Source organism: Acidovorax sp. NO-1, from assembly GCF_000238595.1.
Lineage (GTDB): Bacteria > Pseudomonadota > Gammaproteobacteria > Burkholderiales > Burkholderiaceae_C > Acidovorax.
The window spans coordinates 1-57,239 of sequence record NZ_AGTS01000140.1; the positions used below are offsets into that span (position 1 = coordinate 1).

Genomic DNA, 57,239 nt, shown 5'->3' on the forward strand with positions numbered 1-57,239 from the left:
GCTTTTTATTTGGTGCCTACACCCGCAAAACATGGAATGAAGGACTGTTTTGCCAAAGGCTATTGGCGCCACCCCCTAAAATTGCCCGCGCATGTCCTTGATCTCCCTAATCCTTCTGCCCTTCGTCGGCAGCCTGTTGGCGGCGGTGTTGCCCGCCAATGCGCGCAATACCGAGTCCACGCTGGCGGGGCTGATTGCCTTGTTCTGCGCAGTGCAGACGGCGCTGTATTTCCCGGACATCGCCGATGGTGGCGTGCTGCGGCAGGACCTGGCGTGGCTGCCCGCACTGGGGCTGAACCTGGTCATCCGCATGGATGGCTTCGCATGGATGTTCTGCATGCTGGTGCTGGGTGTGGGCAGCCTGGTGGTGCTGTATGCGCGCTACTACATGTCGCCCGCAGACCCCGTGCCGCGCTTCTTTTCGTTCTTCCTGGCGTTCATGGGGGCCATGGTGGGCGTGGTGCTGTCAGGCAACATCATCCAGATCGCCTTTTTCTGGGAGCTGACCAGCCTGTTTTCTTTTCTGCTGATCGGCTACTGGCACCACCGCAAGGATGCGCGCCGCGGCGCACGCATGGCACTGACGGTGACGGGCACCGGGGGCCTGTGCATGTTTGCGGGCATGCTGGTGCTGGGCCACATTGTCGGAAGCTATGACCTGGACCACGTGCTCGTGGCCGGCCAGCTCATCAAGGACCATCCGCTGTACCTGACCGCGCTGGTGTTGATTCTTCTGGGCGCCCTCACCAAAAGCGCGCAGTTCCCGTTCCATTTCTGGCTGCCCCACGCCATGGCCGCGCCCACGCCGGTATCTGCATACCTGCACTCGGCCACCATGGTCAAGGCGGGTGTTTTTTGCTGGCGCGGCTGTGGCCCGCCCTTGCAGGCACAGAGGAATGGTTCTGGCTGGTAGGCGGCGCGGGTCTGGCCACGCTGCTGGTGGGCGGTTATGCGGCCATGTTCCAGAACGACCTCAAGGGGTTGCTCGCGTATTCCACCATCTCGCACCTGGGGCTCATCACGCTGCTGCTGGGTCTGAACAGCCCGCTGGCCGCCGTGGCGGCCGTGTTCCACATCATGAACCACGCGACCTTCAAGGCGTCGCTGTTCATGGCCGTAGGCATTGTGGACCACGAAAGTGGCACCCGCGACATCCGCCGCCTGTCGGGGCTGCGTAAGATGATGCCCATTACCGCCACGCTCTCCATCGTGGCTAGCGCGGCCATGGCGGGTGTGCCGCTGCTCAACGGTTTCCTGTCGAAGGAAATGTTCTTTGCCGAGACGGTGTATGTCAACACCACCCCCCTGCTCGAGTGGCTGCTGCCCGTGGCCGCCACGGTGGCCGGCATGTTCAGCGTGGCGTACTCGCTGCGCTTCACGGTAGATGTTTTCTGGGGCCCGCCTGCCACCGACCTGCCCCTGCAGCCCCACGAGCCCCCGCACTGGATGCGCGTGCCGGTCGAATTGCTGGTGCTGGCCTGTCTGGTGGTGGGTGTGCTGCCCGCCTGGTCTGTGGGCGCCTATCTCGCTGCTGCGGCGCAGCCTGTGGTGGGCGGCGAACTGCCCACCTACAGCCTGGCCGTGTGGCATGGCTTCAATACACCGTTCGTGATGAGCCTGGTGGCGCTGGGCGGGGGCATCGCGCTGTATTCGGTGTTGCGCTGGCAACGTGCGAAGGGGGCCCTGGACGCGCCACCCGTCATGCATCGCCTCAGCGGTCAGCGGCTGTTCGAGGGCCTGCTCACCATCGTCACCCAGGGCGGCCGGCACGGGCGCAGGCTGCTGGGCACAGGCCGCCTGCAGTGGCAGATGCTGTGGCTGGTCACCGCGGCGCTGGTGGCCGGTGTGCTGCCGCTGTGGGCGCGTGGCCTGCCCATCGGAGACCGCACGCCGCTGGCGCTGTCGCCCGCCTTTGCACTGATCTGGCTGCTGGGCGCGCTGTGCGCGATAGGCGCAGCCTGGCAAGCCAAATACCACCGCCTTGCGGCGCTCGCGCTGCTCGGAGGGGCGGGCCTGTGTGTGTGCCTGACCTTCCTGTGGTTTTCTGCACCCGACCTGGCACTCACGCAGATCGTGGTGGAGGTCGTCACCACCATCCTCATCCTGCTGGGCCTGCGCTGGCTGCCCCGCCGTGATGAGGCCCTGCGCAAGCCCACGCTGGCCGAGGAGCGCCGCACCCAGCTACGCCGCTACCGCGACATGGCACTGGCACTGACTACAGGTGCAGGCATGGCCTTGTTGTCATTTGCCATGATGAGCCGCCCTTTCCCGGACAGCACGTCCACCTTCTTCCTGGAGAACGCCCTCAGCGGCGGAGGCGGCACCAACGTGGTCAACGTGATGCTGGTGGACTTCCGCGGTTTCGACACCTTTGGCGAGATCGTGGTGCTGGGCATTGTGGCGCTGACGGTGTATGCGCTGCTGCGCCGCTTTCGCCCGGCGCGGGAGGTCATGGATCTGCCGCCCCAGCAGCGCGCACTGCCCGCCGACGTGGACACCGACCTGGCCAACCCGCGCCAGACGGCCGACACTGCCGTGGGCTACCTCATGGTACCGGCCGTGCTGGTGCGCCTGATGCTGCCCTTTGCAACCCTGGTGGCGGTGTACCTGTTTTTGCGCGGGCACAACGAGCCTGGCGGCGGCTTTGTGGCGGGGCTGGTGTTCTCTGTGGCTTTGCTGCTGCAGTACATCGTGTCGGGCACCTCATGGGTGGAGGCCCACCTTCCGCTCTACCCGCGCCGCTGGATCGGCATCGGGCTGCTGGCCGCCTTGTGCACTGGCTTGGGTGCAATCGCCTGGGGCTACCCGTTTTTGACCAGCCACACGGCGCACTTTGTCCTGCCGGTAGTGGGCGAGCTTCATATTGCCAGCGCCCTGTTCTTCGACATCGGCGTGTTCACGCTGGTCGTGGGCTCGACCATGCTGATCCTCACAGGCATTGCCCACCAGTCGGTGCGCAGCCACCGCTATAACAATGCGCGCGCGGCTGAAGAGGCGCAAGCCGCTGCCGCCACACAGGGAGAAGGCCCATGGAACTGATCCTGGCCCTGGCCATCGGCGTGCTCACCGGCTCAGGCGTATGGCTGCTCCTGCGCCCCCGTACCTACCAGATCATCATGGGGCTTTCGCTGCTGTCGTACGCCGTCAACCTCTTCATCTTCAGCATGGGCCGCCTGGGCCTGGCGATTGACAAGGAGCCGGTGCTTCGCGCTGGCGTTCCGCAGGACCTGACCCACTACGCCGACCCTATGCCCCAGGCACTCACGCTCACGGCCATCGTGATCGGCTTTGCGATGACCGCACTGTTTCTGGTGGTGCTGCTGGCATCCCGGGGCATGGCGGGGAATGACCACGTGGATGGAACCCGCGCCAAGGATGCGCAGGAGATGCCATGATGGAAGCAATCATCCCCCTGAGCGGCTTCGCCGCTCCCCCCTTCTCTCGCCCCGCTACGTGTTGCGGGAAGGGGGACACAGCCTTCGCTGCGGGGCGGCCCTTGCCCGGCTGCCCTCGCCCGGAGCGCGCCGGTTTTATGCGCAGCGTCCGGAACAAATGACATGACATCTACTGGATTTCTGCTGGAGCGGCTCATGCCGCACCTGATCCTTGCACCCATCGTGTTGCCCATGCTCACGGCGGGGCTCATGCTGCTGCTGCGCGAAGACCGCCAGCGCACCAAGGTGACGCTCAACATCGTCTCCACCTTCCTCGGCCTGGTGGTGGCCGTGCTGCTGCTGGTGCAGGCCAAGGACCCCGCCATGCCGGGCAGCCTTGGGGTGTACCTGTCGGGCAACTGGCCGGCTCCGTTCGGCATCGTGCTGGCGGTGGACCGGCTCTCGGCCATGATGCTCGTGCTGGCCAGCACCGTGGCTTTGGCCACCGTGCTGTACTCGGCGGCGCGCTGGCACCGGGCGGGGGTGCACTTTCATCCACTGTTCCAGTTCCAGCTCATGGGCCTGGCGGGGGCGTTCCTCACGGCCGACCTGTTCAACCTGTTCGTGTTCTTCGAGATCATGCTCGCTGCGTCCTATGGGTTGCTGCTGCACGGATCAGGCCGCCCGCGCGTGTCGGCGGGGCTGCACTACATCGCCATCAACCTGGCCGCGTCGTCGCTGTTCCTGATCGGCGTGTCCATGTTGTACGGCATCACGGGCACGCTGAACATGGCAGACCTGGCGCAGAACGTGGCGGCCATTGCGCCTGCAGACCGCGGTTTGCTGCACGCGGCCGCGGCCATTCTGGCGGTGGCGTTTCTCATCAAGGCGGCGGTGTGGCCACTGAACTTCTGGCTGGTTCCGGCCTACAGTGCCGCCACCGCGCCGGTGGGTGCGCTCTTTGCGCTGATGACCAAGGTGGGTGTGTACAGCGTGCTGCGGCTGTGGTCGCTGCTTTTCGGGCCCGAAGCCGGAGAGTCGGCCCAGTTCGGCAGCCAGTGGCTGATCGGTGGCGGCATGCTCACGATGGCGTTTGGCGCCATCGGCATGCTCGGCTCGCAGCGGCTGGGGCACCTGGCCGGCTTCAGCGCCATCCTTTCGTCGGGCACGCTGCTGGCAGCTGTGGGCTTCGGGCAAAACCTGCTGACTGCCGGGCTTCTTTATTACCTGCTCAGCTCCACGCTGGCCGTGAGCGCGCTGTTCCTGCTGGCCGACCTCATCGACCGCTGGCGCAACGACGGATCCAACCTCGCCCCCTACGAGCAGACCGACGACGCGCCCTTCCTGTCTGCCGACCTCGTGCCCACCGAAGGCATCAACCTGGACGACAAGGAAGAAGCCCTGATCGGCGAGGTGATCCCTGCAGCTGCCGCATTTCTGGGGCTGGCCTTCATTGCCTGCACGCTGATCATCGCGGGCCTGCCCCCCCTGCCCGGCTTTGTGGGCAAATTCGCCATGGTCCACGCGCTGCTCAACCCGCTGGGCCTGGGGTCCTCCTACGGCTTTGAGCTCGGGCCTGCGGGGTGGATGCTGGTGGCGCTGCTGGTGGGTTCCGGCCTGCTGGCGCTGCTGGCCCTGACCCGCGCCGGCATACGGCACTTCTGGGCCGCGCACGACCGGTCTGCGCCCCAGTTGCTCGTGCTCGAAGGCCTGCCGGTCGCGCTGCTGCTGGTGGCAAGCGCAGCCCTGGTGTGGCAGGCCGGCCCCGTGATGCGCTATACCCAAGCCACGGCCGATGCGCTGCACGCCCCTGCCACTTATGTGCGCGGTGTGATGACCGCGGCCCCCAAGCCCAGCGCCGTTCCTGTAGCTGTACCACCCCTTGAAGGAGCCACGCCCCGATGAAACCCCGCAACGACCCCCTGCAGCGGCCCCTCAAGCGCGTGATGCCCGCGCCCATGCTGTCGCTGGCACTGCTGGTGCTGTGGCTGTTGCTCAACCGCAGCCTGAGTGCCGGCCACATCGTGCTCGGCACGCTGCTGGGTCTGGCGATTCCACTGCTCACCGCCGGGCTGCGTCCGCTGCCGGTGCGCATCCGCAGGCCCGGCACGATACTGCGGCTGGCGCTGACGGTGGTGGCGGACACCACCCGTTCCAACATCGCCGTGGCACGGCTGCTGCTCGCGCCCGGGCGCAGGCGGCACCCCGCGGGTTTTGTGCACATCCCGCTGGACGTGCGCGACCCCAACGCCCTGGCCGTGCTGGCCATGATCGTCTGCATCACCCCGGGCACTGCCTGGGCCGAGTTGTCGCTCGATCGCAGCATGCTGCTGCTGCATGTGCTGGAGGTGAACGACCCCCAGGCCATCGCGGCCGACGTCAAGCAGCGCTACGAACGCCCCTTGATGGAGATTTTTGAATGACCCCTGTCCTTGACTGGGCCCTTCCGCTGGCCCTGTTCATGCTGGCCCTTGCGATGGGCTGCGCGCTGATCCGCCTGCTCAAAGGCCCTTCCGCACAAGACCGCGTGCTGGCGCTGGACTGCATGTACCTGAGCGGCATGCTCGTGATGCTGGTGCTGGGCCTGCTTTATGGCAGCAAGAACTACTTTGAAGCCGCGCTGCTGCTGGCGCTGTTCAGCTTTGTCGGCTCCATGGCCATGGCCAAATTTTTGCTGCGCGGCGAGGTGATCGAATGACCGAAACCGTCGCCGCGGCCGCACTGCCCCTGTGGCTGGAAATCATCGTGGCCACGCTGGTGCTGGCCGGCGCAGGCCTGGCGCTGCTGGGCTCCACCGGCCTGCTGCGCCTGCCCACGTATTTTGAGCGCGTGCACGCGCCCTCCATCATCGCCACGCTGGGCTGCTGGCTGATCATGCATGGCACCGTGCTGTACTTTTCGGTGGCCGACCACAGCCTGGCGCTGCATGCGCTGCTCATCGCCGTGTTCGTGGCGATCACGGTGCCCATCATGTCGATCTTCCTGATGCGCGCGGCGCTGTTCCGCGCCCGGCAGATGGGGCAGAACGTGCCCCCCAGCCTGAGCCAGCCCAAGGCAGCCCCCGAAACCAAAGACTCCTGATTTGATAGCTGCTTGCGCTTGATGGACGAGCGCAAGCAGCCATTTTGAGCACTACTCTTGACCTGAAGACCCGAATCCGCCGCCGCCCGGTGTGTGGATTTCAAACACATCGCCCGGCAGCATTTCGGCCTGGCCGATGTGGTCCAGCAGCTCCACCCGGCCATCGCTGCGCACCACCTTGTTGATGCCCACCGCACCCGGCTGGCCGCCTGCCATGCCAAACGCGCCATGGTGGCGGCCGTTCGACAGGATGCTGGCCGTCATCGGCTCCAGAAAGCGCACGCGGCGAATGCCGCCGTCGCCACCTTTCCACTGCCCGGCACCGCCCGATCCCTTGCGGATCTCGTAGCCCTCCAGCCGCACGGGGAAGCGGAACTCCAGCACCTCGGGGTCCGTCAGGCGCGAGTTGGTCATGTGGCACTGCACGACGCTGGTGCCGTCAAAACCGCCCGCAAGTTGACCGTTGGCATCCCACACACCACCCGCACCGCTGCCGCCCGAGATGGTCTCGTAGTACTGGTAGCGCGTGCTGCCAAAGGTGAAGTTGTTCATGGTGCACTGCCCCGCCGCCATCAGGCCCAGCGCGCCATACAGCGCATTGGTGATGCAGGTGGAGGTCTCCACGTTGCCCGCCACCACCGAGGCCGGTGGGTTGGGGTTGAGCATGCTGCCGGGCGGGATGATCACGTTGAGCGGCTTCAGGCACCCCGCGTTCAGCGGAATGTCGTCGTCCACCAGCGTGCGGAACACATACAGCACCGCCGCCATGCACACCGCCGTGGGCCCGTTGAAGTTGTTGGTCTGCTGCGGGCTGGTGCCTGTGAAGTCGATGGTGGCGCTGCGGTTAGTGGCATCCACCTTCACGGCCACGCTGATCTGCGCGCCGTTGTCCAGCGGCAGCGTGAACGCACCGTCCTTCAGGCGCGTGATGACACGGCGCACGGACTCTTCGGCGTTGTCCTGCACGTGGCGCATGTAGGCCAACACCACGTCCAGGCCAAACTCGCCCACCATGCGGCGCAGCTCCTGCTGGCCTTTTTCGTTGGCCGCGATCTGCGCGCGCAGGTCGGCCATGTTCTGCTGGGGGTTGCGGCTGGGGTATTCGCCGCTTTCCAGCAGCGCAATCATCTCCGCCTCGCGCAGCACGCCGCGCTCCACCAGCTTGATGTTGTTGATCTGCACGCCCTCTTCTTCGATGCGCGTGGAGAACGGTGGCATGGAGCCTGGCGTTGTGCCGCCCACATCAGCATGGTGGCCCCGGCTGCCCACGTAAAAAGTGGGCGTGGCCTCGTCGGCGATGTAGACCGGCGTGATGACGGTGATGTCTGGCAGGTGCGTGCCACCGTGGTACGGGTCGTTGAGCACAAACACGTCGCCCGGCTGCATGCGTCCGGCGTTGTCACGTATCACCGTCTTGATGCTCTCGCCCATCGAACCCAGGTGCACCGGCATGTGCGGTGCGTTGGCGATGAGGTTGCCCGCCGTGTCGAACAGCGCACAGCTGAAGTCCAGGCGCTCCTTGATGTTCACCGAGTACGCCGTGTTCTGCAGCTGCAGGCCCATCTGCTCGGCGATGTTCATGAACAGGTTGTTGAACACTTCGAGCAGCACCGGGTCCACCATGGTGCCCACGGCGTGTTGCACGGCACGGGCCACGCGGCGGTTGAGGAGCAGGTGGTCCAGCTCGGTCAGCGCGGCCTCCCAGCCGGGCTCGACGATGGTGGTGGCATTCTTCTCGGCAATGATGGCGGGGCCAGGGATCACGTCACCCGGGCGCAGGTCCTCGCGTACCACCAGTGCAGCGTCGTGCCAGGCGGCCACGCCATCCACGCCGCCGGTGTACATGCGCACGATGCTGCGGCGCGGCACCTCGCGCGCGGGCTGCAGCGCGTGGCGTGGCTCCACGGGCGCGTCGCCGGGCACCACCGCCTCGACGGACACGGCCTCCACAACTAGGCCCTTGCCCTGCATGAGGAAGGCAAAACGCTGGCGGTAGGCGTTCTCGAACGCAACGCTAATCTCGGCCATCGAACCAAACGGCACGATGAGCGCGGAGTCGCTGCCTTCGTAGCGCACGTGCACGCGGCGGTGCACCACCGCAGTGCCCGCGCCCGACTGCTGGCGCTCCAGCTCGGTGCGTGCGGTGGTGGCGAGTTGGTCCAGCGTGGCTTCGATGCCTGCCAGCGCTTCTGGCGCGAGCCTGGTTTCCACCGCCTGTTCGCGGATCACGTTCTGGTCGGCCAGACCCATGCCATACGCGCTGAGCACGCCTGCCAGCGGGTGCACAAACACGCGCGTCATGCCCAATGCATCGGCCACCAGACACGCATGCTGGCCGCCTGCGCCGCCAAAACACTGCAGCGTGTAGCGTGTCACGTCATAGCCGCGCGCCACGCTGATCTTCTTGATGGCGTTGGCCATCTGCTGCACGGCGATCTGAATGAAGCCGTGGGCCACGTCTTCGGCCTTGCGCCCGGTCTGCGTGGCAAGGCCGTCGAATTTTTGCGCTACCGCGTCGCCGTCCAGCGCCTCGTTGGCCCCATGGCCAAACACCTGGGGGAAATGCACGGGCTGGATCTTGCCCACCATCACGTTCGCATCGGTCACGGCCAGCGGGCCGCCCCTGCGGTAGCTGGCGGGGCCGGGGTTGGCACCCGCGCTTTCGGGTCCCACGCGGAAGCGCGCGCCGTCAAAACCGAGGATGGAGCCGCCCCCAGCCGCCACGGTGTGGATGCTCATCATCGGGGCGCGCATGCGCACGCCCGCCACCTGGGTTTCAAACTCGCGCTCAAACTCGCCCGCGTAGTGGCTCACGTCGGTGCTGGTGCCACCCATGTCAAAGCCGATGACCTTGTCGTGGCCCGCCAGGCCTGCGGTGCGCGCCATGCCGACGATGCCGCCAGCCGGGCCCGACAGGATCGCGTCCTTGCCCTGGAACACCTGCGCATCGGTGAGGCCGCCCGACGACTGCATGAAGAACAGCTGCACACCCGGCATCTCGCTGGCCACCTGGTCCACATAGCGGCGCAGAATGGGCGACAGGTACGCATCCACCACCGTGGTGTCGCCCCGGCTCACCAGCTTCATCATGGGGCTGGTGGCGTGCGATGCACTCACCTGCGTAAAGCCGATCTCGCGCGCAATGCGGGCGGCGGCTTCTTCGTGTGCGGTGTAGCGATAACCGTGCATGAACACGATGGCAGCGCTGCGCAGGCCTGCGTCGTAGGCGGCCCACAGGCGTTCTTTCAGGTGCGCTTCGTCCAGCGGCTCGATCACCTCGCCCCGCGCGCCCACACGCTCCTGCGCCTCGATCACGCGCTCGTACAGCAGCTCGGGCAGCACGATGCGCCGGTCAAACAGGCGGGGGCGGTTCTGGTAGGCGATGCGCAGCGCATCCTTGAAGCCCTTGGTGGTGATGAGCAGCGTGGGCTCGCCCTTGCGCTCCAGCAGCGCGTTGGTGGCCACCGTGGTGCCCATCTTCACGCACTCCACCACCTCGGGCGTCACCGCCTCGCCGGGCTTGAGCCCCAGCAGGTGGCGAATGCCGGCCACGGCCGCGTCCTTGTACTGCTCGGGGTTTTCGGACAGCAGCTTGTGCGTGACCAGGGTGCCGTCCGGGCGCTTGCCTACCACGTCGGTAAAGGTGCCTCCACGGTCGATCCAGAACTGCCAGCGGGACAAGGAAGAAGGGTGGTTGGACATATCAATGCTATCTTAGTTATAGCTATTAGCGCTTGACGGATAAGCGCTAGCGCCACTTTTGATTCGTTTTTTCAGGAAACCGGTTCGGTCACAGGGATGCGGCCGAGCGCGCCGCCTGGTCGTACATGCCCGAGAGCACACGCAGCAAACGGGCCAGCTCGCCAATATCGCGGTTCAGTGCATCGTCGGCTTTCAGGGCGTCGATCAGGCAGCTCTCGCGGATCTCGCGGTAGCGCTGCACATAGGCGCGGCCTGTGTCGGTGGCGGCGTAGGTCACTTCCTTGCCGTTTTTCTGCGAGGCCACCACGCCCAGGGTCTGCAGCTTTTTCAGCGAGTAGTTCACCAGGTGCGTGTCTTCCACGTTCATGATGAAACAGATGTCGGCCAGACGCTTGTCGCGCGCGCGGTGTGTGACGTGGTGCAGCACCACCACATCGAGCGGCGTCAGGTCCTTGAGGCCCGCCGCCGCCATGCAATGCACCACCCAGCGGTGGAATGCATTGCCCGCCACGATGAGGCCGAACTCGAATTCGCTCATCTCCGCGCTCTGCGCCGACACCAGGTGCGCAGACGACACGATGGGCCCGGATTCGCCGGGGGGCCTGGCGGGCGTCTTGGCTGCAGATTTCATGGGCAGAGCCTTTGTGGATGACAAGGTGCAATCAGCGTTGGCACGGGTTGTGCGTGTGACGATTGTAGGCAAGTCGATGGTAATTTGTTGGCAATTTGTCAGCGTTTAGGCAAAACACCTATGCCAATTCGGCCGGCTTCCGATACAGTGATTTTTCATATCCAACCTTGCGGAGTTCACCCATGAAGCGTCGAATCTTCCCCGTCACCGCACTCAGCCTGGCCCTGGCTGCGGGCCTGTCCGTCACCTCGGCATTCGCCCAGACCAAGTGGGACCTGGCCGCCGCCTACCCCGCCACCAACTTCCACACCGAAAACATGGCGCAGCTGGCCAGTGATGTGGACAAGGCCACCGGCGGCAAGCTCAAGATCACGGTGCACGCCAACGCGGCGCTGTTCAAGGCCCCCGAGATCAAGCGCGCCGTGCAGGGCGGGCAGGCGCAGATGGGCGAGATCCTGCTGGCCAACTTCCAGAACGAATGGCAACTCTTCGGCGTGGATGGCCTGCCCTTCCTGGCCGACAGCTACGACGCCTCCAGGAAGCTCTACGCCGCGCAAAAGCCTTTCCTTGAAAAGAAGCTGGCTGAGCAAGGCATGGTGTTGCTGTATGCCGTGGCGTGGCCTCCACAAGGCATCTACACCAAGAAGCCGCTGGCCTCTGCCGCCGACCTCAAGGGGATCAAGTGGCGCGCCTACAGCCCTGCCACCGCCCGCATTGCCGAGCTGGTGGGCGCGCAGCCCGTCACGGTGCAGGCCGCAGAGTTCTCGCAGGCCCTGGCCACGGGCGTGGTCGAATCGACCATGACCTCGGGCGCCACCGGTGTGGACAGCAAGCTGTACGAGCACCTCAAGTTCTACTACGACACCCAGGCCTGGCTGCCCAAGAACGCCGTGCTGGTGAACAAGAAGGCGTTTGACGCGCTCGACAAGGCGAGCCAGGACGCGCTGCTGAAGGCCGGAGCCGACGCCGAAGCACGCGGCTGGGCCAACAGTGCCAAGGTCAACACCGACACCGTCGCCAAGCTCAAGGCCAATGGCATGGCGGTCGAGGCGCCGCCTGCGCAGCTGAAGGCCGACATGGCCAAGGTAGGCGACACCATGCTCAAGGAATGGCTGGACAAGGCCGGCCCCGAAGGCAAGGCACTGATCGACGCGTACCGCAAGTAAGAAGCCCGCCTGCCCTATGCGTCGATTGCTCGATTTTGTGTATGACGGTGCGGCTGCGGTGGCAGCGCTCTTCATGGTGTGCCTCCTGGGCATGGTGCTGCTGTCCATCATCAGCCGCCAGCTGCACTTTCATGTGCCGGGTACCGACGCGTATGCAGGCTACCTGATGGCCGCCGCCGGGTTTCTGGCGCTGGCCCATACCCTGAAGCGCGGCGAGCACATCCGCGTGACGCTGCTGCTCAACTTCCTCAAAGGTGGCGCCCGCAAAGGGTTTGAGCTCTGGGCGTTGGCCATCGCCACCCTGCTGGCCGTGCTGTTTGCGGCGTACAGCTGCAAGCTGGCCTGGCAGTCGCACGCGTTCCACGACATCTCCACCGGCAGCGATGCCACGCCACTGTGGATTCCCCAGATCGCCATGGCGGCAGGCACAGTGATTCTGGCCATTGCCTTCATCGACGAGCTGGTGCTGGAGCTGATGGGCAAACGCGCTGACGCCCACGCGGGCGACGCACTGCGCAACGAATAGACCCGGACATCCCCCCACCATGAGCGATCTCGCCATCACCGGCCTGCTGATCCTGTCCCTGTTCCTCATCCTGGGCAGCGGGGTCTGGATCGGACTCACCCTTTCCGGCGTTGCCTGGATCGGCATGCAACTGTTCTCGTCGCGCCCGGCAGGCGATGCGATGGCCGTGACCATCTGGGGGTCGGCCTCCAGCTGGACGCTCACGGCCCTGCCCCTTTTCATCTGGATGGGTGAAATCCTGTTTCGCACCCGCCTGTCGCAAGACATGTTCAAGGGGCTTGCGCCCTGGGTGCAGGCCCTGCCCGGCCGCCTGCTGCACACCAACGTGGTGGGCTGCACGATTTTTGCCGCGGTTTCGGGCTCCAGCGCGGCCACCTGCGCCACCATCGGCAAGATGACGCTGCCCGAACTCCGGCGGCGCGGCTATCCCGACAACATGATCGTGGGCACGCTCGGCGGCGCCAGCACGCTGGGGCTGCTGATACCGCCGTCCATCATCATGATCGTGTACGGCGTATCGGCCGAAGTCTCGATCTCCCAGCTTTTCATTGCCGGGGTTCTGCCCGGCCTGCTGCTGGGTTGCCTGTTCTCGGGTTACATCATGCTGTGGGCGCTGCGCAACCCCGACCAGGTGCCCGCCGCCGATGTGCGCATGACCTTCATGCAGAAGCTGTCGGAGTCGCGCAGCCTGATCCCGGTGGTCCTGCTGATTGCGGCAGTGCTGGGCTCCATCTACTCCGGCTTCGCCACGGCCACCGAGGCCGCCGCCGTGGGCGTGGTGGGCTCGCTGGTGCTGTCTGCGGTGCAGGGCTCGATGAACTGGGCAACATTCAAGGCCTCGCTGATGGGGGCCACGCGGCTGTACTGCATGATCGCGCTGATCCTGGCGGGCGCCGCCTTCCTCACGCTCTCGATGGGTTACATCGGCCTGCCGCGGCACCTGGCCGAATGGATTGCCTCGCTGGGCCTCAACCAGGCGCAGCTGATTGCGGCGCTGGCTGTGTTCTTCATCATCCTCGGTTGTTTCCTCGACGGCATCTCGATGGTGGTGCTGACCATGGGCGTGCTCATGCCCACGGTGCAGGCTGCGGGTATTGACCCGATCTGGTTCGGCATCTTCATCGTGCTGGTGGTCGAGATGGCGCAGATCACGCCGCCCGTGGGTTTCAACCTCTTCGTGCTGCAGGGCATGACGGGGCGCCAGTTGCCCTGGATCGCCAAGGTCACGATGCCCATGTTCTTTCTGATGTGCGCGGCCGTGGCACTGATCTATTTGTTCCCGGGCATCGTCACCTGGCTGCCCACGCAGATGGCCGCCCGCTGAGCCGCATCTGCCATCGCCCGGCCCGGCAGGCCCGGGGCCTGAGAGACAATGCCGCCATGTTGCATGTACTTGCCATTTGCCTTGGAGCCAGTGCCGGCGCCCTGTTGCGCTGGCGCCTGGGCCTGTGGCTGAGCCCCGGGGGGCTGCTGCCCTGGGGCACGCTGGCCGCCAACCTGATGGGCGGCTATCTGGTGGGGCTGTGCGTGGCGTTCTTTCATACCATGCCGCAACTCGATCCGGTCTGGCGCCTGGCCCTGATCACCGGGTTTCTGGGCGCGCTCACCACGTTCTCCAGCTTCTCCGCCGAAGTGGTCGACATGCTGATGGCGCAGCGCTATGCCCTGGCGCTGGGCACTGTGGGCCTGCACCTGGCGGGCTCGCTCTCGCTCACCATGCTGGGCATTGCAACCACTTCATTTTTCATAGCATCTCGCGCAAGCTAGATAAGCGCCAGAGGCAATTTTTACCTATATTTTCGCCCATGGATGCCAACACCCAACTGAACGAACGCCGTCTGGCCGATGCCTGGGCCGAGCTGCAAAACCATTCGGCCAGCGGCAACCCGCTGCATGCCGACGCCTACCGCCTGGCGTTCGCCGACCCCGAATTTCTCTTCCGCCGCGAGACGCGGGGCATCCGCTTCCAGCTGGAAATGCTCAAACCCGACCTGGGCCAGGCAGAGCAAGGCATCGAGAACACCGTGGTGGTTTATGGCAGCGCCCGCTTTGTCGCGCCCGATGAGGCCGCCGCCCAGCTGGCAGACGCCGAAGCCAGTGGCGACGAGGTGCGCCTGCAGCGCGCCCGCCAGGCGGTACGCAACGCCCGCTATTACGACCAGGCCCGCCAGTTCGCGCGCCTGGTGGCCGAGCACAGCGAACGCCAGCAGCCCGCAGACCGCATCTACATCTGCACGGGCGGCGGCCCCGGCATCATGGAAGCCGCCAACCGCGGCGCGCACGATGTGGGCGCGCTCAACGTGGGCCTGAACATCGCCCTGCCCCACGAGCAAAGCGGCAACCGCTTCATATCGCCCACGCTGAGCTACAAGTTCCACTACTTCGCGCTGCGCAAGATGCATTTCATGATGCGCGCCAAGGCGCTGGTGGCCTTCCCCGGAGGCTTTGGCACGCTGGACGAACTGTTCGAGGTGCTGACCCTGGTGCAGACCAAAAAGGCCAAGCCCGTGCCCATCGTGCTGTTTGGCACCGACTACTGGAAGCGCCTCATCAACTTTGAGGTGCTGGTGGAAGAAGGCACCATCTCAGCGCAGGACCTCAAGCTCTTTCACTACACCGATGACCCCAAAGAAGCCTGGGGGCTGATCAAGTCGTTCTACCAGCTCTGAGTGCGCGCGCTCCGCAGCACGGGCCCGGTCAGCGGATGACCGGCGGTGGTGGCGGCGGAATGGCAATGGGCGGCAACACGATCACGGGCCGCACGATGGGCGGCAGCACAAAGATGGGTGGCCGGGTGACCGGCGGCGTGGTCGGAGCCGGTGGAGCGGTAGTGGTAGGTGGGGGTGTGGGCGACGGCGGTGTGGTGGGCCGACCGCCCGGAGGCTGTGTGGGTGTTCCCGTAGCAGGTGGTGGCGGCAAGCCCGGGTCGATGGGCGCCGGCGGCACGCCAGGCACCGGGGCCTGTGGCGTGGGCGCAGGGCCCGCCGGGGGCGGCCCCCCCGGCACTGGTGCGGGCGCCGGCCCCGGCAATGTCGGCCCCGGCGTCACCCGCTGCCCGCCGCCCAGTTGCTCGCCCACGGCATACGGGATGGGCGCAGGCGGCAGCGGCAGCACGGCGCGGGTGTGGGTGTACAGCGGCAACTGGTGGCTGGCCACCACCCGCACGGATTCGCCGGCTTTCACCCCCACGCAACCGGCCTCGGTGCACACCTCGATCTCGTCCTGCTCTCCCGACACCAGCAGGTCGCCCTGCACATCGAACGTCACCAGAAAAGCGGACCCCCGGATGCCCACCACCGCCGTGGGGGTGGTCACCTTGTAGTTTTGCGCGTTGCGCTTGCCGATCAGGCCGGTCACCGCGCGCAGCCCGCCTTGCAGCAGGCTCACGGCAAAGCTCTCTTGCGCAGGGTTGCCCGTGTCTGCATACCGCGTGATGGTGAACTGGGAGTTCGGGTACAGCGCCACCAGCCCGCCGTCTGAAAACCTTATCTGCGCCCGCCCTGCGGCGCCGGTGACGATCACGTCGCCGCTCTCCACCACGGCGCCCTGGGTGGCGGCCGACACGTCAGCGCCCCTGCGCAATTGCACATCGCCCGCTGCAAACTGCAAAAGGCCCGCACCAGCGATGCCCTGCACGGGCCACGCGGCGACCATGGCCATCCAGACGGCGAGCCGGGAAGAAGGAAAACCGGACTGCTGCATTGCCAACTCCTTCAGAACTCACGCCGCACGGTGACGGAAACGATCCGCCGGTCGTAGTCGGTGATGGGCAAGGTGGAGTCATTGCGCGTCCACGCCCACTGGGGGGTGATCCGCCACCCCGGCGCAGGCACCCACGACAAGCCGACTGCCCAGTGCACCTGCCGGTCTCGCCGGGTGACGCCAAAAAACGGGTCTGCCGCGCCGTATCGGCGCCGCTCATAGTTCAGGTGGGTGAACGCCGCCCACTCGGCAGAGATGGCCCACTGCACACCGCCGCGCACACCCACCAGCTCGTGCCCCAGGCTCTCAACACCGCTCGCCCGGGGCGCCTCCCGCCCGGCATAGACCCCGGCGTAGGTGAGACTGCCGTTGCGCAGCACATGGACGTAAGAGGTACCCGCCACGGTGCGCAGCACATCGCGTACCGACTGGTTCGGATACCGCAACCCCTGCACCTGCAGGAAAGTGCCCCATTGGCGAAAGCCGTCGATCCGGTAAATCCAATCCCCCAGAAGCCCGCCGCCATTGCGCAGCGTGTCACCATCGAGCCGATAGGTGGCGCCCTGTGCGCTCAGCATCCACTCATGGCGTTCCACACGATAGGAAAGGCCTGCGCCCATCTCCAGCTGGTCACTGTCATAAGGCCGGCCAGCGGCTGAATGCCCGCGCACCTCGGCCGTGGCCGCACCGATGAGCGACCAGCGCGCATCCAGCACATGCCGGCCCCGCACGTTGCCCAGCAGGGCGGCGTAAGACGCACGCTGGCTTTGCGCACCGGGCTGCAGGGTCCAGGGCGGGGTGCCGGGGGGCGAGAGCGCGGGCGCGTTCACATCGGGCCCCGCGTTGACGTTGCTGTCGCGCGCCAGCGTCACATCGACATGACCCTTCCACGTGGAGCGCCCTTCGTGGCCCGCCCGGTCATAAGACACCAGAAACTGGTCAATGCTGAGTGCGGAATCCACAGGAATGGCGCGGGCGCGTGCCTGTTCCGACAAGGCCAGAACGCCCTTGCGATCACCCACAGCGTGCAGCGCCCGCGCCAGCTCCAGCTGCGCGGCGGCGTTGTCCGGCTGGGTGGCCACCAGCCGCTCCCAGGCCATCACCGCCCGCGTGTACTGCCCGGCTGCAAAGGCTGCGCGGCCCATCGCCTCGTCAAATGCAGGATCGCCCGCGCGCGATGCTTCGGCGGCGTCCAGCATTTCAAAGGCCCTGAGCGGGTGACCGCCTTCCACCCAAGTCTGCGCCTGGCCCAGCAACGCATCTGCATGGGCCGCAACCCAGGGAGACACGGCCAGCAGCGGCACCAGCACCCAGTGGCGGGTTCGACGAAACCACAAATGAACGCGCATGGCAGCCCCCTGTGTCGATCAGGCGGAATCTACTCCTTTTCGACCCGTTTGCTCACCCCCCTCCCCGCCCCGCCACGCGCATGCAGGCAGCCCGGTGCATCACGGGTGCGCATGCCCCTTGCCAGTCGGCCCCATGCGCCACGCCATGCGCGCGCCAGCGCCCACGGCCGCACCCACCACCCAGAACAGGCCACCCACCCCGACAACGGCCCCGGCCGTTCCGAACAGCATGGGCATGAGCACGCTGGACGCGTTGATGGCCATCAGGCGCAGGCCCAGGGCCTCGCCATGGCGGTGGGAGGGCGTGATCTGGTGCAGCAGGCTCATCACCATGGGCTGTACGGAGCCCAGTGCAAAACCCAGCAGCACCGAGCACAGCCCCATGGCCAGTGCGCTGCCAAGCAGGGGGTACACGCCAAACAGCACGGCCGTCATCACCATGGCGCCTGCCACCACCACCCGCTCGCGCAGGCGTTCGGCCACCAGGGGCATCAACACCCGGATCACGGCGGCGGCAATGGCAAAAGCACCCAGGATCGAGCCGATGGCCGAGGCCGACAAACCCCGCTCATGCCCCAGCAGCGGCACCACGAAGGTGTGCACATCCCAGCAGGATGACAGCAGCCAGTTCACGATCAGCAGGCGCCGAAACGGCGGCTCGTTCATCAGATCCCAGGCGCGCTGGGGCGGGCCACCGGCGGCGGCAATCACGGGGGGCAGCTCCACCGTGCTGCGCACCCAGAACCAGGTGAGCAGCGGCAGCACCGCCATCAGGGCAAACGCCGCACGGTAGCCCTCGGTGCTGCCCGCTGCGCTGCCGGCATGGTCAATGAGCAGGCCCGCGCAGAACGGCCCGATGAAGTTGGACACCGCAGGCCCGATGGCCAGCCAGCTGAACACCTGCTTGAGCTGCGTCGAATCGTGCGCTGCACGCCCCACATGCCGCTGCAGCGCGATGGTGGCGGCGCCCGTGGCGCCACCGGTCATGAGTGCGGCCAGGCACAGCACGGGAAACACCGGCATGGCCAGCGCCAGCGCAGCCCCTGCCGCCGCCACGGCCACCGAAAGCCCCACCGGCCGCTTCAGGCCGTGGCGGTCGGCATAGCGGCCTGCGGGCAGGGCGAGGAACACCTGGGTCAGGGCAAACAGTGCCAGCAGCACGCCCACGGCGGCCGCGCTGTAGCCCTCGCGCAGCGCCAGCAGGGGCGCCGCCATGCGCATCCCGGCCATGCAGGCGTGGATACAAACCTGACCGGCGATCAACCGGACCAAGGCCCAGTTCACGGCAGGTCGTCCTCGGTATCGAGCCCCGGCAGCACGTCGGTGCGCCTGCCCGCCACGGGCATGGCGGTGTCGGGCGCGGGCAGGTCCTGCACATCGCGCAGCCTGCGCTGGATGGCGCGGGTGCGCACGCCCACCTCGTCAAACTTCTTGGCAGCGGCGTCTATGGATTTTTTGGTGGCCTCCACCACGTCGCCAAACTTGGCGAACTCGGTTTTCACACTGCCCAGCAGGCTCCACACCTCGGACGAGCGCTTTTCGATCGCCAGCGTCTTGAAACCCATCTGCAGGCTGTTGAGCATGGCCGCCAGGTTGGCCGGGCCGGTGATCATCACGCGGCAATCGTTCTGCACGGCTTCGACCAGCCCTGGGCGGCGCATCACCTCGGCAAACAGGCCTTCGGTGGGCAGGTAGAGCACGGCAAAGTCGGTGGTGTGCGGGGGCGAGACGTATTTGGCAAAAATCTTCTTCGCTTCGAGCTTGATGGACGTCTCGAACGCGTTGCCTGCAGAGGCCACAAGCAGCTTGTCCGCCGCGTCCTGCGCGTCCATGAGGCGCTGGTACTGCTCCACCGGGTATTTGGAGTCGATGGGCAACCACACCGGGTGCTCCTCGCTCTTGCCCGGAAGGCGGATCGCAAATTCCACCAGCTCGTCGCTGCCCGGCACGGTCTTGACGTTGCGCGCGAACTGGTCGGGCGTGAGCACGTTGTCGATGATGGCACCGAGCTGCATCTCGCCCCAGGTGCCGCGCGACTTCACGTTGGTCATCACGCGTTTCAAGTCGCCCACGCTGCCGGCCAGGGTCTGCATCTCGCCCAGGCCCTTGTGCACTTGTTCGAGCCGGTCGCTCACCAGCTTGAAGGATTCGCCCAGGCGCTGCTCCAGCGTGGCGTGGAGCTTTTCGTCCACCGTGCGGCGCATTTCCTCGAGCTTGGTGGCGTTGTCGGCCTGGATGGCGGCCAGGCGCTCGTTGAGCGCGGTGCGCAGCTGCTCGGCATTGTGCTGGCTGCCCTGCACCAGCCCGGTGAGCTGCTGCGACACCGCGTCTTGCAGCACCGCAAACTGGTTCCTGATCTGAAAGCTGTTGGCCTCGAGCTGATCTTTGAGCGCTTGCGACATCACCCCCAGCTGCGACTGGGTGTCGCTCTTGAGCGAATCGAGCGTAAGGCGCGTGGCTGCGTCCAGGGCCGTGAGGCGCTGCTCCAGCCGCGCCTCGAACACGCCAAAGGCGGCCAACAGCTCGGCACGGCCGTTGCGCGATTCGGCCACCGCTTGCGTCAAACGCTCATCGACGGCGTGGCGCAGCCCCTCCAGCGTGGTCTGCGTGGTTTGGGTGAAGCCGCGCAGCTGCTGGCCCATGCCATCCAGTGCGCCATCGTTCTTGGCCACGGCCAGCTGGGTGGCCTGCGTGGTGTGCTCCAGCGCCTGCAGGCGCGCCAGCCATTCGGGCGGCAAGTCCACCCGGGGGCGGCGTACCAGCATCAGCACCAGCAAAACCACCACCAGGGCCAGCAGCGCCAGGGCCGCCAGCAGTGCAAGGGTCTCAGTCGTCAAGGTTGTTTACTATTATTTTTATAGCTGCTTGCGCTTGATGGAAAAGCGCCAGAGGCCAATTTGATTCAAACTTTGCCGTCAACCCGCCCGCGCTGCTCCGGCCACCGGCGTGTTCACGGGCGTGAGTGCTCCGCGCCCCTCGAAGTAGGCAATCAGGTTATCGGCGGCCAGGTCGGCCATGGCGCGCCGCGTGGGCACGGTGGCACTGGCGATGTGGGGCGTGAGCACCACATTGGGCACGTTGAGCAGGCCGGGGTGCACCTGCGGCTCGCCTTCAAACACGTCCAGGCCCGCTGCGGCAATGCGCCGCTCGCGCAGCGCCACGGCCAGTGCCTCATCATGAACAATGCCGCCGCGCGCGATGTTGACGAGCGTGGCCGTGGGCTTCATCAGCGCCAGCTCTGCCGCGCCGATGGTGTGGTGCGAGGCGGGTGTGTACGGCACCACCAGCACTACATGGTCTGCGGTGCGCAGCAGCGCCTCCTTGCCGACGTAGGTGGCCTTGCATTCGGCCTCCAGCGCGGCCGACAGGCGCGAGCGGTTGTGATAGATGACCTTCATGCCAAACCCGTGCGCGCCGCGCCGGGCAATGCCCTGGCCGATGCGGCCCATGCCGATGATGCCGAGCGTGCTGCCGTGGATGTCACTGCCCGCGAACATGTCGTAGCTCCACTTCGTCCATTTTCCGGCGCGCAGGAAATGCTCGCTCTCGGCCATGCGGCGGGCCGTGGCCATGAGCAGCGCAAAGCCGAAGTCGGCCGTGGTTTCGGTGAGCACATCGGGCGTGTTGGTGCCCTGCACGCCTGCGGCGGTCATGGCGTCCACGTCGAAGTTGTTGTAGCCCACCGCCATGTTGGCCACAATTTTCAGGCGCGGGGCGGCCGCCAGCAGGTTGGCGTCAATGCGCTCGCTGCCGGTGGTGAAGGCGCCGTCCTTGTCGGCCATCCGGGCTGCCAGCTGTGCGGGGGTCAGGATGGTGTCCTCGGGGTTGTCATCCACCTCGAAGTGCGCGCGCAGGCGCTCGACGATGTCGGGAAAGATGGCGCGGGCTATCAGAATGCGGGGCTTGGTCATGGCCGTCAAAACTCCATTCAGCGGAACCAGATCAACGTCATCAGAATGAAAAGCGGCACCAGGATGCCCCCCGACCACAGCATGTAGCCGAAGAAACTGGGCATCTTCACGCCGCGGTCCTCGGCAATGGCCTTGACCATGAGGTTGGGTGCATTACCGATGTAGGTGTTGGCGCCCATGAACACTGCCCCTGCCGAAATGGCAGCCAGCGTGGGTGCTAGCGTGGTCATGAGGGTGGCCGGATCCCCCCCGCGGTATTGAAGAACACGAGGTAGGTGGGCGCGTTGTCCAAAAAGGAACTCAGGGCGCCCGTGGCCCAGAAATACATGGCGGGGTCGGGCGATCCATCGGCGCGGGTGACGGCCGACACGATGGCACCAAACGGACCATTGACCCCGGCCTTGAGCATGGCAATGACCGGGATGATGGTGAGGAAGATGCCCGCAAAAAGCTTGGCCACCTCCTGCATCGGCCCCCAGCCGAACTGGTTGTCTTCATGCACCGTGCGGGGTGTCAGCCACAGGGACACGAAGGTCACGATGACGAGACCCACATCGCGCACGATGCCCGGCAGACCGACTTCGGTGCCCGCGATGTTGAACGCCACCGGCGACTTCCAGAAGCCGCTGACCAGCACCAGGGCCACCACCACACCCAGCAGGGCGAAGTTGACCTTGCCATCAAAGCCGATGGCGCGGCTGTCGGGGGTCGGGTCGGCCGCAAGCACCTCGTGGTGGCGGCGGTAGTACCAGCTGTCCAGCACGAAGAAGATGGCCAGCAGCGAGCCCACCATGAACAGCGTCTCCGGGAAGATGTGGCGCACCGTCCAAAAGAAATCCACGCCCTTGAGGAAACCCAGAAAGAGGGGTGGATCGCCCAGCGGCGTGAGCGAGCCCCCCGCGTTGGAGACGATGAAGATGAAAAACACCACCACATGCGCCACGTGCTTGCGGTTGTCGTTGGCGCGGATCAGCGGACGGATCAGCAGCATGGACGCCCCCGTGGTGCCCATGAAGCTGGCGAGCACCGAACCGATGGCAAGAATGGCCGTGTTGAGCCCCGGACTGCCATGCAGGTTGCCCCGGATGAAGATCCCGCCCGCCACCGTGAACAGCGCCGTGAGCAGGATCACGAACGGGATGTACTCGGCCACCAGCGCGTGCACCAGGCTCACCCCTGCCACGCCCGGCCCGAAGGTGATGGCAAACGGCACCAGAAACGCCAGCCCCCAGGCCGCAGCGACCTTGCCGAAGTGGTGGTGCCAGAAGATGGGCGCCAGGAGCGGCATGATCGCAATCGACAGCAGAATGCCCGCGAACGGCACACCCCACAGCACCGACAGCTGGCTGCCATCCAGGTCTGCCGCTGCAGCCAAACCCGGCAGTGCGCCGAGCAGGGTGGCACAAGCCAGCCCGCGCGAAAACTTCGTCATTTTTGTCTCCTCCGTTCAATTCTTGTCTGGCGCTGCACCCCACCCCAGGGCGCCCCCTCCCTCGATCACGCCGATGCAGGGACGTCGAACACCTGGCGCAGATAGGCCAGATACTTTTCGTCGTCGCACATGCCCTTGCCCGGCGTGTCCGACAGCTTGGCCACGGGCTGGTCGTTGCAGCGCGTCATCTTGATCACCACCTGCAGCGGCTCGTGCACGGGCGGGCTGCCCAGGTCATTGGTCAGGTTGGTGCCGATGCCGAACGCCAGCTGGCAGCGGCCGCGGAACTGCTGGTAAAGCTCGATGGTGCGCGGGATGGTCAGCGCGTCGCTGAAGATCAGGGTCTTGGTCAGCGGGTCCACGCGGTTCTTGCGGTAGTGCTCCAGCAGGCGCTCGCCCCAGGCAAACGGGTCGCCGCTGTCATGCCGTGCGCCGTCGAACAGCTTGCAGAAGTACAGGTCGAAGTCGCGCAAGAAGGCGCTCATGCCGTACACGTCCGACAGTGCAATGCCCAGGTCGCCCCGGTATTCCTTGGCCCACATCTCAAAGCCGAACACCTGGCTGTCGCGCAGGCGCGGGCCCAGCGCCTGGCAGGCCTGCAGGTATTCGTGCGCCATGGTGCCCAGGGGCGTCACGCCCAGCTTCATCGCATACAGCACGTTGCTGGTGCCGGCAAACTGGCCCGGGCCTGCGGGGGCACCGGGGCGGCGGTCGCCGGTGCCCAGGCGCGCCACCAGCACGCGCAGCACCTCTTCGTGCCAGGCGCGGGAAAAGCGGCGGCGCGTGCCGTAGTCGGCGATCTTGAGGTCGGACAGACCCTCGCCCTGCAGCAGTGCAATCTTGGCGTCGAGCCGGCGGCGGCCTTCGAGGAAGTCGGGCACCTTCTGGGTGTTGCGGAAGTACACCTCGTTGATGATGGCCAGCACCGGAATCTCGAACAGGATGGTGTGCAGCCAGGGCCCGCGGATGGTGATGTCGATCTCGCCGTTGTGCTGGGGCGTGACGGTGATGTATTTCTCGTTGAGCCGGAACAGCCCGAGAAAATCCACGAAGTCGCTCTTGATGAAGCGCAGCGACCGCAGGTAGGCCAGCTCGGCATCCTGAAAATGCAGGCTGCACAGTGAGCGGATCTCGTCGCGGATCTCACCCACAAACGGTGCCAGCTGCACGCCGGGGTTGCGGCACTTGAACTTGTACTCCACCTGCGCCCCCGGAAACTGGTGCAGCACCACCTGCATCATGGTGAACTTGTACAGGTCGGTGTCGAGCAGGCTGGTGATGATCATGGGCGGGGCAGGCAGCAAGACTTCAGAGTGTAGGCCATCGCTCCACCCCGTGCCGGGCAGCCACTATTGAAGCAAAACTGGCCGCCAAGGCATACCCATCAAGCGCAAGCAGCTATCAATTTGATTGCACCACCAGCGCCTGCAGCACAGCGCGCAGGGGCTCGGGCACCGGCACGGGTCGGCGCGTCTCGCGATCGACATACACATGGATGAAATGCCCCGCGGCAGCCGACAGCGGCTCGCCCTGCGCGAACAGGCCCACTTCGTAACGCACGCTGGAGCCACCCAGCCGCGCCACGCGAATGCCCGCTTCCACCGTTTGCGGAAAAGCCAGCGGCGCAAAGTAGTTGCACTGGGTTTCAATGACGAGGCCAATGGTCTCGCCCGCGTGGATGTCGAGCACGCCCTGGTCGATGAGGTGCGCGTTCACGGCCGTGTCAAACCAGCTGTAGTACACAACGTTGTTCACGTGCCCGTAAACATCGTTGTCGGCCCAGCGCGTGGTGATGGGGCGGAATACGCGGTAGGCGCTGCGGGGCTGCGGGGCCGGGCGGGCAGGCGTGGATTGGGTGGAAGGCCCGGTGGACGGGGTGCTGGCGGCAGAGTTCATGGCCGCACATTCTGCCAGCGCTGGTGGTATTGCCACGCCACACGCCAGGTAGTGAGCTGGGCCTTCACGGTGTCCTCCAGATTGCGCCCATAGCCCCCGGCCATCGCAAAGGCAACCGGAATGCGCCGCTGCCACGCCCAGTCAAACACCCGCCGGTCGCGCGCCTCCAGCCCGTCGTGTGTCACTGCAAGGCGCCCCAGGCGGTCGCCTTCGTGCGGATCAGCCCCGGCCAGATAAAAGACAAACCGGGGCGCAAACCGCTGCTCCAGCGTTTGCAGCGCGAGCTCCAGGGCCTGCAGGTAGTCATCGTCGGTGCAGCCGTCGGGCAGCTCCACATCCAGGTCGCTGGGCTCCTTGCGAAACGGAAAATTGCGGGCCCCGTGCAACGACACCGTGAACACGCTGTGGTCGCCCTGAAAGATGTGCGCCGTGCCGTTGCCCTGGTGCACGTCCAGGTCAATCACGGCCACCTGCAGCGGCCGGCTGCCGCGCCCTCCCGCAGCGCCCTGTGCCCATTGCGCCTGCAACAGCCGCGTGGCCACCGCCACATCGTTGAAAACGCAAAAGCCACTGCCCTTGTGGGCGTAGGCATGGTGGGTGCCGCCCGCCAGGTTGCCGGCAACCCCTTCGAGCAACGCCACCTTGCTGGCGGCCACGGTAGCGCCCACCGAGTGCCGCGCGCGTTCGACCATGGCCTCACTCCAGGGGAAGCCGATTTCGCGCTGCGCGGGCGCGGCCAGGGTGCCATCGGCAATGGCGTCGATGTAGTGCGATGTATGGACCAGCGCGAGCTCACGGTCCGTTGCCGGGGTGGCCACCTGGAGTGACACCCCCGGCAGGTGCTGCGCAATACGGTCGCGTAACAGGCGGTACTTGGCCATCGGGAAACGATGGGCTTCCGGCAAGGGCAGCACAAAATGGTCTGCGTAGTAAGCATGCATGACACGATTGTGGCAAGCGTCGCAATTCTTGGTGTTCGCCCCTAATATGTTGCACTGCAACAAAAAGCGCTTGCAATCCTTTTTCAAGTGTCTAGAATTCGCTCCATGCTGCACTGCAACATGACTTACCGAGTCAGGGCCAGCGCAGATGTCTTGTGAACCACCCTGGCCTTCAAGGCCCCCATTCTTAGGAGATATGACATGACGCTGACCGCTGAACAAATCCTGGCCTCGCACAAAGCCAACATCGAAACCCTGTTTGGTCTGACTACCAAGGCCTTTGAAGGCGTGGAAAAGCTGGTCGAACTGAACGTGACCGCTTCGCGCGCTGCCCTGTCGGAAGCCGCCAACCACACGCAAGCCGTGCTGGGCGTGAAGGACGCACAAGAACTGCTGGCACTGCAAGCCGGCCTGTTCCAGCCCCTGGCTGAAAAGACTGCTGCCTACAGCCGCCACCTGTACGACATCGCTTCGGGTACCGGCGCCGAATTCGGCAAGGCTTTCGAATCGCAGGCCACCGACGCGCAGAAGGCTTTCACCAACCTGGTGGACAGCGCCGCCAAGAACGCCCCCGCCGGCTCCGAAACCGCCGTGGCCGTGATGAAGAGCGCCGTTTCTGCCGCCAACAACGCGTTTGAATCGGTGCAAAAGGCTGTAAAGCAGGCGTCTGACGTGGCCGAAGCCAACTTCAACGCTGTGGCCAATACCGCCGCCAACGCTGCCAAGACCGCGGCTCCCCGCAAGCGTTAAGCAAACGCCCTGCGGTCTGGAGTACAAACTCTAGGTCGCCCTCAGGGATTACCCTGATAATTCAACCCATGCGCTGCTGACCCTGTCGACAGCGCCTCAGTTGTCTCCTTGGATCCTCTCGAAACCCCCGTTTCAGGGATCCTTTTAAAGCCCGGTCCACGACCGGGCTTTTTTTTGCCTGCTGGGTCCCAGCGACACCGACCAGGCACCACGGGCGAGGTGCGTTCTCAGGCGCGTAGTGGTTCCCTGTTGCGCTGCATCAATCACAAGGCCCTCATCCCCATTTCCATCGAGGAAATTAGTAAGAATAATTCGCGTTTGCTTTATCATTGATGCAACCCAAAACCCTGAAAGATGCATCCATGTCAAAGACAGTGAAAGCCGTGCTGAGCGTTTGTGCCCTGGTCGCCGCCGCAGGCGCCGCCCATGCCCAGGAACAGGTGGTGAACCTCTACTCGGCCCGCCACTACTCGACCGACGAAGCCCTGTACACCGGCTTCACCAAGGCCACGGGCATCAAGATCAACCGCGTGGATGCCGACGACGCCGGCATCCTGGCGCGCCTGAAGGCCGAAGGCTCAGCCTCGCCCGCTGACGTGATCCTGCTGGTGGACGCAGCCCGCCTGTACAAGGGTGAGGTCGATGGCCTGTTCCAGCCCATCCAGTCCAAGGTGCTGAACGACGCCATCCCCGCCAACCTGCGCAGCAAACCCGCTGCGGACGGCGGGATCGCCTGGTACGGGCTGTCCACCCGCGCGCGCGTGATCGTTTACAACAAGGTCCGCATGCAGAAAGCGGATGTGGACACCTATGAAGAGCTCGCCGATCCCAAGAACAAAGGCAAGCTGTGCATCCGTTCTGGCTCGCACCCTTACAACCTGAGCCTGTTTGGCGCCGTGACCGAGCACCTGGGCGAACAAAAGGCCGAGGCCTGGCTCAAGGGCATGGTGGCCAACCTGGCGCGTCCTCCCAAGGGCGGCGATACAGACCAGATCAAGGCGGTAGCTGCCGGTGAGTGCGATATCGCCGTTACCAACAGCTATTACCTGGCCCGCCTGATGCGTTCCACCAAGCCCGAAGACGTGGCGGTGGTGAACAAGGTGGGCGTCGTCTTCCCCAACCAGGAATCCTGGGGCACCCACCTGAACATCGCTGGCGGCGCAGTGGCCAGGCACGCCAAGAACCAGGCCAATGCGGTCAAATTTCTTGAGTATCTGGCCAGCCCAGAGGCGCAGAACTACTTTGCCAATGGCAACAACGAATGGCCTGCCGCCAAAGGCGTAGCGCTGGACAACCCCGCGCTCAAGGCCATGACGGGTGGACAGCCTTTCAAGAGCGAGACCATTCCCATCAGCGCCGTGGGCGCCAACACCACCAAGGTGCAGCAGATGCTGGACCGCGTGGGCTTCCAATAAGCCCACTCTGCACCACACGCCCGGCCTGGCCGGGCTTTTTTTCGCGCGCAGAAAGCCCGCCCCGATGCGCCATAATTGACATTTACGTTTACGTTAACGTCACACACAGGAGACAGCACATGGAAATCAAAGGCAAGGTATTCATCGTCACCGGCGGTGCATCGGGTCTGGGCGAAGGCACGGCGCGCGCGCTGGCCGCGCTTGGCGGCAAGGTGGTCATCGCGGACATGCAGGCCGAAAAAGGTGAAGCCGTGGCCCAGGAAATTGGCGGCGCCTTTGTGAAGTGTGATGTGAGCAACGAGGCCGATGGCCAGGCCGTGGTGGCCAAGGCGGTGTCGTTGGGCAAGCTCATGGGCCTGGTCAACTGCGCCGGTATTGCGCCCGCCGAGAAGACGGTGGGCAAGAACGGCGCCCATGCCCTCGCGGTGTTCAGCAAAACCATCACGGTGAACCTGGTCGGCAGCTTCAACATGATCCGCCTGGCTGCGGAAGCCATGAGCAAGAATGAACCCGAGTCCACAGGGGAACGCGGTGTCCTGATTTCCACCGCCAGCGTGGCCGCCTACGACGGCCAGATCGGCCAGGCCGCCTATGCCGCCTCCAAGGGCGGTGTGGTCGGCATGACCCTGCCCATTGCTCGCGACCTGGCGCGCAACGGCATCCGCAACATGACGATCGCTCCGGGCATTTTCGGCACCCCCATGCTGTTTGGCATGCCGCAGGAAGTGCAGGACGCGCTGGCCGCTGGCGTGCCTTTCCCCAGCCGCCTGGGCACGCCGCAGGACTACGCCAAGCTGGTGCAGCACATCTTCGAGAACGACATGCTCAATGGCGAAGTGATCCGCCTGGACGGCGCCATCCGCCTCGCCCCACGGTAAAAAGTCAGCGCCAGTGCCCCGGTCAAACCGTTGACCGAACCGCTACATATTTAATAGCTGTTCGCGCAATCTGGTCAAGCGCTGAAGCACGAAATGATCCAAAATTTCGTGCCCCGGGGCAATGGTGGCAGTGCAAGCATTAGGTTGTGCCCTGATGCTGCCCGCGCAGGAAGCTTTCCAGCTGCGCGGGAGGCACCGGCCGGCTGAAGTGATAGCCCTGTCCGGTATCGCAACCCAGCGTTTGCAGCACCTTCTGCTGTTCGGCCGTCTCCACCCCTTCGGCAATGGTCTCCAGGGCCAGGCTCTGCGCCAGGCCGATGATGGCCCGCACAATATGTTGCGCGCTCCCGTCTTCCGCCAGATCGCGGACAAACGACTGGTCGATCTTGAGCGTGTGCACGCGCAGGCGCTGGATGTAGCTGAACGACGAGTAACCCGTGCCGAAGTCGTCGATGGACAGACGCACCCCCAGATCGCACAGCCGCCCGACGATGGCAATGACCTTCTCCGGGTCGTCCATCGCGATGCTTTCCGTCAACTCCAGCTCCAGCATGCGGGGCGGCACGCCACTCTCGGCCAATGCCTGCTCAACCATTTCCACCAGCCCGGCATGCCGGAACTGGACCATGGACAGGTTCACCGCAACGGTGATGTCGCGGTGGCCTGCCGCAGCCCAGTCACGTGCCTGCGTCAGTGCGGTGCGCAGCACCCACTCCCCGATACCCAGTATTTGCCCACTGCTCTCCGCAACCGGGATGAACTCTGCCGGGTTAATCGTGCCCAGCTCGGGGTGCTGCCAGCGCAGCAAAGCCTCAACACCCACCAGTTTGCCATCGCGCAGACTGATCTGCGGCTGGTAGTGCAATGCCAGCTGGTTCAGCACCACCGCGCTGCGCAGGGCGTTTTCGATGTGCAGCATGCGCAGAGAACGATCCTGCATATCGCTGGAGAAAAACTGGTAACAGTCGCGCCCGGTTTCTTTGGCGCGAAACATGGCAGCGTCGGCACGCTGCGCCAGGATTTCAAACTCATGGCCATCCTCGGGATATACAGCGATACCAATCGAGGACGTCACCACCAGCTCCTGCCCACCCAGGTTGCAGGCGCGACGCACTTCAAGCTGGAGCTTCTCGGCCACATGGGCCGCCTGCTGCGCATCGGTCAGCGGCAGCACGATGATGAATTCATCGCCCCCCTGGCGCGATACCGTGTCTTCTTCTCGCAGCATTGCCTGCAGTCGGCGCGCAATCTCCACCAGCAACTCATCCCCCACCTGATGGCCGAGCGAGTCGTTGACGTTCTTGAAGTGGTCCAGATCAAGATACAGCAGCGCCAGGTGCTGGCCACTGCGCTGGGTCAACCCCAGGGCCTGGCTGAACCGCGATGCGAACATCGTGCGATTGGGCAAGCCCGTCAACGCGTCGAAATTCACCAGCCTGCGAATGCGCTCCTCGTCGCGCTTGCGCTCGGTGACATCCTCCTGCACGGCCAGATAGTGGGTAATGTCCCCCTGCTCATCGAGCAAGGGGGAAATGATGGCCGACTCATGGTATTCGCTGCCATCCTTGCGGCGGTTGAGGAATTCCCCCCGCCATGGGCGTCCACAAGCCAGGTGCGCCCAGAGCTCCTGATACACCGATGGCGGCGTGGAGCCGGCACTAAGCAAGCGCGGGTTGCGCCCCAGTACCTCCTCGGGTGCATACCCGGTTGTCGCCGAAAACGCCGGGTTCACATATTCGATGTTGCCGGCCGCATTGGCAATGAAGATGGAATTGGGCGCTTGCTCCACCGCATGGCGGAGTTTGCGCAGGGTATCGAGCGTCTCGACCCGCTGGGTGATATCGCGCGACAACACTACGAAATGGGCCTCGGCGTCTTCATCGAGAACCTTGCGTGCCACGGAAAATTCGAACCAGCGCTTGCCACCGGGCAGATCCAGCGAATACTGAAAATCGCGGGCCACGCCCTGCGCTGATGCCGCATTGATCGCCGCTTGGGCGACCGCTGCCGCCTCGTGTGGCAGCACATCGTGAATGGAGCGTCCCAGGACCTGGTCCGCAGGCATCAGCAACAACTCCGGCTGGCGGGTGTGGAGCTGCACATACCGGCCGTCCTGGGTCACTTCGAACATCAGATCCGGTACCGCATCCAGCACGGCCCTCAATGATCTGTCCGACTTTTCCAGGGCACGGTAGGGAGCCTCGACGGTGCCTACAAAAATGGCGCGGTACAGGTAGTAATAGCCCACGACCTTGTACACATGGCCCAGCAGATTGAAAACATCGGTGGCTGTCACATACAGCGTGAAGAAAAATTCACTCAGCGCCATCACCCATACGGCGGCGAACAACTGCGGCACATCAAAGGACGAACGCTCTCCAGCGCGACGCAGCAGCAAAGCCATGGCCACCACACACAGGCCCACCACGCCGTATTCGGCCGCGATCTTGAAGGTTGTGAGGCCCTGCGGACCGTAAGTTTGCGGGTACAGATCCGGGTACCAGAACACCAATACGTGCACCGCCGCGACCACCGCCATCACAAGCAACAGAGCCGCAACCGGCGCAAAGCCTATGGGCGCCGCGTCCCCATCCCCCCGCCGTTTCAGGGTCAAAGCCCACAGCAGACTCAGCACCGCCAGATAGCGCGCAGGCAACCAGAAGTTGATGCCCTTGTCGACAGAGTTGGCGGTGATGTAATCCGGCATGCCGACATAGGACAGCATGTGCGAGAAGTCCAACATCGCCACGCCCAGGAACCCGCAGGCGAGGATGAACACACTTCGCTGCGGGTTGATGCCGTGCGTCCTCCATCCCATGGCAAAAATGAGCGCTGAGACAACAATCGAGAGTGTTTCCAGGCCTTGGTGAAGTGCCAGAAAGTGGCGGACAGGGGGATAACTCGCCACAGAAAAATATCCCAAGGCCAGCACCATACACACCGTCAATGCCAGTAGCACCGGCAGCACTTCGCGAAATCCTGCGCGGTGCTGGGGGTGGATCTCCCATCGGGATAAATTCATGCGCACTGTGCCTTCGAAGTGGTGACCCGTTTCGCAGTCGGTCAAGCTGCAGGATTCTTGCACACCTTCATTTTTTGTAACGTATTGCTGCAGCGCCAGCGCGGCAAAAAAAAAACCGCCACAGCCTTGCGACTGCAGCGGTTTGTGACTGGCGGAGTGGACGGGACTCGAACCCGCGACCCCCGGCGTGACAGGCCGGTATTCTAACCAACTGAACTACCACTCCTGGCAGGCAGCTTTCGCTTGCATCTTTTCAACACAAGCCAAGCGCTACAACTTGGCGACCCTACGGGGATTCGAACCCCGGTACTCACCGTGAAAGGGTGATGTCCTAGGCCTCTAGACGATAGGGTCAAAACCTTGGAACTAACCATCAACAAACTTTGGTGGAGGTAAACGGGATCGAACCGATGACCTCTTGCATGCCATGCAAGCGCTCTCCCAGCTGAGCTATACCCCCACTGAGTGACTCCAAACACACCGTGCTTGTCATCAACATCTGAGCCTTGAATTATAGACAGATTTTCAACGGTTTCGCAAACGCGCTACAACTTTTTCACGGCCGACCAATTCCAGCACGGCATCCACCGATGGCGTGTGGGCCGTACCCACCGTCAACACCCGCGTCGGCATTGCCAGTTGGGGCATCTTCTGGCCGTGCGCCGTCAGCACCTGTTTGAAGGCGGCGCTGATGGAGGCCTTGTCCCACTCGCACGTTGACAGCGCATCGGCCAGTGCATCCAGCGCGGGAGCAATGGCCTCGGTGACATGCTGTGCACGCTCGGCGTCCACCGGTGTGACGTCCCCGTAGAAGACCTGGGCCCAGTTGGCGAGGGCCACTGTGGTGTCGCAGCGGTCCTTGAACAAAGCGCAAATTCGCACAAGCCGACCATCTGCCAGCGCTTCGGCAGATACACCCCGCTTGTGCAACTGAGGCGCCACGAGCGCGGCCAGTGCATCGTCGGCCATGGCCTTCAAGTGCTGGGCATTGACCCAACGCAGCTTCGCTTCGTCGAACTGCGCCGCACTGCGCCCCAGGTGGTCGAGGTTGAACCACTGCAGGAACTGCTCGCGGCTGAAGATCTCGTCGTCGCCGTGGCTCCAGCCCAGGCGCGCCAGGTAGTTCACCATGGCGTCGGGCAGGTAGCCTTCATCACGGTATTGCGTGACAGGCTTGGCGCCGTTGCGTTTGCTCATCTTCTCGCCCTGCTCGTTGAGCACGGTGGGCAGGTGGGCATACACCGGCGGCTCCTTGCCCAGAGCGCGGAAGATGTTGATCTGGCGCGGCGTGTTGTTCACATGGTCATCGCCCCGGATCACATGGGTGATGGCCATGTCGATATCGTCCACCACCACGCAGAAGTTGTAGGTGGGAGTGCCGTCCGGCCGCGCAATCACCAGGTCGTCGAGTTCGTCGTTGCTGATCTCGATGCGGCCCTTGACCTTGTCATCCCAGGCCACCACGCCACCTTGCGGGTTCTTGAAACGCAGCACGGGCTGCACTCCGGCAGGAACGGGCGGCAGGGTTTTGCCGGGCTCGGGGCGCCAGGTGCCGTCATACCGGGGCTTTTCCTTGGCGGCCATCTGCTTGTCGCGCAGCGCGTCGAGCTCGGCCACGCTCATGTAGCAGGGGTACACGTGGCCCGCGGCCTGCAGCTCGGCCAGCACGGCCTTGTAGCGGTCCATGCGCTGCATCTGGTAGTAAGGGCCTTCATCGTGGTCCAGGCCCAGCCAGGCCATGCCTTCGATGATCACGTCCACGGCGGCCTGGGTGGAGCGCTCGAGATCGGTGTCTTCGATCCGCAGGATGAAGTCGCCGCCCGTGGCGCGTGCGAAGGCCCACGGATACAACGCCGAGCGGATGTTGCCCAGGTGAATGAAGCCCGTGGGCGAAGGGGCAAAGCGGGTGCGTGTTTTCTGCGTCGTCATGTAGTCTGCTTCAAAATCAGGAGCTGCCAGCGCTTGCCAGTTATCGGTTTCAAAACGATTGGATATCGAAACCTTTGACCAGCAAGCGCCAGGCGCTCACTTTTTAGTTTTCCTGGGCGTTGGGCAGCGCCAGGCGCGAGGTGTCTTCCTCGCCCTCTTCCACGCCCACGCGACCTTCGTTAAGGCTGGCGATGCCTTCTGCGGTGATGTCGCCCGTCACGTAGACGCCGTCAAAACACGACGCATCAAAGCCCGCGATGGCGCCGTTGAGCGAGCCCACCGCCTTCTTCATGCCGTCCACGTCCTGGTAGATCAGCGCATCGCAGCCTATCGCCTGGCGGATTTCATCGACCGTGCGGCCATGCGCCACCAGCTCGCTGCTGGTGGGCATGTCGATGCCGTACACGTTGGGATAGCGCACCGGCGGCGCTGCGCTGGCCAGGTATACCTTGCGGGCACCGGCGTCGCGCGCCATCTGCACGATCTCGCGGCTGGTGGTACCGCGCACGATGGAGTCGTCCACCAGCAGCACGTTGCGGCCCTTGAACTCGCTGCCGATCACATTGAGCTTCTGGCGCACCGACTTCTTGCGCACACCCTGGCCCGGCATGATGAAGGTGCGGCCCACATAGCGGTTCTTCACGAACCCCTCGCGGTACGGGATACCCAGCAGGTGCGCAAGCTGTGTGGCGCTGGGGCGGCTGGATTCAGGGATGGGAATGATCACGTCGATTTCGTTGGGCGGCACCGTGGAGATAACCCGTTTTGCCAGGGCCTCCCCCAGATTCAGGCGCGCCTGGTAGACGGAAATACCATCCAGCACCGAGTCAGGGCGAGCGAGATAAACGAACTCGAAAATGCAGGGGTTCAGCTGAGGCTTTTCGGCGCACTGCTGTGCATGGAGCTTGCCGTCGAGCGTGACGAAAATCGCTTCGCCAGGGTCGATGTTGCGCTCGAACACGTGCGAGGTGCCCTCCAGCGCCACCGATTCGCTGCCCACCATGACGGTTCCGTCCTGGCTGCGCCCCATGGCCAGCGGGCGAATGCCATGCGGATCACGGAAAGCCAGCAGGCCGTGTCCCGCAATCAGCGCGATCACTGCATAAGAGCCTTTGATGCGCTTGTGCACAGCGCGTACGGCAGTAAAGACATCCTCGGGCTGCAGCGGCACGCCACGCGTGGAGCGCTCCAGTTCGTGCGCAAAAACATTGAGCAGCACTTCCGAGTCGCTGTCGGTGTTCGTGTGGCGGTGATCCGTCTGGAACAGCTCGGTGCGCAGCTCACGCGCATTGGTCAGGTTCCCGTTGTGCACCAGAACAATGCCGAAAGGGGCATTGACGTAAAACGGCTGCGCTTCTTCTTCGCTGTAGGCATTGCCCGCTGTGGGATACCGCACCTGGCCCAGGCCCACGTTACCCGGCAATGCGCGCATGTTGCGGGTGCGGAACACGTCGCGCACCATGCCCTTGGCCTTGTGCATGAAGAACTTGCGGCCCTGCTGGGTCACGATGCCCGCGGCATCCTGACCACGGTGCTGCAACAGCAGCAAGGCGTCATAGATCAGCTGATTGACGGGCGCTGGACTGACGACGCCGACGATTCCACACATAGTTGTATTCCATCCGTTTGCGGGAACAGCCCCGCGGCAACCCAGCGACAGCAGCTTCTGACCGCCGTCGCATCGTTATCAGGAAGGCAGATGCCTTCCAAATTCTTCCGGCAATGCCGGCTTCAGCCCCCGCAGCATATCGACCAACAGCGGCGCCCCCCGGGATTCCTGCCACCACAGGGCTTCGTGCATGGGCGTGAGGCCTGCCACCACCGCCACGGCAAGCAGCAACACCAGCCCGCGCAGAACACCGAACGCAGCGCCCAGTGTGCGATCAGCCGGCCGCAATCCAATGGACTCGACCAGCTTTTTGGCCAGCCAGGTGATAAACCCGCACGCAAACACCGACGCCACGAACACTGCCAGGAATCCAGCGGCGTACCGCAAAGAATCCGAGGCATCACCCATGGGCAGCATTGCGGCCACGTCGTGCGCGAACCACTGCGCCACAAAAAAAGACACCACCCAACCCAGCAGTGACAACACCTCAAACACCAACCCGCGCCATGCGCCCATCAGCATGGAGGCGAGGAGCACCACCACAAAAATCCAGTCCAGCGCAGCCATGGACACGGGCAGCTCTTGCACCTGGCTAGAGCGTCAGCACCGAAGCCGACAGATCCAGCGCCTTGATGCGGGCAGCAGCCTTGTCGGCGTCTGCGCGGTTGGCAAAGGGCCCCACACGGACCCGCGTGCGCTTTCCGTCCTTGGTATCAACCACCTGCGTATACGTCTTCAGGCCCGCGCGTTCCACCTTGGTACGCGCCTCCCGGGCTTTCTCGGCGTCGGCAAACGCCCCCACCTGAACAATGAACCGGCCCTCTTCCGCTGCCGCCGCTGCGGCAGGCTCTGCCGACCGGCCTTCCAGCAGTGCGCGGGCCCTGGCGGCTTCGTCAGGGCGCTGCACAGGCGGTTTGGGAGGCTCTGGTTTCGGCTCCGGTTTCGGCTCTGGTTTGGCAGGGACTGCGGGAGCGGGTCTTGCGGGTGCTGGGCGCGCCCCTTGCACCAGCTCTTCGCCATCGGCAAGCCCGTTGCCGGACGCACTGCCACCGCCCTGCGCGGCAGGCCGCGGCGCAGAGGCCGCCGCGGGTGGAGCCGAAGGACTGGCCGCAGCGGGGGCCTGGGCAACCGGTGCGGGCACCACCAGGGGGGCCACCTTGTTGCGGTCGGGGATCTCGATCGGGATGTCCACGGGAATCGGCCGGGGCTGGGTGTCAAACAGCATGGGAAACCCGACCACCCCGATGAGCACCAGCACGGCCGCGCCGATCAGCCGGTGGCGCGCACGTCGCCGCATCACTTCAATGCTCTCGGCCTGCGGTGCGCGCGGGCGTTTGGACGGCTTTTCGGCCTGAGCTTGTTCACCCTGACCGGGCCACCGAAACTTGAAAAATGCCATGGAGTAACGACTCGTTCGGACCGCAGAACCGGCCTACTGGCCCAGATGTTTGGCGTGCAGGCGCGGTGTTCCGTTGATCAGCACACCACCCACCGTGTAAAACGAGCCAAAGACCACGATTCTATCAGCGGGGTCTGCCGCAGCCACCGCCGCCTGCAGCGCCTGCATGGGGTCCGCGTGCAGGCTGGAGGTCACATCGCGGCGCCCGCCCGCCACCATCTGCAGGGCATTCCATTTCTGCTGCAGGACAGCAGCTGTCTCGGCGCGTGGGGTTGGCAGATCAGTGAAGTACCAGCGGTCCACCAGCGGGCCCACCTTGGCCAGCATGGGGGCCAGGTCCTTGTCGGCCATGGCGCCAAACACCGCATGCGTCGTTGGAAAGAACCCCATCGCATCCAGATTGGCCGTGAGCGCGGCCACCGAATGCGGGTTGTGCGCCACGTCCAGCACCAGCGTGGGCTGCCCGGGCACGATCTGGAAGCGCCCCGGCAGCTCCACCATGGCCAGGCCGTTGCGCACCGCCTGGGCTGTGACCGGAATGCGCTCGCGCAGGGCCTCCAGGGCCGCCAGTGCCCCCGATGCGTTGATCAGCTGGTTGGCGCCACGCAGCGACGGGTACGCCAGCCCCGCATAGCGACGGCCCCGGCCGGCCCAGCTCCACTGCTGTTTGTCGCCCGAGAAGTTGAAATCCTTGCCGAAGCGCCACAGGTCGGCACCGATCTCCAGCGCATGGTCAATGACGCTCTGCGGCGCCATCGGGTCGCCCACGATCACCGGGCGGCCGGTGCGCATGATGCCGGCCTTTTCCCGGCCGATGCTTTCGCGGTCAGGCCCCAGGAACTCGGTGTGGTCAATGTCGATGCTGGTGATGATGGCGCAGTCGGCATCGATGACGTTGGTGGCATCCAGGCGCCCGCCAAGGCCCACTTCGAGAATGGCCACGTCCAGCCGTGCATGGCTCATGAGCCGCAGGATGGCCAGTGTGGTGAATTCGAAGTAGGTCAGCGATATTTCATTGCCGTTTTGGGTTCTGGCGCTTTCCACTGCTTCAAAGTGCGCTATCAGATCCGAAGCATGCACTATATCGCCGTGAACGCGGCACCGCTCCTCGAAGTGCACCAGGTGGGGCGAGGTATAGACACCCGTGCGGTAACCCGCCTGCAGCGCCACGGCCTCCAGCATGGCGCAGGTGGAGCCCTTCCCGTTGGTGCCCGCCACCGTGATCACGGGGCAGTCAAACCGCAGCACCATGCGGCGGGCCACTTCGCGGACACGGTCCAGGCCCATGTCGATATTGCGGGGATGAAGCTGCTCGCAATGGCGGAGCCAGCCTTCCAGTGTGTGGATTTTGGTTTGCATACAGGGCGGGATTGTCGCCCAGCCGCAAGTTCGGGGATGATGCGCGGCATGACAACCTCACGCATCACCGTCTACGGCATTCCGAACTGCGACACCGTCAAGAAATCCCGCGCGTGGTGGTCCGAACGTGGCGTGGACTTTCAGTTTCACGGCTTCAAGAAACAAGGGGTGCCCGCCCACCGCCTGCCTGACTGGATGGCAGCAGCAGGTTGGCAAAAGCTGGTCAACCGGCAGGGAACCACCTGGCGCAAACTGGATGCATCCACCCAGGCATCGGTCACCGACGAGCACAGCGCCAGCGTGCTGTTGCAAGCCCAGCCCAGCGTGATCAAACGGCCGGTGGTGGAATGGCAGCAGGGTGACCAGCTGCACATCTCCGTGGGCTTTGTGCCCGACCAGTGGCAACAATGGCTGGACGAAGCTGCAGCCAAGTGATCGCATCGGCCGCTGACCGGAAAAATTGCACAAATCTTTACGCAGATTTACGGCTGGCAAGCGCCGAATTGACCCTGGGGGCCTAAACTTTTCTCCAGTCTGGTGCGTTATGTACCGACCCGAAAGGAGTTTCTCCATGAAAAAGATCGTCGTTTTTTCTGCCATGGCGGCCATTGCCACCGTGGCCAGCGCCCAGGAACAAGGCCGCGTGCTCTCGGCAACCCCCATCGTGCAGCAGGTTGCCACACCGCAGCAGGTGTGCGGCAACGAAACCGTCTACAACGGCAACCGCACGACCGGTGCGGGCGCGGTGATCGGTGCCATTGCGGGCGGTGCTGCCGGCAACGCCATCGGCAAGGGCAGCGGGCGCACAGCCGCCACCGCCATTGGTTTGATCGGGGGTGCGGTTCTGGGCAACCAGATCGAAGGCGGGCAGCCCCAATACCAGAACGTGCAGCGCTGCACCACCGAAACCTATTATGAAAATCGCACCGTCGGCTACGACGTGGTGTATGAATACGCAGGGCGCCAGTACACCACCCGCACGCAGAGCGACCCGGGCCGCTGGATCCCTGTGACGGTGCAACCCGCAGGGCAGACCTATTCCACGCAGCCCGATCCCTATGCATCGCAAGGCGTGTACAGCCAGCCTGGCGTGGTCACCTCCACCTACCCTGCGCCACCGGTGTACCAGCAGCCCACCTATGTGACGCCGCCCGTGACGGTGATCGAGTACGGCTACGACAGCCGTCCTTATTACCCCCACCACCGCAACCCTTACTGGCGCTGAGCCCTTGCCGGCCCCGCCAGGCAGCATCACCAGGAGCCCTTCGGGGCTCTTTTTTTTGGCTCCAGATGACAGATGGGGATTGTTCAGACGCCCGGTGCGGCAAGGCTGCCCGCCCCCTGCCCTAAAATCGCGGGTTTCCTCCAACCCCTGCAGCGCATTCCATGACCACCGAAAAAATCGACGGCGTGTCCGTCACCACCCAGGCCAATGTGTACTTTGACGGCAAGTGCGTGAGCCACGGCATCACCTTCCCGGACGGCACGAAGAAGTCTGTGGGCGTGGTGCTGCCTGCAACACTGACCTTCAACACCGGCGCGCCCGAGATCATGGAATGCGTGGCGGGCTCGTGCGAGTACAAGCTGGACGGCACCGACGCCTGGGTCAAGTCGTCGGCGGGCGACAAGTTCAACGTGCCCGGCAATTCCAGGTTCGACATCCGGGTGACCGAGGCCTACCACTACATTTGCCATTTCGGTTGATCGTTCTGGCTGAAATTTGACTGTTTTTGGCCTCTGGCGCTTATCCATCAAGCGCTATCAGCTATCATTTTTGAAAAGCATTCCATGGCAACCATCCTCCAGAACCTCCCCCTCGGCCAGAAGGTCGGCATCGCATTCTCCGGCGGCCTGGACACCAGCGCAGCACTGCACTGGATGAAGCTCAAGGGCGCCATGCCCTACGCCTACACCGCCAACCTGGGCCAGCCTGACGAGCCCGACTACGACGAGATCCCGCGCAAGGCCATGGAATACGGCGCCGAGAAGGCCCGCCTGGTGGACTGCCGCACCCAGCTGGCCCACGAAGGCATCGCCGCCCTGCAGGCGGGCGCCTTCCACATTTCTACCGGCGGCCTCACCTACTTCAACACCACCCCCCTGGGCCGCGCCGTGACCGGCACCATGCTGGTGGCCGCGATGAAGGAAGACGACGTCAACATCTGGGGCGACGGCTCGACCTTCAAGGGCAACGACATCGAGCGCTTTTACCGCTACGGCCTGCTGACCAACCCCTCGCTCAAGATCTACAAGCCCTGGCTGGACCAGCTGTTCATCGACGAGCTGGGCGGCCGGGCCGAGATGTCGGCCTTCATGACCAAGGCCGGCTTTGGCTACAAGATGAGCGCCGAGAAGGCTTACAGCACCGACAGCAACATGCTGGGGGCCACGCACGAGGCAAAAGACCTGGAGTTCCTGTCCAGCGGCATCCGCATCGTCAACCCCATCATGGGCGTGGCGTTCTGGAAGCCCGAGGTCGAAGTGAAGGCCGAGGAAGTCTCGGTGCGCTTCGAAGAAGGCCAGCCCGTTGCCCTGAACGGGGTGGAGTTCAACGACCCGGTCGAGCTGATCCTGGAAGCCAACCGCATCGGCGGCCGCCATGGCCTGGGCATGAGCGACCAGATCGAGAACCGCATCATCGAAGCCAAGAGCCGCGGCATCTACGAAGCCCCGGGCCTGGCGCTGCTGCACATCGCCTACGAGCGCCTGGTGACGGGCATCCACAACGAAGACACCATCGAGCAGTACCGCATGAATGGCCTGAAGCTCGGCCGCCTGCTGTACCAGGGCCGCTGGTTTGACCCGCAGGCCATCATGCTGCGCGAAACCGCCCAGCGCTGGGTGGCCCGCGCCGTGACCGGCACCGTGACGCTGGAACTGCGCCGTGGCAACGACTATTCGCTGCTGAACACCGAGTCGCCCAACCTGACCTACGCGCCCGAGCGCCTGTCGATGGAGAAGGTGGAAGACGCACCTTTCAGCCCGCTGGACCGCATTGGCCAGCTGACCATGCGCAACCTGGACATCTCGGACACGCGCGACAAGCTGGGCGTGTATTCGCGCGCTGGCCTGCTGTCGCTGGGGGGCAATGCCGCCCTGGCGCAGCTGGAAAACGACCGCAAATAAACCTTGGGCCCAGAATATGGGTCAAAAATGGCTCTAGCGCTTACCCATCAAGCGCTAGCAGCTACATATATATGAGCAAAGCCACCGGAAACGGTGGCTTTTTTCTTTGCGGGGAAGGTTGGCTGCTGGTCTAAACCACCACCGGCTCGGGCTCCAGCCGGATGCCAAAGCGCTCGTACACGCTGGTCTGGATGGCCTTGGCCAGGGTCATCACCTCGCCGCCCGTCACGCTGTCGGCGCCCTGCCCCCGGTTGACCAGCACCAGGGCCTGCTTTTCGTACACCCCGGCCTTGCCGATGGATTTTCCCTTCCAGCCGCAGGCATCAATCAGCCAGCCCGCCGCCAGCTTGATGCTGCCGTCGGGCATGGGGTAATGCACGATCCTGGGCTCGCGCGCGATGATGTCGGCGCACTGGTCGGGCGACACCGTGGGGTTCTTGAAGAAGCTGCCCGCATTGCCCACCACCGCCGGGTCGGGCAGCTTGGCGCGGCGAATGTCGCAGATCCAGTCAAAAATCTGCTGTGCGCTGGGATGCTCCACGCCCGCCTCAACGCGGCGGCGCTCCAGGTCGAGGTAACCCAGCACGGGCTTCCAGGGCTTAGGCAGTCGAAAGCGGACGTGGGTGATGACCGCGCGCCCCGCCAGGCCCATGCCGCGCGGCATCCCGCTGCCGTCGGGTGCTTCAGACGGCGCATGCTTGAAGACGGAGTCGCGGTAGCCAAAGCCACATTGCGCGGCATCCAGGCTGAACGGCTGGCCGGTGGCCAGATCGACAGCGTCGAGCGATTCAAACCGGTCCTGCAGCTCCACGCCATAGGCACCGATGTTCTGCACGGGCGAGGCGCCCACCGTGCCCGGGATGAGCGCCAAATTTTCCAGCCCCGGGAACCCGTGCGCCAGCGTCCAGGCCACCGCGTCGTGCCAGACCTCGCCCGCGCCGGCCTCCACGATCCAGGCCCTGGGGGTTTCCTCCACCAAGCGCAGCCCCTTGATTTCCATCTTGAGCACCACGGGCTTCACGTCGCCCGTCAGGATGATGTTGCTGCCACCGCCCAGCACAAACTTGGGTGCAGGGGCCAGGTCCGTATCGGCCAGAACGGCCTTCAGATCCGACACGGAGCGCACACGCACCAGGGTTTGGGCACGCGCAGCAATGCCAAAGGTGTTGCAGGGCTGCAAAGGGGCGTTTTTCTCGACTACCATTGGCCCGATTGTCGCACCCGCCCCTGCCTCCACGCTTTGGGGCGCCTGCGACCCGTAGCTGTTTTCCCCTGAGATTGAGAGCCACCCATGCCATCTTTTGACACCGTCTGTGAAGCCAACCTGGTTGAAGTGAAAAACGCCGTGGAGAACACCGCCAAGGAGATCGGCACCCGTTTCGACTTCAAGGGCACATCGGCCAGCATCGAGATCAAGGACAAGGACATCACCCTGATCGGCGACGCCGACTTCCAGCTCACCCAGATCGAGGACGTGCTGCGCAACAAGCTCACCAAGCGCAATGTGGACGTGCGTTTTCTGGACATGGGCGATGTGCAGAAGATGGGCGGCGACAAGGTCAAGCAGGTCATCAAGGTGCGCAACGGCATCGAGAGCGAGTTGGCCAAGAAGATCCAGAAGCTGATGAAGGAAAGCAAGCTCAAGGTGCAAGCCGCCATCCAGGAGGACAAGGTACGCATTACCGGCGCCAAGCGCGACGACCTGCAGGCGGCCATGGCGTTGATCCGCAAGGATGTGACCGACGTGCCGCTGTCGTTCGACAACTTCCGTGACTGAGATGGAGCGCCCCCTGCGTCGCTTCGCGCCTTCCCCCTCCAGGGGGACGCCGCCCTCGCTGCGGGGCGGCCCTTGCTTGGCGTCCCTCGCCTGGGCCGCGCCAGTTCCGGGGTACGGTGGAGGCGCACAGCGCCATCAACGAATGACGATCCACTCCTTTGCCCTGGCCGCGCTGGTTGCTCTGTGCTTGGCTCCGTCCTGGGCGCATGCGCAGGCGGTGGCACTGGCGGGCATGCTGGGCAGCAAGGCCTTGCTGGTTGTGGATGCCAACCCGCCCAAGGCCGTGGGTGCGGGGGACGAGTTCCAGGGCGTCAAGGTCATCGCCGTCACCAAAGAAGAGGCAACGATCGAAATCAGCGGCGCCCGGCGCACGCTGCGCCTGGGCGAGGCCCCCGTGAGCGTCGGCGCGCGCAGCGGCAGTGGCAAGCGCATCGTGCTCATGGCCGACAGCCGGGGCCACTTTGTCAACACCGGCACCATCAACGGGCGCGTGATGCAGTACATGGTGGATACGGGTGCATCGACCATCGCCATCGGCCGCACCGACGCTGATCGCATGGTGCTGAACTACAAAAACGGCGAGCCGGTGCGCATGAACACCGCCAATGGCGTGGCCCAGGGCTGGCGCATACGGCTGGACTCCGTGCGGCTGGGCGACGTCGAGGTGCTGGGCGTCGAAGCCATTGTCACCCCCGAACCCATGCCCTATGTTCTGTTGGGCAATAGTTTTCTGACGCAGTTCCAGATGACCCGCATCAACGACCAGATGGTGCTGGAAAAGCGCAACTGAGCCCTGTCATGTCTGCCCACCCCAGTACCGCCAACCACAGCACCGAAGGGGAGTACGAGGATCTTCTGAGCCTGTGGTCAGACCTGGAGTCGGCCCTGTCCATGCTGCTCTCCCGGCCGCTGCAGGTGCAGGACTTCGCGGCCAAGGTGCGGCAGTTTGACCACTGGCTGCAGGATCTGGTGGCGCACGATATCGATGCGGCGCTGTACCTGATGTTTCAGCTGGCCTCGACATCCACCGTGGGCTACAGCGCGTCCCACGCGCTGGTGTGCGGCACGCTGTGCCACATCATGGCGCAGGAGCTGCAGCTGCCGCCCCGTGAACGGGACAGCCTGGTGCGTGCGGCCCTCACCATGAACATTGGCATGACACGCCTGCAGGACGAACTGGCCGAGCAGCGGGAGCGCCCCACCGCCGCCCAGCAAGAGGCCATCCGCAGCCACCCGGAAGAGAGCCTGATACTGCTGCAGCGCCTTCACATCACCGACACGCTGTGGCTGGATGTGGTGGGCCAGCACCACGCCACCATGACCGACCGCATACCGCTGGCCACCCAGGCCCCCGAGGATCGCCTGACGCGCATCCTGGGCACCATCGACCGCTATGCCGCGATGATCAGCCCGCGCAAGTCGCGCGCGGGCCGCAGCGCCACCGACTCGGTGCGCGCCATTGTGGGCCAGGAGATCGAGCAGCACGATGAGGTGAGCTACACGCTGGTGCGCTCGATAGGCCTGTGCCCGCCAGGCACTTTTGTGAAGCTCGACAACGGCGACACCGCCATCGTGCTGCGCCGCAGTGAAAAGGCCAACCACCCCCTGGTCGCCAGCCTGCTCGACCGCGCAGGCCACCATCATGCACAGCCCAGCCTGTACCAGACAGCCACCGGCAAGCCGCGCATCCAGTCGGCCCTGGCCCGCTCCGCCGTGAGCCTGGAGCTCAACCACCGCACCATGATGCGGCTTGGTCTTTATGCCGCCCAGCACAGCGCGGGGCTGCGGGGGCTGGTGTCAGGACGCGGCGCGCTGTAGGCGCACACTGTGTGCCCGCCGCCGCGGCACCTTGCGCTACTTTTTCGCCGGGTGTGCCGTACCCTCGGCGGCAGACGCAGCCTTCTTGCTGCCCAGTCGCGACTCCTTGCCTTCAATCAGCCGCTGGATGTTCTCCTTGTGGCGCCAGGCCAGCAGCATGGCCATTACCACGATGGAGCCGGCAATCGTGCCTTCGGCATACCACACCACGCCATCGACCAGCAGGTAGTACACAGGTGCAAAGGCCGCTGCCACCAGCGACGCCAGCGACGAATAGCGAAAGAAAAACGCAATGATGAGCCAGGTGGCAGCGGTGGCCAGCCCCAGCCAGACACTGATGCCCAGCAGAACGCCGAGCGCAGTGGCGACACCTTTGCCGCCCTCGAAGCGGAAGAACACCGGCCATAGATGGCCCAGAAACGCTGCCAGCCCCACCAGCGCCACCGTGCCATCTTCCAGGCCATACGGTTTGCCAAATGCGACGACCAGCGCCACAGGCAGCCACCCCTTCACGGCATCCAGCACCAGCGTGATGATCGCAGCCGCCTTGCTGCCCGAGCGAAGAACGTTGGTGGCGCCAGGGTTCTTGCTGCCGTAGGTCCGCGGATCGTTCAGGCCCATGACACGGGTCACGATGACGGCGAACGAAAGCGAACCCAGCAGGTAGGCGGCGACAGTCGCCAGGGCGCAATAGGCAAGGGACACGGAGAGACTTTCTTGAAAGGCTGCAATGGAATGGAGCACTGGGAGTGCTCGCGCAACCACCAGCAACCCCAGCGCGACATTTTGCCACCCGCAACCCGCGCGGATGGCGCGTCAACCCGGCCGGAGGGCTCCGTCGATGGCATCTGCGGCCAGAACTTTACTGCCCGGCCGCCCCGGCTCGACGCGGTTGCGCCCCGCCTTCTTGCCACGATAAAGCGCCGCGTCGGCCTCCTGCAATGCCACATCCAGCCCGTCCACACCGTTGAAAGGCAGCGAGACGCCGATGGTGACGGTGCAGCGCAGCGGCCCGTCCGGCCCCGGCGTGGGCACCGACTGCCGTTCAATGACTTCGCGCAGACGTTCGGCCAGGTGCATCACGCCCTCGTGGTCGGCATCCAGGCAGACGACCACAAACTCTTCGCCCCCCAGGCGGCTGGCCAGGTCACCGCGCCGCAGCGTCTGGCGAAGCGCGTCGGCCACATGGCACAGCACCACATCCCCGGCCTTGTGCCCATGGGAATCGTTGATTCGTTTGAAATGGTCGATGTCCAGCAGCAGCAGGCGTGCAGGGCTGGCGGTGCGCGAACGGAAATAGGTTTCGAGCCCCGCATGCAGGCCGCGACGGTTCAGCAACTGCGTGAGGGGATCGCGCGCTGCTGCGGCCTGCAGCTCATCGGTGAGACGGCGCAGCACCAGCCAGATCATCGCGGGGGCCAGCACTGTGGCCAGGAACGACATGTAGATATAGAACCCGATCTGAAAACGGTTGCCCATGTCCAGGGCCTGCAGACCGTCCTGGGCCACCAGCACGCATTTGATGGCATTGAGCACGCCCAGCCCGCCAATCAGCGCGGCAAAGAGCGTCATCTCCACACGCAGCTCTTTGGCCACGTTGCGCATGGCATAGACCACAGCCGCGGTCATGGCGAAAAACATCACCGCGGAGGCGAACGAGAGCATTGCATAGCGTGCCACCGGGCCCGCCACCCACTGCACCAGCACCTGGGCCACCGTGTAGCCCAACGCCAGCGCAAGCACGGGCTGCAGCAAGGGCGCATCGCGGCCGAAAAACCGCACAGCGCCCACCGCGAAAACCAGCGGCACGCACAGGGTGAGTGTGTGGTTGACCACACTCAGCGCATTCCAGTCGGGCGGGCCGCCCAGCAGCTGGAGCATGTAGGCGGTGCCCAGCATCGCGTTGCCGAGGGCAAAAGCATTCATGCCCAGCCTGTGGCCCTGCAGGCGTGTGCTGATCAGCCAGAACATGATGGCAAAGCACAGCAGGTGCACGCAGAGCATGCCGACGATAAGGTTAGCAACCATGAATGGATTCGCCATCGTGTGCGGTCAGGGCCAGCGCAGACCCGTCAGCGCGGGGGCATGGCAGGCCACGCATCCTGGGCGATAGCGGGATGGTGTGCCTGCGGCCCGCCGCGCGGCCTGCGCGGTGCCGAAGCTCACCCGGCAACTTCGGCGCCCAGCGCGCATTGCACCGGCTGCGCCGCCAGCAACTGCACGCACACCTGCGGATCGATCTGCACCAGAAAGCCCCGCCGCCCGCCGTTGATGGCGATGCGGGGCAGCGCCAGAATGCTGTGCTCGATGTACACACGCATCTCCTTGCGTGTGGCGAACGGTGATGTGCCCCCCACCAGATAACCCGTGTGCCGGTTGGCCACCTCGGGCTTGCATGGCTCCACGCTCTTCACACCGATCTGGCGCGCGAGGTTCTTGGTGGACACCTTGCGGTCGCCATGCATCAGCACGATCAGCGGTTTTGCGTCCTGGTCCTGCATGACCAGCGTCTTGACCACCATGTGCTCGTCCAGCCCCAGTTGCCGCGCCGACTCCTCGGTGCCGCCGTGCTCCATGTAGTCGTAAGGGTGCTCGGTGAACGCCACGCCCCGCGCACGCAACATCTGCGTGGCGGGCGTCTCGCTCACATGTGCGGATTTGTCTTTCTTCGCCATGGTGCCTGCCTGCATAAACAATTCGGTGGCCCCGCCAACGCGCCAACACCACCCTCAAAGCGCCGGGTCGCGCAGCTCCCAGCGGATCGCGTCGATGGCTTTCAGGATGTCGGGCGACAGCGTGGTGCCCCACGCGTTGAGGTCTTCGTCCAGCTGCGCCACCGACGTCACGCCGATGATGGTGCTGGCCACCTGCCATTTGGTGTAGCAGAACGCCAGCGCCATCTGCGTGGGCGTCATGCCATGGTCACGCGCCAGCTGGTTGTAGCGGCGCGATGCCTCCAGCGCCTCGGGGCGGCCCCAGCGCTGCTTGCGCACGGATTCATACGATGCAATGCGCGCACCTTGGGGGGCGGCGGGGCCAGTGATGCCGCTCTCGTCGTACTTGCCGGTCAGCAGGCCAAAGCCCAGGGGTGAATACGCCAGCAGCGACACGTTGAGGCGGTGGCAGGTTTCGTCCAGCCCGTTTTCCCAGGTGCGGTTGATGAGGCAGTACGGGTTCTGCACCGTGGCCACACGCGGCAGGCCGTGCTGCTCGGCCAGGCGCACGAATTCGTGCACGCCGTAGGGGGTTTCATTCGACAGGCCGATATAGCGCACCTTGCCCGTCTTCACCAGCCCGGCCAGTGCTTCGAGCTGCTCGCGGATGGGGGTTTGCGACGTTTCCTTGGCGGGGTCGTAATACAGGTTGCCAAACGCTGGCACATGGCGCTCGGGCCAGTGGATCTGGTAGAGGTCGATCACATCCGTCTGCAGGCGGCGCAGGCTGGCCTCGCACGAAGCCACGATGTCGGCGGCCGTCATGCCCTTGCCCTCGCGCACCCAGGGCATGCCGCGCGATGGGCCAGCCACCTTGGTCGCCACCACCAGCTTCTGGCGCGCGCCGGGGTTCTTTGCAATCCAGTTGCCGATGATGGTCTCGGTGGCACCGAAGGTCTCGGCCCTGGCGGGCACGGCATACATCTCGGCCGTGTCGATGAAGTTCACACCGCGCGCGAGCGACTGGCTCAGGATGGCATGCGAATCGGCCTCATGGACCTGCTCGCCGAAGGTCATGGTGCCCAGACAGATGGGGGTGACAAGCAGGTCACTCTGACCCAGGGGGACTTTGTTCATGCGGTGAAGACTCCGGATGGTGAAGACAGAAACAGGCCCGCCGCGGGGCCAAACACGCTGGCAGGCGATGGTACAAGCGAACGCCCATGCCTGCAGGGCGCCGGACTCCTTGGCGACAGCCATGGGGGCATGCGGGCCCGGCCCTCGGCTTAACATTGCTGCAGCATGTACCAAGCCATCAAACCCTCGCGCAGCAGCACGCTGGCCCTGCGCCATCTCAAATACCACGTCCGCCACTGGGGCCCCGAAAACAGCCACCTGCCCACGCTGGTGCTGGTGCACGGATGGATGGACGTGAGTGCCTCCTACCAGTTCACGGTGGACGCGCTGCAGCAGGAACGCCGCATCATCGCCCCCGACTGGCGCGGCTTCGGGCTCACCACCGGGGCGCCGGTGGACCACTATGTGTTTGCCGACTACCTGGCCGACCTCGACCTGCTGCTGGACCACTACGCCCCCGGTGAGGCCATCGACCTGGTGGGCCACAGCATGGGCGGCAACGTGGCCATGATGTACGCCGGCGTGCGACCGGAGCGCGTGCGCAGGCTGGTCAACCTGGAAGGCTTTGGCCTGCCTGCCACACGCCCCGCGCAGGCGCCCACGCGCTATGCGCAGTGGATCGACGAAATCAAGCAGCTGCACCAGGGCACCAAGGACCTGAAAACCTACGACAGCGCAGACGGCGTGGCCCGCCGCCTGATGAAGACCAACCCCCGCCTGTCCGAAGACAAGGCCCAATGGCTGGCCCGGCACTGGGCGCGACCCAATGCGCAGGGCCTGTGGGAGATCCTGGGCGACCCGGCGCACAAGATCACCAGCGCTCAGCTGTACCGCGTGGACGAGGCCCTGGCCATCTACGAGCGCATTACCGCCCCCGTGCTGGCCATCGAGGCCAGCGGCGACAGCCTGGGCCAGTGGTGGAACGGCCGCTACACGCTGGACGAATACCACCAGCGCCTGACCCATGTGCGCAACTGCCGCACGGCCGCGGTGGCGGACGCCGGCCACATGCTGCACCACGACCAGCCCGAGCAGGTGGCGCAGCTGATCGAACAGTTCCTCAACGAAACGTAACCGGGATTCTTAATGAAATGGGCCGCCAGCGCTTATCCAACAAGCGCTGACAGCTATTATTTTTGCATAGCAGTCTGGCGGCTCCGCCGCTTTACCCTGCGCTGTGGCGGGCTCGCGGGCCCTTCAAGGGGCATTGGAGGGGCCGACGCCCTTCCCATGAGAAAATCGTGGGTTATTTCACAGAACACCCAGGACCCGCACCATGGACGCAGAACGCATCAACCTCATCGGCACCACCCTCGAAGACCTGGCTCAGCGCACCGCTGAGTTACGGAGGTATCTTTGACTTCGATGCCAAGTTCGAACGCCTGCGCACGGTAAACGCATCGCTGGAAGACCCGGCGGTCTGGAACGACCCCAAGAAAGCCCAGGAGCTGGGCAAGGAACAGAAGTCACTCTCCGGCGTGGTGGTCACGCTGGACAAGCTCACGCGCGAGCTGGCTGACAACACCGAGCTGTATGAGATGAGCAAGGAGGAAGGCGACGAGGCCGGCCTCATGACCATCGAGGCCGAAACCGCCAAGCTGCGCCCGCTGATCGAGGAACTGGAGTTCCGCCGCATGTTCAGCAACGAGGCCGACCCGCTCAACTGCTTTGTCGACATCCAGGCCGGAGCCGGTGGCACCGAAGCCTGTGACTGGGCCAGCATGCTGCTGCGCCAGTACCTCAAATACGCCGAGCGCAAGGGCTTCAAGGCCACGGTCGAAGAAGAAACGCCCGGCGACGTGGCCGGCATCAAGAGCGCCACGATCAAGATCGAGGGCGAATACGCCTACGGCCTGCTGCGCACCGAAACCGGCGTGCACCGCCTGGTGCGCAAGAGCCCTTTCGACAGCTCGGGCGGCCGCCACACCTCGTTTGCCTCGCTGTTTGTCTATCCCGAGATTGATGACTCCATCGAGATCAACATCAACCCGGCCGATGTGCGCACCGACACCTACCGCGCATCCGGCGCGGGCGGCCAGCACATCAACAAGACCGACTCGGCCGTGCGCCTAACGCACATCCCCACCGGTATCGTGGTGCAGTGCCAGGACGGGCGCAGCCAGCACAGCAACCGCGACGTGGCCTGGCAACGCCTGCGCAGCCGCCTGTACGACTACGAGATGCGCAAACGCCAGGAAGAGCAGCAAAAGCTGGAAGACACCAAGACCGACGTGGGCTGGGGCCACCAGATTCGCAGCTACGTGCTGGACAACAGCCGCATCAAGGACCTGCGCACCAACGTGGAAATCTCGGCAACGCAAAAGGTGCTGGATGGCGATCTGGACGCGTTCATCGAGGCTTCGCTGAAGCAAGGCGTGTAGAAGTTTGATATATCAAGACCCCATGATAAACATCAAAACCTCGAGTTGTGCAGCCTACAGTTCCGCAGATCTTTCAATAGATATAGACACAGATACCCTGCCGGTACTGAATAGTTATTTTGGGATCAGACCGCCGGGCCTTCCCGTCAACGCGCAGCCAATACTTGACGAGACCATTGGCGCGTGCATTGGTTATTCCTGGGAGGGCACAAGGGGCGTGTGGCATATTTATGATGCCCACGGACAACAAGTGGGTATTGAGGAGTCACCACTCGAACGGTCGACTTTCGGGCCAGAGGATTTCATTATTATCGGAGTACTAGGGTTCAAAGTTCTTCGAAGCGGATGGTCTGCGGCAACAAATCTTGCAAGAAAATCACCGGATTTGGTCAAGATTGGCGCCGTAACTACCAAGAGTATTGTGGCAACTCTGCGCTCTAGAATTTTTGCACCTAGCGCCAAGCGGATTAAATTCATAGAAAAGACCGCTATGCACATGGCAAACCCCGGTCGGTTCGTACCTGTGCACATTCTCCATCTGGCAATCCAATTCGGCAAAAAACTGCCGGATCCTCAAGGTGTGGTAGGCGCCTTCCGCTACGAAATACAAATGTTTCTTTTGTCAAGCGGGGGACGGTTTATCAAAAAGAGGCTAAAACTTTAGAAGTGGTGGTAAGAGAATCTGATTGGACAATTTTGCATTTCATGTATTATTAGCCATGCTTGAGATTTCACTACCCGACTTCAGAATCGCTCTATCACCTCTGGAGCGCAAGATTGAAGGCTCTGGCGGGCCTTATTTTGATTGGATTCATCTGCAAGTTTCTTTTCAAACTGCAGGGCTAACTGCAAATTTCCAATGGAACGTTATGCCAGGTGAGCTTAGTTCTTTTGAAAAACAGCTTCGATCTATTTATTTAAACCCGACATCTCAAGTCAGCGCAAAGCTAGAAAGCGTCGAACCTGGACTTTACATGAGGATCGATAGCAACGGGGGCGGCAATCTAATCATCACCTACTCCTTTCAGCCAACACCTCCAGACGGCCCAGAATTGAATGGCGTAACAGGAGCAGATCAGTCCTTTCTACCGACAATAATTGCAGGCATTAGTGAAATAATTAATTTTCATTAGCAGTTCATTTAAAATTCCGATCACAAAAATCCCTGCAACTCGATTAGTAAATAATTCCATGCAACTAGCATCTGATAGCTCAGTTTCAAAAAAGAATTTTTGGATGGATTTATTCACTATCCAAACCAGGCAACGGCGAGGTCATAGTCGCGCAGTGGCAAGCCGTGTCATGTTCGCTGGCACAGCTTTAGAGCGATGCTGACGATGCGCACCGACGCCATCATCTTCGACATGGACGGCACCATGATCGACTCCATGCCCTGGCACGCCCAGGCGTGGGTCGAGTTTGCACGCCGCCGTGGCATGGACGTCGATGTGCCCGCTCTCATGGCGCGCACCACGGGCAAGAACGGTACCGAGTGCATCGTGGAGCTGCTGGGCCGGGCCGTGTCGCAGGACGAGGCGGACGCGCTCACGCACGAGAAAGAAACCATCTACCGCGAGCTGTTTGCACCCCGCTTTTCTGAAGTGGCGGGTTTCCGCCAGTTTGCCGCCCAGGTGCGTGCATGCGGCCTGAAGGTGGCCGTGGGTACGGCGGGCGACAGCGGCAATGTGGAATTCGCCCTGGGCCACCTGGGCCTGCAACCCGCCCCGCAGGCCATCGTGCGCGGAGACGAGGGCCTGCCTGGCAAGCCCCAGCCCGCCATCTTTCTGGAGGCGGCACGCCGCATTGCGGCAGCCCCCGAGCACTGCATCGTTTTTGAAGACGCGCCTTTTGGCATTGAGGCCGCACGCCGCGCCGGCATGCGCGCCGTGGCCATCTGCAGCACCCACACGCCCGAACAACTGGCGGGGCCCCATGTGCTGGCTGCCGTGCGCGACTACACCGAACTCATGAACACCGACTTTCTGGAGAGCATCCATGTTGCAACTGCATAGCGCAGACGGTAGCGCAGACGGCGCAGGCCCGGCCGCCGCCATCCGCCGCGAGGACTACACCGCCCCCGCCTACTGGATCGACAGCGTCGAGCTGACCTTCGACCTGGACCCGAACAAGACGCGCGTGCTCAACCGCATGACGCTGCGCCGCAACCCCGAGGTCGCCGCGCAGCCGCTCAAGCTCGATGGCGATGACCTGAACCTGGCGCGCGTGCTGGTCAACGGCCAGGGCACCTCGTTCAAGATGGAGGGCACCCGCCTGGTGCTGGAGAACCTGCCGGAGGGCGCCGAGCCCTTTGCGCTCGAAATCTTCACCACCTGCTGCCCCGCCAAGAACACGCAGCTCATGGGCTTGTACGTGAGCCAGGGCACCTTCTTCACGCAGTGCGAGGCCGAGGGCTTTCGCCGCATTACCTACTTCCTGGACCGCCCGGACGTGATGGCCAGCTACACCGTCACCCTGCGCGCCGACAAGGCCCAGTACCCGGTGCTGCTGAGTAACGGCAATCTGGTGGACAGCGGCGACCTGGAAGACGGCCGCCACTTTGCCAAATGGGTCGATCCCCACAAGAAGCCCTGCTACCTGTTCGCCCTGGTGGCGGGCAAGCTGGTGGCGCGCGAGCAGCGCATCAAGAGCCGATCGGGCACCGACCATCTGCTGCAGGTGTACGTGCGCCCCGGCGACCTGGGCAAGACGGAACACGCCATGAACTCGCTGATGTACAGCGTGGCCTGGGACGAAGCCCGCTTCGGCCTGCCGCTGGACCTGGAGCGCTTCATGATCGTCGCCACCAGCGACTTCAACATGGGCGCCATGGAGAACAAGGGCCTGAACATCTTCAACACGAAGTACGTTCTGGCCAGCGAAGCCACCGCCACCGACACCGACTTCGCCAACATCGAGAGCGTGGTCGGCCACGAGTACTTCCACAACTGGACGGGCAACCGCGTGACCTGCCGCGACTGGTTCCAGCTGAGCCTGAAGGAAGGCCTCACGGTCTTCCGCGACCAGGAATTCAGCATGGACCTGGCGGGCAGCCCGTCGGCCCGCGCCGTCAAGCGCATCGAAGACGTGCGCGTGCTGCGCACCGCCCAGTTCCCCGAAGACGCGGGCCCCATGGCCCACCCGGTGCGTCCCGACAGCTATGTCGAGATCAACAACTTCTACACCGTCACCATCTACGAAAAGGGTGCCGAGGTGGTGCGTATGCAGCACAACCTGGTGGGCCGAGAAGGCTTTGCCAAGGGCATGAAGCTGTACTTCGAGCGCCACGACGGCCAGGCCGTGACCTGCGACGATTTTGTGCAGGCCATCGCCGATGCCAACCCGGCCAGCCCGCTCACGCAGCACCTCGCGCAGTTCAAGCGCTGGTACAGCCAGGCCGGCACGCCCCGCGTGCGCGCCACGGGCCGCTACGACGCTGCCACGCGCTGCTATGCACTCACGCTGTCGCAAAGCTGCGCGTCCACGCCGGGCCAGGGCGAGAAGCAGCCCTTCGTCATCCCGGTGGAACTGGGCCTGATCGATGCCACCACCGGTGCCGCCCTGCCCTTGCACCTTGCGGGCGAAGGGGCTGCAGAAGGCGCAGCCCCCACCACCTCGCGCGTGGTGGTGCTCACCGAGGCATCGCAGACCCTGACCTTCACCAACCTGGACGCCGAGCCCGTGCCATCGCTGTTGCGCGGTTTCAGCGCCCCGGTGGTGCTGGACATCGACTACACCGATGCGCAGTTGCTCACCTTGCTGGCGCACGACGCCGACGCCTTCAACCGTTGGGAAGCAGGGCAACGCCTTGCGCTTCGGACCGCTATCAATGCAATAGCTGATAGCGCAATGGGGACAAGCGCCAGCGGCCAATTCGACCATCAGATTCTCTCTGCAGAGTTTGTGGACGGCATGCGCAGCGTGCTACGCAACCCGGCACTCGATGCAGCCTTCAAAGAGCTGGTGCTCACGCTGCCATCCGAAACCTACATTGCAGAGCAGCTTGCGGTGGTGGACCCACAGCGCATCCATGCCGTGCGCGAAGGCATGCGCGAGCAGTTGGCCCTGTCGCTTCAGGCCGACTGGGAAGCGGCCTGGGAGCAAAACCAGGACACCGGTGGCTACAGCCCTGACCCCGTATCGTCGGGCCGCCGCGCCCTCAGCGGCCTGGCGCTGCACATGCTGTGTATCGCCGCGCAAAAAACGGGCGATGTGGTCTGGCCTGGCAAGGCCTACCAGCGCTTCAAGGTGGCCACCAACATGACCGACCGCTTCAACGCCCTGACTGCCTTGGTGGTCAGCGGCAGCGAGCTGGCCGCTCCTGCGCTGGCCCGCTTCCATGCGCTGTTCAAGGACGAGCCCCTGGTCATCGACAAGTGGTTTGCACTGCAGGCTGGTGCGCCCGACCGTGGCGGCAACGTGCTGCCCGCAGTGCGCCAGCTCATGGCGCATCCAGACTTCAGCCTGAAGAACCCCAACCGTGCGCGCAGCGTGATCTTCAGCTACTGCAGCGCCAACCCCGGCGCCTTCCACCGGGCCGATGCGGCGGGCTACGTGTTCTGGAGCGACCGTGTGATCGAGCTCGATGCCATCAACCCGCAGGTCGCCGCCCGCCTCGCGCGCGCGCTGGACCGGTGGAAGAAGTTGGCGGATCCCTGGCGCAGCGCCGCCCGCGAAGCGATCGCCCGCGTAGCCGCCAAGCCCGACCTCTCCAACGATGTGCGCGAGGTGGTGACCCGCGCGCTGGCCGACTGATTTTCACGAAAGAGACCGACTCATGACCAAGCGCATCAGCCTGACCCGCTACCTTGTTGAGCAGCAACGGGTGGATGGCCACATTCCCGGACAACTGCGCCTGCTTCTGGAGGTCGTGGCGCGCGCCTGCAAGAGCATCAGCCACGCTGTCAACAAAGGCGCTCTGGGCGGCGTGCTGGGCAGCGCCAGCAGCGAGAACATACAAGGCGAAATCCAGAAAAAGCTGGACATCATCGCCAACGAAGTGCTTATCGAAGCCAATGAATGGGGCGGCCATCTGGCTGGGATGGCCTCGGAGGAAATGGATGGGATCTATGTTGTGCCCAACCGCTACCCCAAGGGCGAATACCTGCTCCTGTTCGACCCCCTGGACGGCTCCAGCAATATCGACGTCAACGTGAGCATAGGCACCATCTTCAGTGTGCTGAAAATGCCCGAAGACGACCGCGGAGTGGATGAAGGCGACTTCCTGCAGCCCGGCAACCAGCAAGTAGCCGCCGGCTACTGCATTTACGGCCCTCAAACCACCCTCGTGCTCACGGTGGGCGACGGCGTGGCCATGTTCACCCTCGACCGGGAGCAGGGCTCCTTTGTTCTGACCGAAGAAAACGTTCGCATCCCCGAGGACACCAAAGAGTTCGCGATCAACATGAGCAACATGCGCCACTGGGACGAACCCGTGAAGCGCTACATCGACGAATGCCTGCAAGGCAAGGAAGGCCCGCGCGGCAAGGACTTCAACATGCGCTGGATTGCCAGCATGGTGGCCGATGTGCACCGCATCCTGACCCGTGGCGGCGTGTTCATGTACCCCTGGGACAAGCGCGAGCCCAACAAGCCCGGCAAGCTGCGCCTCATGTACGAAGCCAACCCCATGGGCTGGCTGGTCGAACAGGCGGGCGGCGCGGCCACCAATGGCAAGCAGCGCATCCTCGACATACAGCCTACCCAGTTGCATGAGCGCGTCAGCGTGATCCTCGGGTCAAAAAATGAGGTCGAGCGGGTGACGAGCTACCATTCCACGCTATAATGCGAGGCTAAGCCGGTGTAGCTCAGTCGGTAGAGCAGCTCATTCGTAATGAGAAGGTCGGGTGTTCGATTCATCTCTCCGGCACCAATAAAATCAACGACTTACGAGTCTTTGTTGTCCAAAGTGCCGTCTCCTGTCACACTCAAGTCACAGTAGACGGCACAATTTGGCAGCACTGAACAACAGTGCCATCTCTCTCCAGCCAGTTCTTGTGCCGTCACATTTCGCTGACCGTACACAAAACACAACATGGCTGCTATCCGTGAACGCAAAGACCAAAACGGTAAAGTGAGCTACCAAGCTCAGGTCCGTATCCAAGGCTATCCGCCGCAGTCGAAAACTTTCTTGCGAAAGACAGACGCCAAGCAATGGTGTTGTCGCCGACCGAAAACTGACAGTCTGAAAGGTCTGGTGCCGATCCAAAATTGACAGGGGTGTTCAACTGCCCTGCTGAATTTTTCAGCAGGGATGTAAGAGGTGATCACCATGGAC

The 57,239-nt window shown here is 64.1% G+C and carries 50 protein-coding genes, 4 tRNA genes and 2 pseudogenes (1 of these 56 running past the window's edge); 31 read left to right on the forward strand and 25 right to left on the reverse strand.

From position 1 onward, the window contains the following. Nucleotides 1–91: 91 nt before the first annotated feature. From KYG_RS19325 to mnhG, 6 genes and pseudogenes are all read left to right on the forward strand, one after another. Nucleotides 92–3,039: pseudogene (locus KYG_RS19325) on the forward strand (monovalent cation/H+ antiporter subunit A). Then, the gene (locus KYG_RS19330) at nt 3,030–3,395 is read left to right on the forward strand and encodes a Na+/H+ antiporter subunit C (protein WP_008906616.1); all 366 of its coding nucleotides are present in this window, start codon (nt 3,030–3,032) and stop codon (nt 3,393–3,395) included. The pseudogene KYG_RS19325 and the gene KYG_RS19330 overlap by 10 nt, the downstream one beginning before the upstream one ends. A gap of 162 nt (nt 3,396–3,557) precedes the next feature. Further along, nucleotides 3,558–5,279, forward strand: a complete 1,722-nt coding sequence (locus KYG_RS19335) for a monovalent cation/H+ antiporter subunit D (protein WP_034695456.1) — start codon at nt 3,558–3,560, stop codon at nt 5,277–5,279. Then, nucleotides 5,276–5,797, forward strand: coding sequence for a Na+/H+ antiporter subunit E (locus tag KYG_RS19340; RefSeq protein ID WP_008906618.1), 522 nt, complete (start codon nt 5,276–5,278; stop codon nt 5,795–5,797). The genes KYG_RS19335 and KYG_RS19340 overlap by 4 nt, the downstream gene beginning before the upstream one ends. Further along, on the forward strand, nt 5,794–6,072 hold the full coding sequence (locus KYG_RS19345) for a K+/H+ antiporter subunit F (RefSeq protein ID WP_008906619.1): 279 nt from the start codon (nt 5,794–5,796) through the stop codon (nt 6,070–6,072). The genes KYG_RS19340 and KYG_RS19345 overlap by 4 nt, the downstream gene beginning before the upstream one ends. Beyond that, complete coding sequence (mnhG, locus tag KYG_RS19350) at nt 6,069–6,455, forward strand: monovalent cation/H(+) antiporter subunit G (protein ID WP_008906620.1); 387 nt, start codon at nt 6,069–6,071, stop codon at nt 6,453–6,455. Before KYG_RS19345 ends, mnhG begins: the two co-directional genes overlap by 4 nt. A gap of 51 nt (nt 6,456–6,506) precedes the next feature. On the opposite strand, the gene KYG_RS19355 is transcribed toward mnhG, so the two are convergent. Both KYG_RS19355 and KYG_RS19360 read right to left on the reverse strand, forming a co-directional pair. Next, nucleotides 6,507–10,157 carry a hydantoinase B/oxoprolinase family protein gene (locus tag KYG_RS19355; protein ID WP_008906621.1) on the reverse strand — a complete coding sequence of 1,217 codons (3,651 nt, stop codon included), beginning with the start codon at nt 10,155–10,157 and terminating at the stop codon, nt 6,507–6,509. An 88-nt stretch (nt 10,158–10,245) separates the two neighbouring features. Beyond that, on the reverse strand, nt 10,246–10,788 hold the full coding sequence (locus KYG_RS19360) for a winged helix DNA-binding protein (RefSeq protein WP_008906622.1): 543 nt from the start codon (nt 10,786–10,788) through the stop codon (nt 10,246–10,248). A 182-nt stretch (nt 10,789–10,970) separates the two neighbouring features. On the opposite strand from KYG_RS19360, the gene KYG_RS19365 reads away from it, so the two are divergent. Genes KYG_RS19365 through KYG_RS19385 form a run of 5 tightly spaced genes read left to right on the forward strand, consistent with a single transcriptional unit; the run spans nt 10,971 to nt 15,149 of the window. Beyond that, nucleotides 10,971–11,954: a TRAP transporter substrate-binding protein gene (locus KYG_RS19365; protein ID WP_008906623.1), complete on the forward strand. Its 984-nt coding sequence runs from the start codon at nt 10,971–10,973 to the stop codon at nt 11,952–11,954. A 16-nt stretch (nt 11,955–11,970) separates the two neighbouring features. Continuing rightward, on the forward strand, nt 11,971–12,480 hold the full coding sequence (locus tag KYG_RS19370) for a TRAP transporter small permease (RefSeq protein ID WP_034695459.1): 510 nt from the start codon (nt 11,971–11,973) through the stop codon (nt 12,478–12,480). Between the two features lie 19 nt (nt 12,481–12,499). Next, a complete protein-coding gene (locus KYG_RS19375; RefSeq protein WP_008906625.1) occupies nt 12,500–13,804 on the forward strand; it encodes a TRAP transporter large permease in 1,305 nt (434 codons plus the stop codon). Between the two features lie 56 nt (nt 13,805–13,860). Next, complete coding sequence (gene crcB, locus KYG_RS19380) at nt 13,861–14,247, forward strand: fluoride efflux transporter CrcB (RefSeq protein ID WP_008906626.1); 387 nt, start codon at nt 13,861–13,863, stop codon at nt 14,245–14,247. A 38-nt stretch (nt 14,248–14,285) separates the two neighbouring features. Then, a complete protein-coding gene (locus KYG_RS19385) occupies nt 14,286–15,149 on the forward strand; it encodes a TIGR00730 family Rossman fold protein (protein WP_008906627.1) in 864 nt (287 codons plus the stop codon). Nucleotides 15,150–15,177: 28 nt separating this feature from the next. Here KYG_RS19385 and KYG_RS19390 read toward each other — a convergent pair whose 3' ends face one another. The 9 genes and pseudogenes from KYG_RS19390 to KYG_RS19430 all read right to left on the reverse strand — a co-directional run bounded on the left by KYG_RS19390 (nt 15,178) and on the right by KYG_RS19430 (nt 25,711). After that, nucleotides 15,178–16,182 (reverse strand): FecR domain-containing protein, encoded by a 1,005-nt coding sequence (locus KYG_RS19390; RefSeq protein WP_008906628.1) that lies wholly within the window; start codon nt 16,180–16,182, stop codon nt 15,178–15,180. 11 nt (nt 16,183–16,193) lie between these two features. Then, nucleotides 16,194–17,531, reverse strand: coding sequence for a surface lipoprotein assembly modifier (locus KYG_RS19395; protein ID WP_008906629.1), 1,338 nt, complete (start codon nt 17,529–17,531; stop codon nt 16,194–16,196). A gap of 99 nt (nt 17,532–17,630) precedes the next feature. Beyond that, the gene (locus tag KYG_RS19400; protein ID WP_034695462.1) at nt 17,631–18,815 is read right to left on the reverse strand and encodes an MFS transporter; all 1,185 of its coding nucleotides are present in this window, start codon (nt 18,813–18,815) and stop codon (nt 17,631–17,633) included. After that, complete coding sequence (rmuC, locus tag KYG_RS19405) at nt 18,812–20,368, reverse strand: DNA recombination protein RmuC (RefSeq protein WP_008906631.1); 1,557 nt, start codon at nt 20,366–20,368, stop codon at nt 18,812–18,814. The genes KYG_RS19400 and rmuC overlap by 4 nt, the downstream gene beginning before the upstream one ends. A gap of 78 nt (nt 20,369–20,446) precedes the next feature. After that, nucleotides 20,447–21,442 (reverse strand): D-glycerate dehydrogenase, encoded by a 996-nt coding sequence (locus KYG_RS19410; RefSeq protein WP_008906632.1) that lies wholly within the window; start codon nt 21,440–21,442, stop codon nt 20,447–20,449. Between the two features lie 17 nt (nt 21,443–21,459). Beyond that, nucleotides 21,460–22,874 (reverse strand): annotated as a pseudogene (locus KYG_RS19415) (sodium:proton antiporter). 65 nt (nt 22,875–22,939) lie between these two features. After that, nucleotides 22,940–24,160 (reverse strand): nicotinate phosphoribosyltransferase, encoded by a 1,221-nt coding sequence (gene pncB / locus KYG_RS19420; protein ID WP_008906635.1) that lies wholly within the window; start codon nt 24,158–24,160, stop codon nt 22,940–22,942. A gap of 115 nt (nt 24,161–24,275) precedes the next feature. Then, complete coding sequence (locus KYG_RS19425; protein ID WP_008906636.1) at nt 24,276–24,770, reverse strand: thioesterase family protein; 495 nt, start codon at nt 24,768–24,770, stop codon at nt 24,276–24,278. Continuing rightward, nucleotides 24,767–25,711, reverse strand: a complete 945-nt coding sequence (locus KYG_RS19430; RefSeq protein ID WP_008906637.1) for a histone deacetylase — start codon at nt 25,709–25,711, stop codon at nt 24,767–24,769. Before KYG_RS19430 ends, KYG_RS19425 begins: the two co-directional genes overlap by 4 nt. Nucleotides 25,712–25,912: 201 nt before the next feature. On the opposite strand from KYG_RS19430, the gene KYG_RS19435 reads away from it, so the two are divergent. The 3 genes from KYG_RS19435 (at nt 25,913) to KYG_RS19445 (ending at nt 28,754) form a co-directional block, all read left to right on the forward strand. Next, nucleotides 25,913–26,461: a phasin family protein gene (locus KYG_RS19435; RefSeq protein WP_008906638.1), complete on the forward strand. Its 549-nt coding sequence runs from the start codon at nt 25,913–25,915 to the stop codon at nt 26,459–26,461. A gap of 362 nt (nt 26,462–26,823) precedes the next feature. Then, the gene (locus KYG_RS19440; protein WP_034695468.1) at nt 26,824–27,876 is read left to right on the forward strand and encodes a Fe(3+) ABC transporter substrate-binding protein; all 1,053 of its coding nucleotides are present in this window, start codon (nt 26,824–26,826) and stop codon (nt 27,874–27,876) included. 119 nt (nt 27,877–27,995) lie between these two features. Beyond that, entirely contained in the window at nt 27,996–28,754 is a 759-nt protein-coding gene (locus tag KYG_RS19445) for a 3-hydroxyacyl-CoA dehydrogenase (RefSeq protein WP_008906640.1), read from the forward strand. A 139-nt stretch (nt 28,755–28,893) separates the two neighbouring features. Here KYG_RS19445 and KYG_RS19450 read toward each other — a convergent pair whose 3' ends face one another. The 9 genes from KYG_RS19450 to folC all read right to left on the reverse strand — a co-directional run bounded on the left by KYG_RS19450 (nt 28,894) and on the right by folC (nt 38,072). After that, nucleotides 28,894–31,776 carry an EAL domain-containing protein gene (locus KYG_RS19450; RefSeq protein ID WP_139019418.1) on the reverse strand — a complete coding sequence of 961 codons (2,883 nt, stop codon included), beginning with the start codon at nt 31,774–31,776 and terminating at the stop codon, nt 28,894–28,896. A 149-nt stretch (nt 31,777–31,925) separates the two neighbouring features. Beyond that, nucleotides 31,926–32,002: transfer RNA gene (locus tag KYG_RS19455), tRNA-Asp, on the reverse strand. Nucleotides 32,003–32,054: 52 nt separating this feature from the next. Next, a tRNA-Glu gene (locus tag KYG_RS19460) sits at nt 32,055–32,130 on the reverse strand. Between the two features lie 30 nt (nt 32,131–32,160). Beyond that, nucleotides 32,161–32,236: transfer RNA gene (locus tag KYG_RS19465), tRNA-Ala, on the reverse strand. A 65-nt stretch (nt 32,237–32,301) separates the two neighbouring features. Further along, nucleotides 32,302–33,705, reverse strand: a complete 1,404-nt coding sequence (gene gltX / locus KYG_RS19470; RefSeq protein WP_008906642.1) for a glutamate--tRNA ligase — start codon at nt 33,703–33,705, stop codon at nt 32,302–32,304. Between the two features lie 103 nt (nt 33,706–33,808). After that, the gene (gene purF, locus KYG_RS19475) at nt 33,809–35,314 is read right to left on the reverse strand and encodes an amidophosphoribosyltransferase (protein WP_008906643.1); all 1,506 of its coding nucleotides are present in this window, start codon (nt 35,312–35,314) and stop codon (nt 33,809–33,811) included. Nucleotides 35,315–35,392: 78 nt separating this feature from the next. After that, nucleotides 35,393–35,881 (reverse strand): CvpA family protein, encoded by a 489-nt coding sequence (locus KYG_RS19480; protein WP_008906644.1) that lies wholly within the window; start codon nt 35,879–35,881, stop codon nt 35,393–35,395. 25 nt (nt 35,882–35,906) lie between these two features. Next, on the reverse strand, nt 35,907–36,713 hold the full coding sequence (locus tag KYG_RS19485; RefSeq protein WP_008906645.1) for an SPOR domain-containing protein: 807 nt from the start codon (nt 36,711–36,713) through the stop codon (nt 35,907–35,909). Between the two features lie 33 nt (nt 36,714–36,746). After that, entirely contained in the window at nt 36,747–38,072 is a 1,326-nt protein-coding gene (folC, locus tag KYG_RS19490; protein WP_008906646.1) for a bifunctional tetrahydrofolate synthase/dihydrofolate synthase, read from the reverse strand. Nucleotides 38,073–38,120: 48 nt separating this feature from the next. On the opposite strand from folC, the gene KYG_RS19495 reads away from it, so the two are divergent. The 4 genes from KYG_RS19495 (at nt 38,121) to argG (ending at nt 41,198) form a co-directional block, all read left to right on the forward strand. After that, a complete protein-coding gene (locus tag KYG_RS19495) occupies nt 38,121–38,507 on the forward strand; it encodes an arsenate reductase (RefSeq protein ID WP_034695472.1) in 387 nt (128 codons plus the stop codon). 136 nt (nt 38,508–38,643) lie between these two features. Further along, nucleotides 38,644–39,297 carry a glycine zipper 2TM domain-containing protein gene (locus KYG_RS19500; protein WP_008906648.1) on the forward strand — a complete coding sequence of 218 codons (654 nt, stop codon included), beginning with the start codon at nt 38,644–38,646 and terminating at the stop codon, nt 39,295–39,297. 161 nt (nt 39,298–39,458) lie between these two features. Continuing rightward, nucleotides 39,459–39,776 carry a pyrimidine/purine nucleoside phosphorylase gene (locus KYG_RS19505; RefSeq protein ID WP_008906649.1) on the forward strand — a complete coding sequence of 106 codons (318 nt, stop codon included), beginning with the start codon at nt 39,459–39,461 and terminating at the stop codon, nt 39,774–39,776. A gap of 84 nt (nt 39,777–39,860) precedes the next feature. Then, entirely contained in the window at nt 39,861–41,198 is a 1,338-nt protein-coding gene (gene argG / locus KYG_RS19510; RefSeq protein ID WP_008906650.1) for an argininosuccinate synthase, read from the forward strand. A gap of 130 nt (nt 41,199–41,328) precedes the next feature. Here argG and murB read toward each other — a convergent pair whose 3' ends face one another. Then, on the reverse strand, nt 41,329–42,402 hold the full coding sequence (gene murB / locus KYG_RS19515; RefSeq protein WP_008906651.1) for a UDP-N-acetylmuramate dehydrogenase: 1,074 nt from the start codon (nt 42,400–42,402) through the stop codon (nt 41,329–41,331). 87 nt (nt 42,403–42,489) lie between these two features. Here murB and KYG_RS19520 point away from each other — a divergent pair, with 87 nt between their 5' ends. The 3 genes from KYG_RS19520 (at nt 42,490) to KYG_RS19530 (ending at nt 44,793) form a co-directional block, all read left to right on the forward strand. After that, a complete protein-coding gene (locus KYG_RS19520; protein WP_008906652.1) occupies nt 42,490–42,975 on the forward strand; it encodes a YajQ family cyclic di-GMP-binding protein in 486 nt (161 codons plus the stop codon). A 142-nt stretch (nt 42,976–43,117) separates the two neighbouring features. Beyond that, the gene (locus KYG_RS19525) at nt 43,118–43,765 is read left to right on the forward strand and encodes a TIGR02281 family clan AA aspartic protease (protein ID WP_008906653.1); all 648 of its coding nucleotides are present in this window, start codon (nt 43,118–43,120) and stop codon (nt 43,763–43,765) included. 8 nt (nt 43,766–43,773) lie between these two features. Next, entirely contained in the window at nt 43,774–44,793 is a 1,020-nt protein-coding gene (locus tag KYG_RS19530) for an HD-GYP domain-containing protein (RefSeq protein ID WP_008906654.1), read from the forward strand. Nucleotides 44,794–44,829: 36 nt separating this feature from the next. On the opposite strand, the gene plsY is transcribed toward KYG_RS19530, so the two are convergent. The 4 genes from plsY to KYG_RS19550 form a co-directional block, all read right to left on the reverse strand. Next, nucleotides 44,830–45,498: a glycerol-3-phosphate 1-O-acyltransferase PlsY gene (gene plsY / locus KYG_RS19535; protein ID WP_008906655.1), complete on the reverse strand. Its 669-nt coding sequence runs from the start codon at nt 45,496–45,498 to the stop codon at nt 44,830–44,832. A gap of 111 nt (nt 45,499–45,609) precedes the next feature. Then, entirely contained in the window at nt 45,610–46,821 is a 1,212-nt protein-coding gene (locus KYG_RS19540) for a GGDEF domain-containing protein (RefSeq protein ID WP_008906656.1), read from the reverse strand. Between the two features lie 134 nt (nt 46,822–46,955). Next, complete coding sequence (gene ybaK, locus KYG_RS19545) at nt 46,956–47,468, reverse strand: Cys-tRNA(Pro) deacylase (RefSeq protein WP_034695477.1); 513 nt, start codon at nt 47,466–47,468, stop codon at nt 46,956–46,958. Nucleotides 47,469–47,522: 54 nt separating this feature from the next. Continuing rightward, on the reverse strand, nt 47,523–48,584 hold the full coding sequence (locus tag KYG_RS19550; RefSeq protein ID WP_008906658.1) for an aldo/keto reductase: 1,062 nt from the start codon (nt 48,582–48,584) through the stop codon (nt 47,523–47,525). 165 nt (nt 48,585–48,749) lie between these two features. Here KYG_RS19550 and KYG_RS19555 point away from each other — a divergent pair, with 165 nt between their 5' ends. The 10 genes from KYG_RS19555 to istA form a co-directional block, all read left to right on the forward strand. Beyond that, a complete protein-coding gene (locus KYG_RS19555; RefSeq protein WP_008906659.1) occupies nt 48,750–49,658 on the forward strand; it encodes an alpha/beta fold hydrolase in 909 nt (302 codons plus the stop codon). Between the two features lie 202 nt (nt 49,659–49,860). Next, nucleotides 49,861–50,965, forward strand: a protein-coding gene (prfB, locus tag KYG_RS19560) for a peptide chain release factor 2 (protein ID WP_139019419.1) whose coding sequence is annotated in 2 segments (ribosomal slippage) — nt 49,861–49,941 and nt 49,943–50,965 — 1,104 coding nt in all. Because the reading frame shifts where the segments join, the coding sequence is not laid out codon by codon here. Nucleotides 50,966–50,987: 22 nt separating this feature from the next. Next, the gene (locus KYG_RS24530; protein ID WP_139019420.1) at nt 50,988–51,629 is read left to right on the forward strand and encodes a hypothetical protein; all 642 of its coding nucleotides are present in this window, start codon (nt 50,988–50,990) and stop codon (nt 51,627–51,629) included. A 55-nt stretch (nt 51,630–51,684) separates the two neighbouring features. Continuing rightward, nucleotides 51,685–52,098, forward strand: a complete 414-nt coding sequence (locus tag KYG_RS24535) for a hypothetical protein (RefSeq protein WP_237707300.1) — start codon at nt 51,685–51,687, stop codon at nt 52,096–52,098. Between the two features lie 204 nt (nt 52,099–52,302). After that, complete coding sequence (locus tag KYG_RS19565) at nt 52,303–52,977, forward strand: HAD family phosphatase (protein ID WP_034695481.1); 675 nt, start codon at nt 52,303–52,305, stop codon at nt 52,975–52,977. Next, nucleotides 52,961–55,717, forward strand: a complete 2,757-nt coding sequence (gene pepN / locus KYG_RS19570) for an aminopeptidase N (protein ID WP_008906662.1) — start codon at nt 52,961–52,963, stop codon at nt 55,715–55,717. The genes KYG_RS19565 and pepN overlap by 17 nt, the downstream gene beginning before the upstream one ends. A gap of 22 nt (nt 55,718–55,739) precedes the next feature. Then, complete coding sequence (locus tag KYG_RS19575; protein WP_008906663.1) at nt 55,740–56,747, forward strand: class 1 fructose-bisphosphatase; 1,008 nt, start codon at nt 55,740–55,742, stop codon at nt 56,745–56,747. Nucleotides 56,748–56,758: 11 nt separating this feature from the next. Beyond that, nucleotides 56,759–56,834 (forward strand) — tRNA-Thr (locus tag KYG_RS19580). A 162-nt stretch (nt 56,835–56,996) separates the two neighbouring features. Beyond that, nucleotides 56,997–57,176 (forward strand): hypothetical protein, encoded by a 180-nt coding sequence (locus KYG_RS24055; protein ID WP_085942624.1) that lies wholly within the window; start codon nt 56,997–56,999, stop codon nt 57,174–57,176. A 57-nt stretch (nt 57,177–57,233) separates the two neighbouring features. Then, nucleotides 57,234–57,239 carry the 5' portion of an IS21 family transposase gene (gene istA / locus KYG_RS19585; protein WP_034695485.1) on the forward strand. Its footprint extends 1,518 nt past the window's final position, so the window shows 6 of its 1,524 coding nt (coding positions 1–6); its start codon is at nt 57,234–57,236; its stop codon lies off the right edge, out of view.

Bases quoted from the DNA above. Each gene is read 5' to 3' on its own strand.
- KYG_RS19330 (WP_008906616.1), top strand. From the start codon at position 3,030: ATGGAACTGATCCTGGCCCTGGCCATCGGCGTGCTCACCGGCTCAGGC.
- KYG_RS19335 (WP_034695456.1), top strand. From the start codon at position 3,558: ATGACATCTACTGGATTTCTGCTGGAGCGGCTCATGCCGCACCTGATC.
- KYG_RS19340 (WP_008906618.1), top strand. From the start codon at position 5,276: ATGAAACCCCGCAACGACCCCCTGCAGCGGCCCCTCAAGCGCGTGATG.
- KYG_RS19345 (WP_008906619.1), top strand. From the start codon at position 5,794: ATGACCCCTGTCCTTGACTGGGCCCTTCCGCTGGCCCTGTTCATGCTG.
- mnhG (WP_008906620.1), top strand. From the start codon at position 6,069: ATGACCGAAACCGTCGCCGCGGCCGCACTGCCCCTGTGGCTGGAAATC.
- KYG_RS19355 (WP_008906621.1), bottom strand. From the start codon at position 10,157: ATGTCCAACCACCCTTCTTCCTTGTCCCGCTGGCAGTTCTGGATCGAC.
- KYG_RS19360 (WP_008906622.1), bottom strand. From the start codon at position 10,788: ATGAAATCTGCAGCCAAGACGCCCGCCAGGCCCCCCGGCGAATCCGGG.
- KYG_RS19365 (WP_008906623.1), top strand. From the start codon at position 10,971: ATGAAGCGTCGAATCTTCCCCGTCACCGCACTCAGCCTGGCCCTGGCT.
- KYG_RS19370 (WP_034695459.1), top strand. From the start codon at position 11,971: ATGCGTCGATTGCTCGATTTTGTGTATGACGGTGCGGCTGCGGTGGCA.
- KYG_RS19375 (WP_008906625.1), top strand. From the start codon at position 12,500: ATGAGCGATCTCGCCATCACCGGCCTGCTGATCCTGTCCCTGTTCCTC.
- crcB (WP_008906626.1), top strand. From the start codon at position 13,861: ATGTTGCATGTACTTGCCATTTGCCTTGGAGCCAGTGCCGGCGCCCTG.
- KYG_RS19385 (WP_008906627.1), top strand. From the start codon at position 14,286: ATGGATGCCAACACCCAACTGAACGAACGCCGTCTGGCCGATGCCTGG.
- KYG_RS19390 (WP_008906628.1), bottom strand. From the start codon at position 16,182: ATGCAGCAGTCCGGTTTTCCTTCTTCCCGGCTCGCCGTCTGGATGGCC.
- KYG_RS19395 (WP_008906629.1), bottom strand. From the start codon at position 17,531: ATGCGCGTTCATTTGTGGTTTCGTCGAACCCGCCACTGGGTGCTGGTG.
- KYG_RS19410 (WP_008906632.1), bottom strand. From the start codon at position 21,442: ATGACCAAGCCCCGCATTCTGATAGCCCGCGCCATCTTTCCCGACATC.
- pncB (WP_008906635.1), bottom strand. From the start codon at position 24,160: ATGATCATCACCAGCCTGCTCGACACCGACCTGTACAAGTTCACCATG.
- KYG_RS19425 (WP_008906636.1), bottom strand. From the start codon at position 24,770: ATGAACTCTGCCGCCAGCACCCCGTCCACCGGGCCTTCCACCCAATCC.
- KYG_RS19430 (WP_008906637.1), bottom strand. From the start codon at position 25,711: ATGCATGCTTACTACGCAGACCATTTTGTGCTGCCCTTGCCGGAAGCC.
- KYG_RS19435 (WP_008906638.1), top strand. From the start codon at position 25,913: ATGACGCTGACCGCTGAACAAATCCTGGCCTCGCACAAAGCCAACATC.
- KYG_RS19440 (WP_034695468.1), top strand. From the start codon at position 26,824: ATGTCAAAGACAGTGAAAGCCGTGCTGAGCGTTTGTGCCCTGGTCGCC.
- KYG_RS19445 (WP_008906640.1), top strand. From the start codon at position 27,996: ATGGAAATCAAAGGCAAGGTATTCATCGTCACCGGCGGTGCATCGGGT.
- KYG_RS19450 (WP_139019418.1), bottom strand. From the start codon at position 31,776: ATGAATTTATCCCGATGGGAGATCCACCCCCAGCACCGCGCAGGATTT.
- gltX (WP_008906642.1), bottom strand. From the start codon at position 33,705: ATGACGACGCAGAAAACACGCACCCGCTTTGCCCCTTCGCCCACGGGC.
- purF (WP_008906643.1), bottom strand. From the start codon at position 35,314: ATGTGTGGAATCGTCGGCGTCGTCAGTCCAGCGCCCGTCAATCAGCTG.
- KYG_RS19480 (WP_008906644.1), bottom strand. From the start codon at position 35,881: ATGGCTGCGCTGGACTGGATTTTTGTGGTGGTGCTCCTCGCCTCCATG.
- KYG_RS19485 (WP_008906645.1), bottom strand. From the start codon at position 36,713: ATGGCATTTTTCAAGTTTCGGTGGCCCGGTCAGGGTGAACAAGCTCAG.
- folC (WP_008906646.1), bottom strand. From the start codon at position 38,072: ATGCAAACCAAAATCCACACACTGGAAGGCTGGCTCCGCCATTGCGAG.
- KYG_RS19495 (WP_034695472.1), top strand. From the start codon at position 38,121: ATGACAACCTCACGCATCACCGTCTACGGCATTCCGAACTGCGACACC.
- KYG_RS19500 (WP_008906648.1), top strand. From the start codon at position 38,644: ATGAAAAAGATCGTCGTTTTTTCTGCCATGGCGGCCATTGCCACCGTG.
- KYG_RS19505 (WP_008906649.1), top strand. From the start codon at position 39,459: ATGACCACCGAAAAAATCGACGGCGTGTCCGTCACCACCCAGGCCAAT.
- argG (WP_008906650.1), top strand. From the start codon at position 39,861: ATGGCAACCATCCTCCAGAACCTCCCCCTCGGCCAGAAGGTCGGCATC.
- murB (WP_008906651.1), bottom strand. From the start codon at position 42,402: ATGGTAGTCGAGAAAAACGCCCCTTTGCAGCCCTGCAACACCTTTGGC.
- KYG_RS19520 (WP_008906652.1), top strand. From the start codon at position 42,490: ATGCCATCTTTTGACACCGTCTGTGAAGCCAACCTGGTTGAAGTGAAA.
- KYG_RS19525 (WP_008906653.1), top strand. From the start codon at position 43,118: ATGACGATCCACTCCTTTGCCCTGGCCGCGCTGGTTGCTCTGTGCTTG.
- KYG_RS19530 (WP_008906654.1), top strand. From the start codon at position 43,774: ATGTCTGCCCACCCCAGTACCGCCAACCACAGCACCGAAGGGGAGTAC.
- KYG_RS19540 (WP_008906656.1), bottom strand. From the start codon at position 46,821: ATGGTTGCTAACCTTATCGTCGGCATGCTCTGCGTGCACCTGCTGTGC.
- ybaK (WP_034695477.1), bottom strand. From the start codon at position 47,468: ATGGCGAAGAAAGACAAATCCGCACATGTGAGCGAGACGCCCGCCACG.
- KYG_RS19550 (WP_008906658.1), bottom strand. From the start codon at position 48,584: ATGAACAAAGTCCCCCTGGGTCAGAGTGACCTGCTTGTCACCCCCATC.
- KYG_RS19555 (WP_008906659.1), top strand. From the start codon at position 48,750: ATGTACCAAGCCATCAAACCCTCGCGCAGCAGCACGCTGGCCCTGCGC.
- KYG_RS24530 (WP_139019420.1), top strand. From the start codon at position 50,988: ATGATAAACATCAAAACCTCGAGTTGTGCAGCCTACAGTTCCGCAGAT.
- KYG_RS24535 (WP_237707300.1), top strand. From the start codon at position 51,685: ATGCTTGAGATTTCACTACCCGACTTCAGAATCGCTCTATCACCTCTG.
- KYG_RS19565 (WP_034695481.1), top strand. From the start codon at position 52,303: ATGCGCACCGACGCCATCATCTTCGACATGGACGGCACCATGATCGAC.
- pepN (WP_008906662.1), top strand. From the start codon at position 52,961: ATGTTGCAACTGCATAGCGCAGACGGTAGCGCAGACGGCGCAGGCCCG.
- KYG_RS19575 (WP_008906663.1), top strand. From the start codon at position 55,740: ATGACCAAGCGCATCAGCCTGACCCGCTACCTTGTTGAGCAGCAACGG.
- KYG_RS24055 (WP_085942624.1), top strand. From the start codon at position 56,997: ATGGCTGCTATCCGTGAACGCAAAGACCAAAACGGTAAAGTGAGCTAC.